This is a genomic window from Algoriphagus sp. NF (assembly GCF_028823735.1).
Taxonomy (GTDB): domain Bacteria; phylum Bacteroidota; class Bacteroidia; order Cytophagales; family Cyclobacteriaceae; genus Algoriphagus; species Algoriphagus marincola.
The window spans coordinates 1-56426 of sequence record NZ_JAPEIB010000023.1 but is presented as its reverse complement, the minus strand read 5'-3'; the positions used below and the strand labels follow the sequence as shown (position 1 = coordinate 56426).

The 56426-nt window shown below is 42.6% G+C and carries 57 protein-coding genes and 2 tRNA genes (1 of these 59 running past the window's edge); 38 read left to right on the top strand and 21 right to left on the bottom strand.

Translation table 11 applies throughout. The annotated features are described in order from the left end of the window. The 3 genes from OU792_RS12120 to OU792_RS12110 form a co-directional block, all read right to left on the bottom strand. A protein-coding gene (locus OU792_RS12120; RefSeq protein WP_026947779.1) for a hypothetical protein crosses the window boundary here: on the bottom strand, nt 1-292 show its 5' portion. It extends 131 nt beyond the left edge of the window; 292 of the gene's 423 nt are visible here — the first part of the coding sequence; the start codon lies at nt 290-292; its stop codon lies beyond the left edge, outside the window. Between the two features lie 7 nt (nt 293-299). After that, nucleotides 300-779: an RNA polymerase sigma factor gene (locus tag OU792_RS12115; RefSeq protein ID WP_274670298.1), complete on the bottom strand. Its 480-nt coding sequence runs from the start codon at nt 777-779 to the stop codon at nt 300-302. 893 nt (nt 780-1672) lie between these two features. Next, nucleotides 1673-1745 (bottom strand) — tRNA-Phe (locus OU792_RS12110). A gap of 103 nt (nt 1746-1848) precedes the next feature. On the opposite strand from OU792_RS12110, the gene OU792_RS12105 reads away from it, so the two are divergent. The 4 genes from OU792_RS12105 to OU792_RS12090 all read left to right on the top strand — a co-directional run bounded on the left by OU792_RS12105 (nt 1849) and on the right by OU792_RS12090 (nt 6628). Further along, on the top strand, nt 1849-3186 hold the full coding sequence (locus OU792_RS12105; protein WP_274670297.1) for a 4Fe-4S dicluster domain-containing protein: 1338 nt from the start codon (nt 1849-1851) through the stop codon (nt 3184-3186). 120 nt (nt 3187-3306) lie between these two features. After that, nucleotides 3307-4098, top strand: coding sequence for a (Fe-S)-binding protein (locus tag OU792_RS12100; RefSeq protein WP_274670296.1), 792 nt, complete (start codon nt 3307-3309; stop codon nt 4096-4098). A gap of 77 nt (nt 4099-4175) precedes the next feature. Beyond that, nucleotides 4176-4661: a hypothetical protein gene (locus tag OU792_RS12095; protein WP_274670295.1), complete on the top strand. Its 486-nt coding sequence runs from the start codon at nt 4176-4178 to the stop codon at nt 4659-4661. Between the two features lie 38 nt (nt 4662-4699). After that, nucleotides 4700-6628, top strand: a complete 1929-nt coding sequence (locus OU792_RS12090; protein WP_134199733.1) for an OmpA family protein — start codon at nt 4700-4702, stop codon at nt 6626-6628. Nucleotides 6629-7297: 669 nt separating this feature from the next. Here OU792_RS12090 and OU792_RS12085 read toward each other — a convergent pair. The 3 genes from OU792_RS12085 to yihA all read right to left on the bottom strand — a co-directional run bounded on the left by OU792_RS12085 (nt 7298) and on the right by yihA (nt 8817). After that, on the bottom strand, nt 7298-7600 hold the full coding sequence (locus tag OU792_RS12085; protein WP_274670294.1) for a hypothetical protein: 303 nt from the start codon (nt 7598-7600) through the stop codon (nt 7298-7300). Between the two features lie 135 nt (nt 7601-7735). Next, a complete protein-coding gene (locus tag OU792_RS12080; protein ID WP_274670293.1) occupies nt 7736-8167 on the bottom strand; it encodes a DUF5606 family protein in 432 nt (143 codons plus the stop codon). Nucleotides 8168-8205: 38 nt separating this feature from the next. Next, the gene (gene yihA, locus OU792_RS12075; protein WP_274670292.1) at nt 8206-8817 is read right to left on the bottom strand and encodes a ribosome biogenesis GTP-binding protein YihA/YsxC; all 612 of its coding nucleotides are present in this window, start codon (nt 8815-8817) and stop codon (nt 8206-8208) included. Nucleotides 8818-9109: 292 nt separating this feature from the next. On the opposite strand from yihA, the gene ubiE reads away from it, so the two are divergent. The 7 genes from ubiE (at nt 9110) to OU792_RS12040 (ending at nt 16615) form a co-directional block, all read left to right on the top strand. Next, entirely contained in the window at nt 9110-9832 is a 723-nt protein-coding gene (ubiE, locus tag OU792_RS12070; protein WP_026947789.1) for a bifunctional demethylmenaquinone methyltransferase/2-methoxy-6-polyprenyl-1,4-benzoquinol methylase UbiE, read from the top strand. Then, the gene (gene porT / locus OU792_RS12065) at nt 9781-10581 is read left to right on the top strand and encodes a type IX secretion/gliding motility protein PorT/SprT (RefSeq protein WP_134199742.1); all 801 of its coding nucleotides are present in this window, start codon (nt 9781-9783) and stop codon (nt 10579-10581) included. Before ubiE ends, porT begins: the two co-directional genes overlap by 52 nt. A gap of 40 nt (nt 10582-10621) precedes the next feature. Continuing rightward, nucleotides 10622-11380: an SDR family NAD(P)-dependent oxidoreductase gene (locus OU792_RS12060; RefSeq protein ID WP_274670291.1), complete on the top strand. Its 759-nt coding sequence runs from the start codon at nt 10622-10624 to the stop codon at nt 11378-11380. Nucleotides 11381-11384: 4 nt separating this feature from the next. Continuing rightward, complete coding sequence (locus OU792_RS12055) at nt 11385-12128, top strand: M15 family metallopeptidase (RefSeq protein WP_274670290.1); 744 nt, start codon at nt 11385-11387, stop codon at nt 12126-12128. Between the two features lie 211 nt (nt 12129-12339). Further along, nucleotides 12340-13419 (top strand): quinone-dependent dihydroorotate dehydrogenase, encoded by a 1080-nt coding sequence (locus tag OU792_RS12050; RefSeq protein ID WP_274670300.1) that lies wholly within the window; start codon nt 12340-12342, stop codon nt 13417-13419. 15 nt (nt 13420-13434) lie between these two features. Then, a complete protein-coding gene (locus OU792_RS12045) occupies nt 13435-15927 on the top strand; it encodes an FtsK/SpoIIIE family DNA translocase (protein ID WP_274670289.1) in 2493 nt (830 codons plus the stop codon). Between the two features lie 34 nt (nt 15928-15961). After that, nucleotides 15962-16615 (top strand): LolA family protein, encoded by a 654-nt coding sequence (locus tag OU792_RS12040; protein WP_024283546.1) that lies wholly within the window; start codon nt 15962-15964, stop codon nt 16613-16615. Between the two features lie 111 nt (nt 16616-16726). Here the strand turns inward: OU792_RS12040 and OU792_RS12035 are convergent, their stop codons facing one another. The 3 genes from OU792_RS12035 to OU792_RS12025 are packed head-to-tail and all read right to left on the bottom strand — an operon-like array spanning nt 16727 to nt 18314. Beyond that, nucleotides 16727-17320, bottom strand: a complete 594-nt coding sequence (locus tag OU792_RS12035) for an anthranilate synthase component II (protein WP_274670288.1) — start codon at nt 17318-17320, stop codon at nt 16727-16729. After that, the gene (locus tag OU792_RS12030; protein ID WP_222583874.1) at nt 17304-17858 is read right to left on the bottom strand and encodes a CvpA family protein; all 555 of its coding nucleotides are present in this window, start codon (nt 17856-17858) and stop codon (nt 17304-17306) included. Before OU792_RS12030 ends, OU792_RS12035 begins: the two co-directional genes overlap by 17 nt. 3 nt (nt 17859-17861) lie before the next feature. Next, nucleotides 17862-18314 carry a GatB/YqeY domain-containing protein gene (locus tag OU792_RS12025; protein WP_026947799.1) on the bottom strand — a complete coding sequence of 151 codons (453 nt, stop codon included), beginning with the start codon at nt 18312-18314 and terminating at the stop codon, nt 17862-17864. 61 nt (nt 18315-18375) lie between these two features. Here OU792_RS12025 and OU792_RS12020 point away from each other — a divergent pair, with 61 nt between their 5' ends. The 7 genes from OU792_RS12020 (at nt 18376) to OU792_RS11990 (ending at nt 26759) form a co-directional block, all read left to right on the top strand. Further along, complete coding sequence (locus tag OU792_RS12020) at nt 18376-19107, top strand: pyridoxine 5'-phosphate synthase (protein ID WP_134199752.1); 732 nt, start codon at nt 18376-18378, stop codon at nt 19105-19107. 61 nt (nt 19108-19168) lie between these two features. Next, nucleotides 19169-20332, top strand: coding sequence for a CynX/NimT family MFS transporter (locus OU792_RS12015; RefSeq protein WP_134199754.1), 1164 nt, complete (start codon nt 19169-19171; stop codon nt 20330-20332). A 61-nt stretch (nt 20333-20393) separates the two neighbouring features. Further along, nucleotides 20394-20996 (top strand): DUF2179 domain-containing protein, encoded by a 603-nt coding sequence (locus tag OU792_RS12010; RefSeq protein WP_026947802.1) that lies wholly within the window; start codon nt 20394-20396, stop codon nt 20994-20996. Beyond that, complete coding sequence (locus OU792_RS12005) at nt 20996-21703, top strand: tRNA1(Val) (adenine(37)-N6)-methyltransferase (RefSeq protein ID WP_134199756.1); 708 nt, start codon at nt 20996-20998, stop codon at nt 21701-21703. Before OU792_RS12010 ends, OU792_RS12005 begins: the two co-directional genes overlap by 1 nt. 121 nt (nt 21704-21824) lie before the next feature. After that, complete coding sequence (locus OU792_RS12000) at nt 21825-23273, top strand: IPT/TIG domain-containing protein (RefSeq protein WP_208325260.1); 1449 nt, start codon at nt 21825-21827, stop codon at nt 23271-23273. A gap of 10 nt (nt 23274-23283) precedes the next feature. Continuing rightward, a complete protein-coding gene (locus OU792_RS11995) occupies nt 23284-25689 on the top strand; it encodes a TonB-dependent receptor (protein WP_274670287.1) in 2406 nt (801 codons plus the stop codon). After that, nucleotides 25689-26759: a DUF4249 domain-containing protein gene (locus tag OU792_RS11990; protein WP_274670286.1), complete on the top strand. Its 1071-nt coding sequence runs from the start codon at nt 25689-25691 to the stop codon at nt 26757-26759. Before OU792_RS11995 ends, OU792_RS11990 begins: the two co-directional genes overlap by 1 nt. A 12-nt stretch (nt 26760-26771) precedes the next feature. Here OU792_RS11990 and OU792_RS11985 read toward each other — a convergent pair whose 3' ends face one another. Further along, a complete protein-coding gene (locus tag OU792_RS11985) occupies nt 26772-28103 on the bottom strand; it encodes a saccharopine dehydrogenase family protein (RefSeq protein ID WP_134199762.1) in 1332 nt (443 codons plus the stop codon). Nucleotides 28104-28222: 119 nt separating this feature from the next. Between OU792_RS11985 and OU792_RS11980 the strand changes: the two genes are divergently transcribed. The 6 genes from OU792_RS11980 (at nt 28223) to OU792_RS11955 (ending at nt 31687) form a co-directional block, all read left to right on the top strand. Then, nucleotides 28223-28702 carry a cytidine deaminase gene (locus tag OU792_RS11980; protein ID WP_134199764.1) on the top strand — a complete coding sequence of 160 codons (480 nt, stop codon included), beginning with the start codon at nt 28223-28225 and terminating at the stop codon, nt 28700-28702. Beyond that, on the top strand, nt 28702-29349 hold the full coding sequence (locus tag OU792_RS11975; RefSeq protein ID WP_134199766.1) for an alpha/beta hydrolase: 648 nt from the start codon (nt 28702-28704) through the stop codon (nt 29347-29349). The genes OU792_RS11980 and OU792_RS11975 overlap by 1 nt, the downstream gene beginning before the upstream one ends. 90 nt (nt 29350-29439) lie before the next feature. Next, nucleotides 29440-29877: a UPF0158 family protein gene (locus OU792_RS11970; protein WP_026947810.1), complete on the top strand. Its 438-nt coding sequence runs from the start codon at nt 29440-29442 to the stop codon at nt 29875-29877. Further along, a complete protein-coding gene (locus tag OU792_RS11965; protein ID WP_134199768.1) occupies nt 29864-30694 on the top strand; it encodes a glycerophosphodiester phosphodiesterase family protein in 831 nt (276 codons plus the stop codon). The genes OU792_RS11970 and OU792_RS11965 overlap by 14 nt, the downstream gene beginning before the upstream one ends. 73 nt (nt 30695-30767) lie before the next feature. Further along, a complete protein-coding gene (locus OU792_RS11960) occupies nt 30768-31040 on the top strand; it encodes a hypothetical protein (protein WP_026947812.1) in 273 nt (90 codons plus the stop codon). Between the two features lie 146 nt (nt 31041-31186). Then, nucleotides 31187-31687, top strand: coding sequence for a GNAT family N-acetyltransferase (locus tag OU792_RS11955; protein WP_134199769.1), 501 nt, complete (start codon nt 31187-31189; stop codon nt 31685-31687). Between the two features lie 54 nt (nt 31688-31741). Here OU792_RS11955 and OU792_RS11950 read toward each other — a convergent pair whose 3' ends face one another. The 3 genes from OU792_RS11950 to OU792_RS11940 form a co-directional block, all read right to left on the bottom strand. Continuing rightward, complete coding sequence (locus OU792_RS11950; protein WP_134199771.1) at nt 31742-34087, bottom strand: TonB-dependent receptor domain-containing protein; 2346 nt, start codon at nt 34085-34087, stop codon at nt 31742-31744. A gap of 64 nt (nt 34088-34151) precedes the next feature. Beyond that, entirely contained in the window at nt 34152-35405 is a 1254-nt protein-coding gene (locus OU792_RS11945; protein ID WP_134199773.1) for a sensor histidine kinase, read from the bottom strand. After that, nucleotides 35402-36085: a response regulator transcription factor gene (locus OU792_RS11940; RefSeq protein WP_026947816.1), complete on the bottom strand. Its 684-nt coding sequence runs from the start codon at nt 36083-36085 to the stop codon at nt 35402-35404. The genes OU792_RS11945 and OU792_RS11940 overlap by 4 nt, the downstream gene beginning before the upstream one ends. Nucleotides 36086-36288: 203 nt before the next feature. Between OU792_RS11940 and carB the strand changes: the two genes are divergently transcribed. After that, nucleotides 36289-39108 carry a carbamoyl-phosphate synthase large subunit gene (gene carB / locus OU792_RS11935; RefSeq protein WP_274670285.1) on the top strand — a complete coding sequence of 940 codons (2820 nt, stop codon included), beginning with the start codon at nt 36289-36291 and terminating at the stop codon, nt 39106-39108. A gap of 22 nt (nt 39109-39130) precedes the next feature. Continuing rightward, nucleotides 39131-39397: a DUF4834 family protein gene (locus OU792_RS11930; protein WP_026947818.1), complete on the top strand. Its 267-nt coding sequence runs from the start codon at nt 39131-39133 to the stop codon at nt 39395-39397. On the opposite strand, the gene OU792_RS11925 is transcribed toward OU792_RS11930, so the two are convergent. The 3 genes from OU792_RS11925 to OU792_RS11915 all read right to left on the bottom strand — a co-directional run bounded on the left by OU792_RS11925 (nt 39398) and on the right by OU792_RS11915 (nt 42131). Continuing rightward, nucleotides 39398-40627 carry a class I SAM-dependent methyltransferase gene (locus OU792_RS11925; RefSeq protein WP_274670284.1) on the bottom strand — a complete coding sequence of 410 codons (1230 nt, stop codon included), beginning with the start codon at nt 40625-40627 and terminating at the stop codon, nt 39398-39400. Continuing rightward, nucleotides 40627-41616, bottom strand: a complete 990-nt coding sequence (locus OU792_RS11920; RefSeq protein ID WP_274670283.1) for an aspartate-semialdehyde dehydrogenase — start codon at nt 41614-41616, stop codon at nt 40627-40629. The genes OU792_RS11925 and OU792_RS11920 overlap by 1 nt, the downstream gene beginning before the upstream one ends. Before the next feature lie 263 nt (nt 41617-41879). After that, nucleotides 41880-42131, bottom strand: coding sequence for a hypothetical protein (locus tag OU792_RS11915; protein WP_274670282.1), 252 nt, complete (start codon nt 42129-42131; stop codon nt 41880-41882). A gap of 174 nt (nt 42132-42305) precedes the next feature. Here OU792_RS11915 and OU792_RS11910 point away from each other — a divergent pair, with 174 nt between their 5' ends. Continuing rightward, nucleotides 42306-44813 (top strand): lamin tail domain-containing protein, encoded by a 2508-nt coding sequence (locus OU792_RS11910; protein ID WP_274670281.1) that lies wholly within the window; start codon nt 42306-42308, stop codon nt 44811-44813. A gap of 69 nt (nt 44814-44882) precedes the next feature. Continuing rightward, nucleotides 44883-45053 (top strand): hypothetical protein, encoded by a 171-nt coding sequence (locus OU792_RS11905; protein WP_155847198.1) that lies wholly within the window; start codon nt 44883-44885, stop codon nt 45051-45053. Between the two features lie 71 nt (nt 45054-45124). Here OU792_RS11905 and OU792_RS11900 read toward each other — a convergent pair whose 3' ends face one another. Beyond that, nucleotides 45125-46192 (bottom strand): isoaspartyl peptidase/L-asparaginase family protein, encoded by a 1068-nt coding sequence (locus tag OU792_RS11900; RefSeq protein WP_274670280.1) that lies wholly within the window; start codon nt 46190-46192, stop codon nt 45125-45127. Nucleotides 46193-46369: 177 nt separating this feature from the next. Here OU792_RS11900 and OU792_RS11895 point away from each other — a divergent pair, with 177 nt between their 5' ends. Together OU792_RS11895 and scpB are read left to right on the top strand one after the other, a co-directional pair. Further along, nucleotides 46370-46753, top strand: a complete 384-nt coding sequence (locus OU792_RS11895; RefSeq protein WP_026947826.1) for a TraR/DksA family transcriptional regulator — start codon at nt 46370-46372, stop codon at nt 46751-46753. Nucleotides 46754-46755: 2 nt separating this feature from the next. Further along, nucleotides 46756-47316, top strand: a complete 561-nt coding sequence (scpB, locus tag OU792_RS11890; protein ID WP_026947827.1) for an SMC-Scp complex subunit ScpB — start codon at nt 46756-46758, stop codon at nt 47314-47316. A gap of 44 nt (nt 47317-47360) precedes the next feature. Here the strand turns inward: scpB and OU792_RS11885 are convergent, their stop codons facing one another. From OU792_RS11885 to era, 4 genes are all read right to left on the bottom strand, one after another. Then, nucleotides 47361-47984: a SprT-like domain-containing protein gene (locus OU792_RS11885; RefSeq protein WP_134199787.1), complete on the bottom strand. Its 624-nt coding sequence runs from the start codon at nt 47982-47984 to the stop codon at nt 47361-47363. 118 nt (nt 47985-48102) lie between these two features. After that, nucleotides 48103-48324: a hypothetical protein gene (locus tag OU792_RS11880; protein WP_134199789.1), complete on the bottom strand. Its 222-nt coding sequence runs from the start codon at nt 48322-48324 to the stop codon at nt 48103-48105. Between the two features lie 76 nt (nt 48325-48400). After that, nucleotides 48401-49714 (bottom strand): ribosome biogenesis GTPase Der, encoded by a 1314-nt coding sequence (gene der / locus OU792_RS11875; protein ID WP_134199791.1) that lies wholly within the window; start codon nt 49712-49714, stop codon nt 48401-48403. A gap of 2 nt (nt 49715-49716) precedes the next feature. Further along, nucleotides 49717-50610, bottom strand: coding sequence for a GTPase Era (era, locus tag OU792_RS11870; RefSeq protein WP_026947831.1), 894 nt, complete (start codon nt 50608-50610; stop codon nt 49717-49719). A 212-nt stretch (nt 50611-50822) separates the two neighbouring features. On the opposite strand from era, the gene OU792_RS11865 reads away from it, so the two are divergent. The 8 genes from OU792_RS11865 to OU792_RS18675 form a co-directional block, all read left to right on the top strand. After that, a tRNA-Met gene (locus tag OU792_RS11865) sits at nt 50823-50895 on the top strand. A 171-nt stretch (nt 50896-51066) separates the two neighbouring features. Beyond that, nucleotides 51067-52323, top strand: a complete 1257-nt coding sequence (locus tag OU792_RS11860) for a tyrosine-type recombinase/integrase (RefSeq protein ID WP_274670279.1) — start codon at nt 51067-51069, stop codon at nt 52321-52323. 2 nt (nt 52324-52325) lie between these two features. Beyond that, nucleotides 52326-53021: a hypothetical protein gene (locus OU792_RS11855; RefSeq protein ID WP_274670278.1), complete on the top strand. Its 696-nt coding sequence runs from the start codon at nt 52326-52328 to the stop codon at nt 53019-53021. A 67-nt stretch (nt 53022-53088) separates the two neighbouring features. Beyond that, a complete protein-coding gene (locus OU792_RS11850) occupies nt 53089-53391 on the top strand; it encodes a hypothetical protein (protein ID WP_274670277.1) in 303 nt (100 codons plus the stop codon). A gap of 278 nt (nt 53392-53669) precedes the next feature. Next, on the top strand, nt 53670-54692 hold the full coding sequence (locus tag OU792_RS11845; protein ID WP_274670276.1) for an AAA family ATPase: 1023 nt from the start codon (nt 53670-53672) through the stop codon (nt 54690-54692). 193 nt (nt 54693-54885) lie between these two features. Then, nucleotides 54886-55890 (top strand): toprim domain-containing protein, encoded by a 1005-nt coding sequence (locus OU792_RS11840; protein ID WP_274670275.1) that lies wholly within the window; start codon nt 54886-54888, stop codon nt 55888-55890. Between the two features lie 98 nt (nt 55891-55988). Next, entirely contained in the window at nt 55989-56225 is a 237-nt protein-coding gene (locus OU792_RS11835) for a hypothetical protein (RefSeq protein WP_274670274.1), read from the top strand. 117 nt (nt 56226-56342) lie between these two features. Then, nucleotides 56343-56426, top strand: an 84-nt coding sequence (locus OU792_RS18675) for a hypothetical protein (RefSeq protein WP_446698895.1), incomplete at its 3' end; no start/stop codon positions are given.

The window sequence follows — 56426 nt, the reverse complement described above, 5'->3', positions numbered from 1 at the left end:
AGGCTTGTTCTTCTTGCTGTCTCTCATAGGCTTGCCAACCAAAGTATGTTCCGATCAGGATCAGAATAGAGGCGGCCCAACCCATCCAGGAGAGGTTTGCCAATTGGGTTCTTCTTGGTTTTTGGAGGTTGTGCGGTTCTTCTTTTGAAAAGTCCTCCAATTCAGCAAACCAAGCTTTTTCTGATTCAAATCCATCAGATTTTTTCAGGAGCTCTCGGAGTTCAGCTTCCTCCTCGAGGGTGCTTTCTCCAGCCCAGTAGCTATTCAGAAGTTTTTCTATTCGTTCCTTCATGGTTTTTTCACTTTTTTTGGTACTCTTCCCGGAGTTTTTTTCGGGCCCGGTGCAGGTTGACTTTTACTTGCTCAATCGAAATCTCCAGGTATTCGGCGATTTCCTCATAGGTCAGGCCCTCGCTTTCCCGCAACTGAAAGATCTGGCTCTGCTTCTCTGGAAGTTTGGCTACGAGCCGCATCAGATCAGAAAGCTGCTCATTTCCTTTTTCCAACTCTTTGGGCTCTTCCGATGGCTCAATTTCGCCTTCCAGCGAGATTATCCGTCCGTTTTTTCGAAAGTGCATCAAAGCTTCATTTTTCAAACTTCGGATCATCCAAGCCTTCAGGTTAGGATGCTTTTCCAATTCATCTTCCCGCTGAAAGGACTTTTCGAAGACATTTTGAAGGAGGTCTTCGGCCAGGGCCCGATCTTTCACCCAGAGGAATGCCATCCGAAATAGCGTTCCGCGCAAAGGCCAGATATGTCCTTCAAAAAATGAATTCATTTGTGTAGGTGATGCTTGAAGAATCTAAAGGTTACAATTTTTTGTAAAAAAATTTTTGGGTTCGGGTAATAGGTATTTCACCATTAGCGCAAGTTTCTCGACTTTTGCCATCAGGAGTGCAATCTTCACGATTTATCTAATTTTCATACGCTTTTGCTTATTGCAAAAAAGTCTTCCAAGGTTTATTTAGTAATACGGATATTATTGGATCACATATTGGCAAAACAATGCTAAATACCGCCTTTTTAGTACAGAATTTTCTATTCGTTCTTTTGGCTTGACCCAAAAGAACCAAAAGGTCAAGACACAGCAAAGCTTCCACCGCACAAGGCCGGACGCTGGCCCGGTGCTGTGTCATCCCACGCGCCCAATCAATTTAAGTTTTGTGTTTGGCTAGGCTACTATATTTTGATTCTTCTGTTATGCTCTCTTAAGACGAAGTCTCTTTAAGCCATATCGCAAGTTTTCCGACTTGTGCTGATAATGATGCATTTTTCTGACTGTTTTTCTTTTGGTATTTGGCGGTCAGGAGACTGCTTGCTGATTGGCTTTTTCATCCCGCTCGGACTCTTTGCAGGGATTTTACTTTGAGGTGTTGTTTTTTCCAAGACTAATTTGAAAGTAAATGGAAATGAATGCCGTAGGCATGGCTGGTTTATTACTACCTTTCTATCCTATCGAAATTCGATGCTGGTAATTAGTCTAAATTCTCCCCAACTGCATATTTCAATTGTTTAAGCAATCAATAATTTTAGATTCGTTTTAAATTAGAAATAAAAAATAGTATGCATGCAGACTATTTCTTACTTTGCATTCATGAATGAGATGGGTCAAATAGGTCTGAATACTCCGCAGAAGGGCATAAAAAAAGCCCCGAATTTCTTCGAGGCTCGTGGTGATGAGTGGACTCGAACCACCGACTCACGGATTTTCAGTCCGATGCTCTACCAGCTGAGCTACATCACCTTTTGTTAAAGTGATGCAAAGGTAGGTATTTGTGTATTTGATGCAAATCATTCTGTCAAAAAAATATTGAAAAGAATCTTCAACATTACTTAATCGTATCGAAATGAGCTTTTTACCTCAAGTTGCTTTTTTGATCATTTTGGCGGTAGCTGCCTTTATTATCACCAAAAGGGTGCGCTTTCTGAAGCGCAACATCTTTTTGGGAAAGGGAGAGACCCGAAATGATCAGCCTGAAGCCCGCTGGAAAACCATGCTTTTGGTCGCATTTGGCCAGCAGAAAATGTTCAAACGCCTGATTCCGGCTTTTCTCCACCTGTTGATCTATGTAGGTTTCATCGTCATCAATCTGGAGGTGTTGGAGTTTATTTTGGATGGAATTCTCGGGACGCATCGGCTTTTTGCCCCCATCCTTGGATCGGCCTACACAGTAGCCATCAATATCTTTGAATTTCTAGCGGTGGCGGTATTGATCTCTTGTGTGGCTTTCCTCTGGAGAAGGAATGTCAGCAAGGTGCCTCGCTTTACCAAGCCCGAGATGAAAGGTTGGCCTGCGCTGGATGGAAACTTGATCCTTGTCATCGAAATTGTTCTGATGCTTGCCATCCTGACGATGAACGCTACAGATCAGATCGTGGCCAATCGGGGAGATGAGCATTACATCGCTTTGGGAACCTTGTTCTTCAGTAGTTTGATTCAGCCGCTTTTTGAGGGTATGAGTACCGGGTCGTTGGTTTTCGTGGAGCGATTTGCCTGGTGGTTCCACATCGCGGGAATTTTAGCTTTCGCGGTTTATGTGACCTATTCCAAGCACTTGCATATTTTCTTGGCCTTCCCAAATACCTGGTATTCCAACTTGAAGCCAAAAGGAGAGATGGCCAATATGCCGGAAGTTACCAATGAGGTCAATATGATGCTTGGGATTCCGACCGAAGGAAGCAATGAGCCACCTGCAGAAATCGGCCGCTTTGGTGCCAAAGATGTCAATGACCTCTCTTGGGTAAATGTAATGAATGCCTACTCCTGTACCGAATGTGGTCGCTGTACTGCAGAATGTCCGGCTAATCTAACTGGCAAGAAACTTTCTCCCCGAAAGATCATGATGGATGTACGCGATCGGGCGGATGAAGTCGGTAAAAGTATTGACGTCGGTGGACCTGGACTGGAGGATGGCAAATCACTGCTTGGTGACTACATCACCAAAGAGGAATTGAATGCCTGTACTTCCTGCAATGCCTGTGTGGAGGCTTGTCCGGTCAATATTGATCCGCTAAGCATTATTCTACAAATGCGCCGCTATGTTGCTATGGAAGAGTCCGGAACTCCTGCTCAGTGGAATGCGATGTTCCAAAATATGGAGACCAGTTTCTCTCCTTGGAAATTCAGCCCGCAAGATCGATTTAATTGGGCTGATTCAGTCAAAAATGAGGAGATTTCAGATTGAAAAATTGAAAAATTTGAAAATTGAAAAATTAGTAAACCTAAGTGATTGAATTGTCGAGATTAAGCATTGCTTCAAAGTTTTTCTCCTAAATCCAATATCAAAAATCGTAAATCCGAAAATATGTCTACATATCAAGTTCCAACCATGGCCGAAATGGCCGCGAAAGGCGAAAGTCCGGAAGTTCTTTTTTGGGTCGGTTGTGCCGGTTCCTTTGATGACCGATACAAGGCTGTCACCCAAGCTTTTGTAAAAATCCTGAATAAAGTCGGGGTGTCTTTTGCGGTTTTGGGTCCAGAGGAAGCCTGTACCGGAGATCCGGCGCGAAGAGCAGGGAATGAGTTTTTGTTCCAAATGCAGGCGGTCGCCAATATCCAAGTGCTAAATGGCTATGAAGTGAAAAAGGTGGTCACTGCCTGTCCTCACTGCTTTAATACGATCAAAAATGAATACCCAGCTTTGGGTGGAAACTACGAAGTGATTCATCATTCGCAGTTTCTCCAGCAGCTGATCAACGAGGGCAAGGTTGCTCTGAAAGGAGGAGGGGAGTTTAAGGGAAAGAAAATCACTTTCCATGATTCCTGCTATCTCGGACGAGCCAATGATGTCTACGAAGCTCCTCGGGAAGTCATCAAGGCGCTGGATGTGGAATTGGTCGAGATGAAGCGATGCCGAACCAAGGGTCTTTGTTGTGGGGCAGGAGGGGCGCAGATGTTTAAGGAGCCGGAGCCAGGAAAGAAAGATGTCAATATCGAGCGGACAGAGGAGGCCTTAGCTACCGGAGCGAATGCCATTGCTGTGGGTTGCCCGTTTTGCCTCACCATGATGACCGATGGGGTCAAAAATAAAGAGCGCGAAAATGAGGTGCAGGTTTATGACCTGGCTGAAATGATCGCCAAAGACATGGGAATATAAGTCTGATAAAGATTGAATCAATTCGACCCTTTTTGCCGTTAGGTAGAAAGGGTTTTTCTTTGTCAAAAAATCAAATAATGTACGTAGCCTTCCAAAATTTATCAGAATCAAGCAGGGTTTGGGTGTATCAAGCTGACCGCAAACTCAGTGAAAAGGAATTGGAACTTGCCACAAGTGAATTGAAATCCTTCTGTGAGGGATGGAATGTGCATGGAAATGGGATTTTGACTTCCTTCGAGATTTTGGAAGATCAGGTGATTGTCTTGGCTGCCGATGAGTCGAGATCAGCGACAAGCGGTTGCTCGATCGATTCTTCGGTTCGTGCTTTGCAGAAGCTTGAAAATTTGCTGCAAATCAACTTGACTGACCGGGGAAAAGTAGCTTTCAAATCGGCCAATTCCATTCAGATAGCTCCTGCCTTGGGAATCAAATCCAAAGTGGTGGAGGGAGAAATTGATACGGATACCTTGGTGATCAATCCTCTGATTCAGACCAAGGCAGACCTGGAAAGCCTTTGGATACCTGCCTCAAAAAGTTGGTTGAACAAATATTTTCCAAATTAATTAGTAATATTCAGTCCAGATCATCAATGTCTTATCGAATGAAGAATTATTTTTTGGGAATTTTCCTCATTATGCTGTCTCTAGCAGGCTGTAAAAGCCTTCAGGAAAAGGGCACAGACCAGTTCCTCTCAGGAGAATATCAGTATGCTATCAATACTTTTTCACAAATACTGGAGCAAGACACAGCCAATGAGCGGGCCAATGAAGTGATCGCTGAGAGCTATCGGCTTTCCAACCGAATTGAAAATTCTGCGGATTATTATCAAAAATTGGTGGATATTGAACCCAGTTTTGAGCGCTATTTCTTTTTGGGACAAAGTCTCAAAGCGCAACAAAAAGGAGATGAGGCTATCGAAGCTTTCGAAAATGCAAAAAATTATACCCAAGATGAGGCCTTGCTTGCCCGAACTCAGCGGGAGATCGAAGGAATAAATCTAGCGAAAGGGATAGAGAATTACTGGCCTTTCCATGAATTGGTTAATTACCGAGAACTCAATACTCCGGGAGATGATTACGCTCCCATTGTGAGTGAAAATTTCCTCTATTTCACCTCAGCCAGACAGGCTTCGGGAATTTATCCAGCTACAGGCACACCTTACACCAAGCTATTTCGGGCCAGAGCAGAAGATCTTCGAGTGGATGTCAGCGGGATTCAAGCCTTACCGGAATTCCCGAATGAAGAAGGATTGAATCAGGCTGCTATGGCTATCAGTCCGGATGGGAATACCCTGATCTATGCCAGGGGAAATTCTACCTCTCCACGGGATCTTCCTGAGACTGCACTTTTTGCATCTTATTTTAGAGGAGGAGGCTTCACTTTGCCCATTTGGCTGCCCGTGAATGAAGAGGAAAACTGGTGGAACTCTACTCCTGCGTTTAGTCCTGATGGGGAGGAACTTTATTTTGCTTCAGACCGACCAGGAGGCTATGGGGGAATCGATATCTACAAGGCGACCAAATTGGCAAATGGAGACTTTGGAAATGCCGTGAATTTGGGTCCAAATGTGAATACCCCAGGAAACGAGCTTTTTCCTAGACCTGCTCCTGATGGCAAGTTCTTCTTTGCTTCGGATGGGCATCCAGGATTTGGAAAATTGGATCTTTTCGTAGCTGAGCAAGATGAAAATGGAAAACAAGTCATCAAAAATCTCGGTGAGAATATCAATAGTGAGGCGGATGATTTCGGGATCTTTTTTACCAATTACCCTAAAGAAGGTTTCCTGTCTTCCAATCGAGCAGGTGGGATAGGAAATGATGATATCTACTATTTCGAGGATAAAACCCCGAAGCCAAAAATCGTCAACGTCCTGCTTAATGTCTTTACCAAGCAGCGGGTAGCGGGAGAGCCTGATCAGGTTTTGGATAATACTCGTGTGGTGCTTTATGATGGAAACAATAAGCAGATCGGAGGAGACTTTTCGAATAGCAATGGTCGGGTTAGATTTACCCTGGAGCCTCAGTCTAACTATACCATCATCGCTTCAAAAGGCGGTTATTTCTCCAAATCTGTTCCATACAATACCTTCGGAAAAACACCGGATCCAGCTACTTTGGTGCAGGACGTAACCAATGTGACCTTGGATACGACGATTGTTTTGGATCAATTGATCTTGGAAAAGTCCATCGTGCTTGAAAATATCTACTACGATCTGGACAAAGCCGATATCCGACCGGACGCGGCGAAGGAGTTGGATAAACTAGTACAGATCCTGAAAGATAATCCTCAGATTCGAATTGAGTTGAGTTCGCATACAGATGACAGATCTTCTGATGCCTACAACTTGGAGCTTTCGCAGAGACGTGCCGAGTCAGCGGTGAATTACATGGTTTCTCAAGGAATTGCGGCTGATCGGTTGGTGGCCAAAGGTTATGGTGAGACGCAGTTGATCATTGAAAACGCCCAGACAGAAGAGGAGCATCAGGTCAACCGACGTACGGAGTTTAAGGTGATTGAGATTAAGGAATGATAGAAGAGGGAAGAAGGGAGAGGGAAGTAGGAAGTTCTGTTATATTCGGCAGAAATACCATAGAAATAAAGCTCGCAAGCGAGCTGAAATAAGGTCTAGCAGAGCAGATAATCTCCCGCAAAGACTTTGTAAAGTGATTAAGAAAGAGTGCTGAAATGCCAGTCTGCCGTGGCGGACACGATTTTTAATAGCCCTGGGTTTCAACCCAGGGGAAAAAAACAAAAACCGAATTCCAGTGCTGGCCCATGATCTTTGTTTTGGAAACGGAAATAGGATGCCATCAAGACGGAGCTATTCAAAAATATCGCAAGCAGTCAGGAGACTGCCTTATTAAGGCCCAAGTCCTGAGACTTGAGCCAATGTATTGAGTAAGACGGAGGGAGTAGGAAGAGGGAAGTTCGGTGAAATACAGTGGAAATACGATAGAAATATGGCTCGCAAGCGGGCTGAAATACATTGAAACAGATTCCCAGTCAAAGCTATATTTTCCCGCAGATTTTCGCAGAAAAAATCGCAGATTCACGCAGGTTCCTAATTATTTTAAGTACTAGAAATATCAAGCGTATCTCATGACCAAAGGGAGTGTATATCTGCGCAGCCATATTTCACCGAAGGTGTATTTCTTGAGGATCCGAACCTATTTCATCGAACAAAGTAAGGCGTGTAACTTCAAGAATACTTCCTCCAAATTTCAGCCTTCTGTTTTTGTCTTTCCCAAAGTGCCTTAGCCAAATCCGTGGCTACCGAATCAGGTTCCGATTGATGAAGGATTTGCTTGAGGGTGTTTTCCGATAAATCAATTCGATAGCAAATGTTCAGGAGTTTTTCTAGATCCTTGTCCAGTAGATCCCTGACTGCTAAGGTCAAAAGTCTAATTGCCTTTTCCTCATCAAATGCCTCTACCAATTCAGGTAAGTCAAACTGATTTTGGGCCAATTGATAGGCAGTATGTAAAATTGGTTCTTGGTTCATGAGACGAAAAAATGAATTCGTCATCGCGATCCCGACAGGGGAGGGAGAAGCGATCTTAATGATTTTATGGTTGAACGAGAAAAGATTGCTTCACTTTGTTCGCAATGACGAAATATTAATTATTAAGGTATAGTCTTATTCCTTTTCTGCGCTTTCTTCTCCTTCTTCGCTAGGGTTGAGCACCTCAGGAGCGAACTTTCGGATGATTTTATACCAGCTGATGAGTTTTTTGATATCAGAGACATACACTCTGGTCTCATCTACCTCTGGAAGAATATGTTTCATGAATGCCCGCAATTCGGCATCATCCGGATTACTGTCAAGTCCTAAATCTCCTTCAAATTCTGCCTCGACTTTCTGCATGACCTGCTGTAGTGGCTCCGCACCTTCTTCGGTCAGGGTGTAGATCGAGATATCGCCTAAAATGGAAACTCGATGGGAGATGCCTGCTACTAGCTTGGCTTTTTTCTCATCCATGCTCTCCAAAATCACCCCTGTACGAGTAGGCTTTAATACTTTAAATAGTCCCGGTTTGCCGGAAACTGTTGCAATTTCTTTAAAATCCATTGGTTTAATTTATCAGTATGCAAATATAGAACTTGTGTTTATTCGGCCGCACCGTTTTCATATTCTCTGACGAGTTCTTCGAGGAAGGCATTTACCTCATCTTTTCCCATCTGGTTTTCTGCGCTAGTCACAAAATAGTCTGGTGCTTCTTCGAAAATCTCTTCTGTCTTTTTCAAAAATTTTCGAACATTTTGGTCGGTTTTGGTTTTCGAGAGTTTATCAGCTTTGGTGAAAATCAAAGCAGCCGGCACACCATTGACTCCGCACCAAAGCAGAAATTCCAAATCAATTTTTTGGGGCTCTAAGCGACTATCGATCAAAATAAAAACTCCGCAAAGATTCTCTCGTTTGGTCAGGTAGGTTTTGATCATGTTTTCCCAGCCCTCCTTGACTTTGACATTTACCTTGGCAAATCCGTAGCCAGGCAAATCCACCAAATACCATTGATCATTGATCAGAAAATGATTGATCAATTGCGTTTTGCCGGGAGTTTGGGAGGTTTTTGCCAATCCTTTTTTATTGGTCAGCATGTTGATCAGGGAGCTTTTGCCCACATTGGATCGGCCAATGAAGGCAATCTCAGCCCGATCAGGCTTGGGACAGTTGCCCGGATTGGAATTGGAAATGACAAACTCGGCTTTGCGGATCATAATATTTTATTTGAGCGCAAAATTAGAACTTAAACCCGAAATATACATTAGACTTCCTGTTACGAGCCCAAAACGCTTTCAAATCAACCGCTTCGCTGCATTTAGCTCAATCACCGTAGCGATGCTATGTCTTTTTCGCGAAATACTTGATTTCCTTGCGTTTTGAACTCTTACTACGGATCCTAGTGTATAATCTGGGTTAAATCCGAAGAGACTAAATGCTTTATTAGCTAACAATTTTCCCTTCCTCGGGTTTCTTCAGTAATATTGCGCACCAATTACAGAATTACTGATGTCCGTAGTCCCTTACAAAGATAAAGAAGACCCTAAAAAAGCTCAGGTTGCTGAGATGTTTAACAATATCAGCCCCAAATATGATTTGCTCAATCATGTTCTGAGCCTAGGTATTGATATCATTTGGCGAAAGAAAGCCGTCAAAATGCTCAAGGCTGATCAGCCGAAGTTGATTTTGGATATCGCTACCGGTACCGGAGACTTCGCGATTGAAGCTTTGGCGCTGAAACCCGAAAAAATCATCGGGGTAGATATTTCGGAAGGTATGCTTGCCGAGGGCAGAAAAAAAATGAAAAACCGAAAGCTGGATCATATCATCGATTTACAGCTAGGGGATTCGGAAGGATTACTTTTTGAGGATAATAAGTTTGATGCCGTGATCGTTTCCTTTGGTGTCAGAAACTTCGAAAATCTGGAAAAAGGACTGGCAGATATGTATCGGGTGCTGAAGCCGGGCGGGAAAACCGTGATATTGGAATTTAGCAAGCCTAGGTCATTTCCAATGAAACAGGCCTACTCTTTCTACTCCAATGCTGTTTTGCCTCAAATTGGTAAAATTGTATCCAAGGACAATTCTGCTTATACTTATCTTCCCGAATCCGTTCAGGCATTCCCGGATGGACAGGATTTTCTGGCAGTCTTAAACAAAGTAGGATTTCACAGCACCGTATGCAAACCGCTCACTTTTGGTATCAGTTCGATTTACGTAGGAGTAAAATAGGGGTAATTACCCTATTTCTGACTTTTTTAACTTTATCGTCCACCAATGCTCAAGGCTTATTTGGCTTGACAAGTACGTCTGGTTCGGATGATAAGCTTTTATCTTATGGGTTTTTCCTTGCAGGTCATACCAGTACCTATCGATTGAAATATGCGGACCGATTTGTGCAAACACCCAATACTGCCGGTCAGAATGTACGTGCTATTTTCCCAAAATATACCCCCGGCTTTTCTTTGGGATTTATAGGAATGCTGCGCTTTCATGACCAAATGCAACTTTTATTCACACCTAAAATCGGGTTTTATGAGTTCAGAACGGAGGTTCAATATTTTTCGGATGACTTGGTGCCGGATATCCCCAACCCAGACGAACCGGTTAGTCCTGCAGTAAATGTCAATACCCTCATCAGTGAATCCACGATGATTGAGTTGCCGCTTTTGCTGAAGTATCGCTCACAGCGATTCAATAATACCCGGATGTATTTTATCGGAGGAGCGAGCTACATGTTCCGCACCAAGACTCAGGACGAGGCAAACTTGGAAGATTTGGTAACTGTGGGGCAGGACTACACTATTGAGTTGGGGATGGGATTTGAGGTGTACTTTCGTTATTTCAAATTTGCCCCTGAGATCCGCTTTTCTCATGGTTTAAACAATCTCTATCAACCCGAAAATACCATTCCTGAAATACGCGATGCCATCTCCAGCATCAAGCGAAAGTCAGTGACGATTTACTTGAATTTTCAATAGTCGGCTTTTCGAAAGTTTTCATTTATCCTAACTTGTCCAAATGGAAAGAAAAATAGCATTAATTACCGGGGCGACCTCCGGAATAGGAAAGGCCTGCGCCTTGATTTTGGCAAAAAACGGCTATGATCTGATCGTGACAGGTAGAAGAACTGATAGATTGGAAGCTTTCATGCAGGAGGTTCCCAAAGGTGTGGAAGTGCTTCCTTTGACTTTTGATGTTCGGGACAAAGAAGCGGTATTTGATTTATTGGGAAATCTCCCGGATCGATGGAAAGGGATCGATGTCCTGATCAATAATGCCGGGAATGCCCATGGAATGGATCCTATTCAGACGGGGAGTACGGATGACTGGGATGCCATGATGGATATTAATGTCAAAGGCTTGCTGTATGTGTCCAAGGCAATCATCCCGGGAATGTGCGAGCGGAAATCCGGGACTATCATCAACATTGGCTCCATCGCTGGTAAGGAAGTCTATCCAAATGGGAATGTCTATTGTGGCTCCAAGCATGCCGTGGATGCCATCACCAAAGGAATGCGGATCGATCTAAATCCATTTGGAATCAAAGTGATAGGTATTCACCCGGGATTGGTGGAGACGGAGTTTTCACTGGTTAGATTTAAGGGAGATGGGGATAGGGCCGAAAAAGTCTATCAGGGTTACGAGCCTCTTTTGGCTGAGGATATCGCAGAAATCGTGGAATTCTGTGTGAATAGACCGGCACATGTGGTTTTGGCTGATATTGTAGTTTTGCCTACCGCACAGGCTTCAGCGACCATGGTCAATAAAAAATCCTGATTAAATGAAATACGCATCACTACTTTTTACAGGGCTGGTTTTTGCCTGCAGCACGCCGAAAAGTGATCAAGAGGTCTTTTCCGAGCAACAACGAGAAAACTTGGAGCCGCTAGTTGAGAAGATCGATGAGCCCGTTTCAGAGTTGGAGCAAAACTTGATCGAACAAGGTCTGGTCAACTTGGAGGAGGTGATCCCCGGAATTCGGGTGGAGCTAAAATATTCCACTGAGGATAACTTTTTTGGTCAGGACGTCTATGGCGATTTGACTAATGCATATCTACAACCGGAAGTAGCTGAGATGCTTAGGCAAGCACAGGAAAAGCTTCAGTCAGAGCATCCCAATCTTGTCCTTCATGTCTATGATGGCGTTCGTCCCCGCTCTGTGCAGCAAATTCTTTGGGATAATTTGGACAAGCCGGACAGTGTCAAACCACTTTATGTCGCTGATCCAAAAGTAGGGAGCTTGCATAATTTTGGGGTGGCGGTAGACCTGACAATCTTTGACACAGAAGCTGATTCTGTATTGGATATGGGTACGGGCTATGATTTCTTCGGTTATGCGGCTTATCCCGATCGGGAGGAGCAAATGCTTCAAGAAGGTGTCATTAACCGAGAGCAGGTCAAAAACCGTGATATTCTCCGAAAAGTCATGACAGAATCCGGATTTTCAGGGATTGGTTCGGAATGGTGGCATTTCAACGCCTATTCCCGAAAGGAAGCAGGAGAGAAATTTAAAATTGTGGAGTGATGCTTAAAACTTTCGATGATCTCCAGATTCCTTATGGGGATTCAGAAAGTCTTTCCTTAAACTTCGGCTCCATTGAACAAGCTGTTCGCCTTTCTGTGCAGAAGGGAATTCGGAATCTGGTTCAAGATTGTAGCTGTTAATTCATCCCTTTTTTAAAGGGGAATTTTGAGTGGGAATGGCTACTTTTGTCCAAAAGGAAAAAAGTAATCCCGTGTATAAAACTCTCCTAAAGCCTTTCTTTTTCACCAAGCCTGCTGAAGAAGCGCATCATTTCACTGTCAATCTCACCCAAAAGACATTCAATTTTCCAGTTTTAGGATCTTTGATTGGAAGTGTTTTCCATTTGGAGGATAAGCGCCTCGAGCGGGAGGTTTTTGGTTTGAAATTCAAAAATCCCGTTGGCTTGGCTGCTGGCTTTGATAAGGATGCCAAGTTGATTGATGAGATGGCTATGCTGGGTTTTGGTTTTATCGAAATCGGTACGCTTACCCCAAAACCACAGGAAGGAAACCCGCAACCTAGGCTATTTCGCTTGCCGGAAGATGAAGCCTTAATCAATCGCATGGGATTCAATAATGGAGGAGTTTTGGATGCCGTGGAAAGGCTGAAGAAGCGAAAATCTGATGTGATCATCGGAGGAAACATCGGCAAAAATAAGGTTACCCCCAATGAAAAAGCGGTAGATGATTACCTCTTTTGCCTAGAGGCACTTCATCCATATGTAGATTATTTTGTGGTCAATGTAAGCTCACCCAATACGCCCAATTTGCGTGATTTGCAGGAAAAGGAACCTTTAAAAGCACTTTTGACGGCAGTCAAGAATACAAATGATGAAAAAGAACAGCCTAAACCAATCCTGCTTAAAATCGCTCCCGATTTGACAGAGGGCCAGTTGGACGATATCATCGAAATAGTGGCAGAAACCAAAATAGATGGGGTGATTGCGACGAATACGACCATCGATCGAAGCGGATTAAAAACAGCTAAAAGTGAAGTGGAAGCCATAGGAGCCGGAGGTCTCAGCGGGAAGGTTCTGAAGAATAGAAGCACAGAAGTCATTCGCTATTTATCCTCCAAGTCTAAATCCGCCTTTCCGATTATCGGTGTGGGAGGAATTTACTCTGCAGAGGATGCCATCGAAAAGCTGGAGGCAGGTGCAAGTTTAGTACAGGTGTATTCAGGCATGATTTATGAAGGACCTAGCCTTATCAAACGCATTAAAAAAGGCTTGATCGGTTATTTTTCAGGTAAAAATTCCAAATCAAATCCTGAAACCGTATCTTCCAATTAGTATTGAAACGCGTCTATGCCCAGCAGTTCTACAAAAACCAATACTTTTCGAAAAAAAGGCGAAAAGCCTAAAAAAGCTAATTCCAGCGCTTCTAAATTGAATTTTTCCTTCGGGAATATCAAAAACTCAAAGTTGGTTCTTGCGCTTGGAATTATCCTCATGTCTTTGGGGATTTTTCTCTTTTTTGCCTTCCTCAGCTATTTGTTGAGCGGTGAAGCTGATCAAAGTTTGGTCATGAATTCTTCGGAAGAATCCACCCGGTCGATTGCCCGAGAATCTCAAAACTGGCTGGGGTGGCTAGGCGCACAGGCAAGTCACTTACTGATCTATCGATGGTTTGGAGTTGCAGCATTTCTATTCCCGCCCTTTCTCTTTATTCTGGGATTTCGATGGGCTTTTAAGATTAGCCTGATTTCCCTGAATCGCTACCTAACTTTTGCCTTATTCTTCACCTTTTGGCTGGGATTGCTGACAGGATATATCGTGATTTTGGTCAAAGGCTACTCCTATTGGAGTTTCCTTTCAGGAGGTTTTGGCTATGAAATGGCCAAGCTTTCGGCAGATTTTCTGAGTTGGGGGACCTTTATTCTGCTTGCTGGTTCTCTGTTGATTTTTGTGATTTTCTTCTTCGATATTGACAAGTTGGATTGGTTCAGCCTGAAAAGCTCCGATCCGGAGGAGTCAATTATTCAGGAGAATGAATTGGTGGAGGAAGATTTAGCGATCAAGCCTCAATCCAAAAATGAAGATCCCTTCGGATTGGAAGAGCATGAGGAAGAAGAAGAAGACTTGATGGATGATGGTTCTTCCTGGACTGTAAAAAATGCAGAGGAAGAAAACACGGATGAACTGCCGGAAGAAGATGATCTATTCGAGATCAATCAGGTAGATCTTTTAGCAGAAAATACAGATCCGAAGCCTGAAAAACCCGTGGAGGAAAAGCAGTTTTCAGTGACCAAAGCTGAAAGCACAGAGAAGACCGCCGAGGAAGTTGAAAACCTGGATCCTTATGATCCAACCTTGGACTTGCCGAAGTATAAGTACCCTTCCCTTGACCTGCTGAATGAGTATGATCTGCAAAAAGTGACTGTCACCAGACAGGAACTGGAAGACAATAAAAACAAGATTGTCGAGACCCTTGAAAACTTTAAAATAGGGATTCAGGAAATCAAAGCGACCATCGGACCGACTGTAACGCTTTATGAAATCGTACCTGAGCCAGGGGTAAAAATTTCCAAAATCAAAAATCTCGAAGACGATATTGCTTTGAGTTTGGCAGCTTTGGGAATCCGAATCATTGCTCCTATTCCAGGAAAAGGCACAATTGGTATTGAGGTGCCTAATAAAAACCGGGAATTAGTGCCGGCAAGGGCAGTTTTAGGCACGGAGAAATTTATGCGATCCGATAAGGATTTGCCTATTGCTCTTGGGAAAACCATTTCCAATGAGGTCTTTGTCGCTGATTTGGCAAAAATGCCTCACTTGCTGATGGCAGGTGCTACGGGACAGGGTAAGTCAGTGGGTCTCAATATGATTTTGGCCTCATTGATTTATAAAAAGCATCCGGCGCAGCTGAAGTTTGTCTTGGTCGATCCGAAAAAGGTAGAGCTTTCCTTATTCAATAAGATCGAGCGGCATTTCTTGGCAAAGCTTCCTGGATCGGAAGAGGCCATCATCACGGATACCAAAAAAGTTATTTACACGCTGAATTCTCTCTGTATCGAGATGGACAATCGATACAATTTGCTCAAAGATGCCGGCGCTCGAAATCTCAAAGAGTACAATGCCAAATTCATCGCCCGCAAGTTGAATCCAGAAAAGGGACACAAATTTATGCCCTACATCGTCTTGGTAATTGATGAATTGGCGGATTTGATGATGACAGCGGGTAAGGAGATCGAAGGACCCATTGCTCGATTGGCACAATTGGCGCGGGCTATTGGTATTCACTTGGTAGTCGCTACGCAAAGACCATCTGTCAATGTGATCACGGGTATCATCAAGGCTAATTTCCCAGCCAGGCTTTCTTTCCGGGTTACTTCCAAAATTGACTCGAGAACCATTCTGGACGGCGGAGGAGCAGATCAGCTGATCGGTATGGGAGATATGTTGCTGTCACAGGGCTCAGAGATGATTCGACTGCAATGTGCATTTTTGGATACACCTGAGGTGGACGCTATTTGCGATTGGATAGGGGAGCAAAATGGCTATCCTGATGCGTACTTGTTGCCTGAGTTTGAAGGTGAAGAGAGCGACAGCGGTATAGGTGAAATTGATTTAGCGGATAGGGATCCACTTTTTGATGATGCAGCGAGGTTGATTGTGCTTCATCAGCAGGGTAGCACTTCACTGATCCAGCGAAAGATGAAGCTTGGGTATAATCGGGCCGGCCGTATCGTTGACCAGCTTGAGGCCGCAGGAATCGTTGGTCCATTTGAAGGCTCCAAGGCTCGGGAAGTTCTTATCCAAGATGAAGCTAGTTTGGAACAGTTATTGAATAGTTTGTAGTCGCCGTACATTCATCCCCATTCGGCTACAGATTATGAAAAAAAATATTCTCTTTCTTAGTTTTTTTTGCCTGATGTTTATTGGTTTTCAGGTGCTTGCGCAAAAGGATCCGAATGCCAAATCGGTCCTAGATGCCATGAGTCAGAAGTTCCAGGCCATGAATGGTTTTACAGCAGAATTTGACTTTACGTATCAGGATGGAAGCGGAAGCTCAGATAGACAAAGCGGGGAAGTGGCCGTCAAAGGTGAGCAATACCGACTGAAGCTTCCTGAGCAAGAAATCTTCAACGATGGAAAGACCGTGTGGACCTTTATTCAGGCGGACGGGTATCGTGAAGTGACCATCAATGACGTCAGTCAGATGGAAGGGGAATTGACCCCGTCCAATATTTATCGGATGTATGAGTCTGGATTTGACTACAAGCTTTTAGCAGAAAAAACCTATCAGGGTAAGAAAGTCCAGGTAGTCGAATTGAACGCTACCAGTGCAGACGCTCCTTTTGCTCAGGTGAAATTGATGATCGATAAGGGGACCAAGGATCTGCTAGGCTGGGAAATGTTTGATGGACAGGGAGGAATGTATTCTTATTCTTTCAAAAACCTGAAGGCCAATGCCGACCTTCCTCCGACCTACTTTGCCTTCGACACCAAGAAATACCCCGGTATCGAGGTGATTGATTTGAGGTAGGTTTTTTAGGTTGGGTGTCCGTTGCTTACTCAAACCAGCCATAGCAGCCGATTTCTTTCCTGGTAACTTCTCTACTTTCTACAATCAAAATCTAATTTTTTGAAGCAAGTTCTAAATGAATTGAGACTCTTGCTTTACTTCCAGATCGGCCCATTGAAGCCAGTTTTGAATAATTTCCAATCCGTATTCTGTCAGCAATGCTTCGGGGTGATATTGAATTCCAAAGATTGGAAGGTAGGTATGCGCTATAGCCATTATTTCGCCCTTTTTTGTTTTTAAAAGAGGAGAAATCGTCTCCGGCAGATCAGTCAATTGCAGGGAATGATACCGGGTGACAGAAAATTCATCAGGAAGTCCGTCCAGACAAGGATGACTTTGGTGTCGAAAAACCATCCTGACTTTTCCGTGGGTTGGCTGATCATTTTTGATAAGTTTGGCTCCAAAAAACTCACCGATAGCCTGATGGCCCAAGCAGACTCCAAGAATGGGTTTCGTCTGATGAAAGGTCTCCAGAATCTGCATCAAATTTCCTGAAGTAGCAGGTCTTCCAGGACCCGGAGATAGAATCAAACCGTCAAAGGGTAAGTCCTGCAAAGACTCCACCGAAACATCATTTCTGACAATTTTTAATTCCTGCCCAGTCTGAAGAATCAGATCAGCCAACATGTGACTGAATGAGTCAAAATTATCAATTAATAGCAGCATCTTTGACCTTCTCCACGAGCTCTTCAAACTTACTTTTGGTGGAATTGACCGAAGGAAAAATCGGTTCCACTGCATCGATTACCGCAGGAGCAAGCGGCTCTACATAGCCAATGAGTTCTGATTCTCTTTCCCACTTTTTGGGTAGGTCTAAGTCAAATTCATTGGTGAACCATAAAAAGAGGCTCAAGAAAAACCCTGCTTTCAGGATGCCGAAAAGTACTCCTCCCATTTTGTCAAAAGAGCCCAAAATGGTTAAATCCATGATTTTTTTCAGAATCCATCCTACGCCATTGATCAATAAAATACTCAGAATGAAAATGATCAAAAAGCCCAATATCGGATAGGCAAGATTGATGGAATCTACATTTTCACCCAGCCATTCTGCAGCGGGCTCCATGAAATAAAAGCCTAAAACGAGGGCTACTACAAAACCGACCAAACCCAGAATACCGAGCAGAAAGCCTTTTTTGTAGCCCTCATAAGCTCCTAGGGCTAGGAGCAAGATAATGACAATATCGACAAGAGATTTGATCTCCAAGTGTTAAGAATTCAATAGTGCTTTTACTTGATCAGCAATAGCCTTGCCATCTGCTTTCCCGGCCAATTCTTTACTGGCCATTCCCATTACTTTGCCCATGTCCTTCATTCCTGAAGCACCGGTTTTGCTGATGATCGCTTGGATGGCGGCTTGGATTTCTTCCGGAGAAAGAGCCTTTGGCAAAAACTCCTGAATCACCGATAGCTCGGCCATCTCTACCTCATGAAGGTCCATTCTTCCCTGTTGCTCATAAATGTCAGCTGAATCTTTTCGCTGCTTTGCTGCCTTTGTCAGCAACTTCATCTCATCTTCTGCAGATATTTCTCCCTTGGCTCCGCCTTTGGTTTCTTCCAAAAGAATCATGGACTTAAGGGCTCTTAAAGCCGTCAACCGACTTTTATTTTTAGCCAGCATGGCAGATTTAATTTCACTTTCTATCTTTTGCTTCAAACTCATCGGTACTCAGTTTATGTTATAACTTTGTTCTAGAGACAAAATTACCCTTTTCGGGCTTTATATGACCAAATTAAGTGTAAATATCAATAAGATCGCAACTCTGCGCAATGCAAGAGGAGCCAATAACCCAAATGTAGTCCAAGTAGCAAAAGATGCCGAGCGCTTTGGGGCTGAGGGGATTACCGTTCACCCCCGCCCAGATGAGCGTCATATCCGCTATCAAGATGTATTGGACCTGTCCGAGGTGGTTACCACGGAGTTCAATATCGAAGGATACCCAGACAAGCGCTATCTGGAATTGGTCAGAAGGGTGAAGCCTGCTCAGGCTACCTTGGTTCCGGATCCGCCGGAAGCGATCACCTCCAATACAGGATGGGATACAATTACTCATCAAAGCATGCTCAAGGATATCGTGGCAGAATTGAAGGAGTCCGGCTGCCGTGTATCGATCTTTATCAATCCAGAGGAAAAATATTTTGAGCCGGCAAAAATTACTGGGACAGATCGGGTAGAACTCTATACAGAGCCCTATGCTGCGTTCTATCATCAAGACAGAGAAAAGGCAGTTGCTCCTTACGTCAAAGTTTCAGAACTAGCCAAAAAATTGGGACTGGGACTAAATGCAGGTCATGATCTGGATTTGTATAATCTCGCGTTTTTGAAGTATAAGATCCCTTATTTGGATGAGGTGTCAATCGGACATGCGCTGGTATGTGATGCCTTGTATTTTGGTCTGGAAAACACCATTCAGATGTATCGAAGAAGGCTGGAGATGCCGGGAGATTGCCTCTGATAAAAAAAGCTAGGCCCAAAATTAGATTTTGGGCTTAGTTTTGCGAAAGCACTCTGAAGTCTTGAAAAAATCCTCTGATCAGTTTTTACTTTTCCTAGGGATCATTCTGATCTCTATTAACCTCCGCACAAGTATTGCCTCTGTCGGTCCATTGATCCCCTTTATTCGAGAGGATTTAGGTATTTCCAATGGTCTCGCAGGCTCCTTGACTACGCTGACTTTGATCACTTTTGCCATATTTTCGATCTTTTCTCCGAAGATTGGTAAGCGGTTGGGCAATGGTCGGGCGATCTTTCTAGGGATTTTGCTTCTTTCCATTGGTGTAGTTGTCCGGGTTTTGGGTGGAGTTGAGATTTTATTTGTTGGGACAGCCCTGACTGGCGTGGGAATAGTCATCGCCAATGTGCTGATGATTCCGTTTTTTAAGGCGCATTTGCCGGAGAAGCTCGGTCTCCTAACTGCAATTCTCTCCACCGGAATGTCTCTCTTTGCTGCAATAGCTTCCGGGATCAGCGTGCCTTTGGCTGTTGATCTGGGTTGGGGCTGGAGAGGATCACTTGCTTTCTGGGTCGTATTTATGCTACTTGCTTTGGCGGTGTGGTTTCCTCAGGCAAAAGCCAAACCCATCAGAAATAAAGGAGAAGGGCAGGTCGGTAAAAATGTATGGAAATCCCGGTTGGCTTGGCAGGTGACGCTTTTTATGGGCGCTCAATCGGTCATGTATTTCACCATGGTGACTTGGCTTCCTGATATGTTGATTTCTAAGGGAATGAGCCCTGTAAAGGCCGGAATTGCGCTTTCCTACATGCAACTCATCTCTTTGATTGGAACCTTTTTCGCTCCATCTTTTCTTATGAAACTTCGGCAGCAGCATATGGTAATTCTTGGAGTATCGCTTGGCTACTTGCTTGGCTATCTTTTGCTTTTTTCATCACAAGAGTGGGTGCTTTTTGTAGCAATGACCATCATTGGCATAGGTAGTGGGGCAAGCCTCAGCATTGCTTATACTTTGATATCGCTTCGAACTGCCGAAGATCAGACTACTTCCAATCTTTCAGGGATGGTACAGTCTGCAGGCTATGTTCTTGCAGCATTGGGTCCCATGCTCTTTGGAATTTCTCTTGATTTGGTGGGGAATTGGGATTTTCTGATTTGGTTTTTGCTTGCCATGACCATTCAATTTTTGTTTTTTGGTTGGAGTGCAGGAAAGGATCAAAAAATCTGAGACAGTTTTAGGACAGCTAAGAAGATTAATTGCCTTAATTTTGCCCTAAAATTAGACCGATATGCAAGAATTTTTCACCGACTTAGGAATCTCTGAAAACCTCTTTAATTACTTCATCATGCCTGCGCTAATTTTCATTGCGCGTGTAGGGGATGTTTCGATTAATACCCTTCGCATCATGTTTATGATGAATGGGAAAAAGAATGTGGCTCCTATTTTAGGTTTTTTTGAAGCGCTTATTTGGCTTTTGGCGATTGGTCAGATTTTTCAAAATATTGATAATCCTGTTTCCTACATAGCCTATGCCGGTGGATTTGGAATGGGAACCTATGTAGGAATGCGTTTTGATGAAAAGCTTGCACTGGGTCGGGTACTCGTGCGGGTCATCACTCCAAAGCCCCTCCCCGAACTGATCGAGTATATGAAAGAGCGAGACTATCGATTTACCAGTGTGGGTGCTGAGGGCAGGTATGGCAAAGTCAACCTTCTTTTCACAGTCATGAAAAGAGACTCCCTGCAGACTTTTGTAGATAAGGTAAAGTCAATTGACGAGAAGGCATTCTACACCATTGAAAGCGTAAAACGGATTTCCGAAGACGATCTGAATGTCATGGAGGATAAGCCTCGCTTCAAAATCTGGCTTGGTAGAAAAGCTCGAATTTAATGCCTAATTCCTGGTTTCAATTTCAGCAATTCCGAGTCAATCAGGACCGCTGTGGAATGAAAGTCTCCACCGATGCGGTGCTTTTGGGTGCGTTGGCGAAGGCAAAGAGCCCCAAACGAATATTGGATATTGGAACTGGAACGGGTGTCATAGCGCTGATGATGGCGCAGCGATTTTCAAATGCAAATATTACGGCAGTAGAATTAGATTCTGATGCTGCCAGTCAGGCGAGCGAGAATTTTGAGGAAAGTGATTTTTCAGCCCGTTTGGAACTGGTCCATGGAAGAGTCCAAGACTATGATTCCACTGGAAAATTTGACTTGGTAGTAAGCAATCCCCCTTATTTTTCCAATCATCTACCTACCTCCAATCTCAAGCGGCAGCGTGCACTTCACACGGATAGCCTATCTTTTCATGACTTGGTAGAGGCTGTGGAAAGAAACTCGTCAGCCGATGGTGAATTTTGGGTAATTCTTCCTCCCAAAGAATCTGCTGTCTTGGAAGAAATGCTTTTCAATATAGGTTTTTATTGCAGTAAGTCAGTTTTAATTCAGCATAATCCAAGGCTTAAATTTCATCGGGTTGTTTCTTCTTTTTCAAAGCATCAAAAGGAAAGGCTGGTAGAAGAAATTGCTTTAAAAAATGAAAAAGGGAGTTTCTCAGAAGCCTATAAAAAATTAATTTCTGGTTTTTTACTCGGTTACTAAATTATAAACCTGCTAAATTCTCACTGTAGCAAATTAGATTTTGAATTCGTAGTTGGATAAAGTATCTATTTCTCTATTTTTGAGATTTAAAAGACTACCACAAATGTTAAAATTTCGGTTCTTGAGCTTAGTTTTTATGCTCATGTTTATTCTTTCTTGTACCGAGGAGGATCCTGAAGTAATTCTTGTTACCACGGAAGAAGTATTATTTGCAAGCGGAGATGAGATCCGCTTATTAGGCCGAGTAATCAGTAATCAAGAACTCTCCCTTGTAGATCATGGCTTTTATGTCTCAGAAGATGCATCATTTTCAAGCCCTGCGATCGTTTCATTAGGAGTAAAAGATGGTCCGGGCAGATTTATAGGTCAATTGGCCGGCTTGAAAGTTGGGAGACCTTACTTTGCAAAAGCATTCATGGACAGAGGAGCTGAGATTGAATTTGGGAATGTTCTGGAGCTTTCAACTTTAGAACCAGCGATTCTCGACTTTTCTCCAAAGTTCGGTGCCGTCGGGGAGGAGATTTTGATAGAAGGAAGGAATTTCGGTGCAGATCCCCGTGTCTTTTTTGGAGGGCAAGAGGCTCAGGTGATTGAAAACACTCTTCAGAGTAGGTTGCGCGTTCGAATTCCTGCTGCAGAAGGAAATCAAATTGTTCCCATCCGGGTAATTGTACAGGATCGTGAAGTATCACTTTCCGAAAGTTTTGAATATCAGATAGGTACTTATGAGAAGATTAGTACATTCCCTGAATCTATCCGGGTCTATGACAATGTTTTCTTCCAGAATGGACCGGGTAGTTTTTTCATTGGCCTAGGTTCCGAGCGGAGATTGGCATTTTTGCCTGGTTTCCAGCAATATGACGTATCCTCATCCACTTGGCAAGAGGTAGCTTTTCCAGGAGCCAGTCGATCCTTTGCCTTTTTCACCGATCATTACATTGGAGGAGGACTTGGTCAATTAGGGTCCAACCCCTTCGTCTATGAGGGAAGTTTTTGGGGCTACGAAGACGGAGTTTTTACCCAATTACCGGATTTACCTTTCTTGAGCAGGGATGCTATTGCATTTGAGCTGGGAGAGGATTTGTATGTTATTGGTAAAAACCCTGACACCACGAAATTTTTCTTCCGCTTCGACAAATCCGAGATGCGCTGGGAGCTTTTACCCACTCCAGAGCAAGAATTCACTCGAAATGACGCTGTGTTTACCTATCAGGGAAATGCACATTTGATTGATTCATTGGACGGTACAATCTGGCGATACAATCCAAATTCAGGTGCTTGGGATGCAATTGGGACATATCCTGGCTCTCTGGGAAATGGAAGAGGAATGGCAAGGGTAATCGGCGATAAGGCCTTCATTGGACTCTTTGAGCGATCAGATCAAGTATTTGAGTTGGATTTGAACAGCTTTAGCTGGAAGCCCAAAAACCCCATGCCGGGTCTCCCTCAGAGTGTCCTGGTTGGGCATTTTGTCAGTGGTGGATCCTTGTATATCATGAGAGTACCCGATATTGCGCTGGCTGGAAACTTCCCAATGGATTTTTATCGATTTGACCCAGAGGGTATTTAAAAGACTATTTATGAAGAAAATTCTACTCACTTTCCTTACCATTTGTCTAGTGACTATCGGGATGGCACAAGAAAAAGCCAAACCGACAGTCATCGGTCGAGATATTGGGCAATTGAAAAATATCAGGATCAATGGTCGAATCATTGATGAAATCACGGGGGAGGCTTTGGTGGGAGCAACCGTCACCATTACTGAGATCAATCAAACCAGAATCACGGATAATAACGGTGAATTTGAATTTAACCTGGACAGAGCCGAGTACACGCTGGAGTTTAGGTATGTAGGATACGAGAGTATTACCTACCCAATCGTAGCAGTTGGTGACGGAAGAATCGCTATGCGGATGATTCAGGAAGACTTCGAATTGGACGATGTGGTCATTTTTGGTAGAGATCCGGAAAAGAATATTCGCTCTACCGATATGGGGGCTGTGACGATGAGTATGAATACCATAAGGGAATTGCCTCCTTTTCTGGGTGAAGTGGATATTATTCGATCCATGGCCACCTTACCCGGTGTATCCCAAGTCGGTGAAGCAGCAGCTGGCCTAAACGTCCGGGGTGGAGGTGCAGATCAAAACCTAATTCAATTTGCAGGTGCTCCGATCTACAATCCAACCCACCTTTTTGGTTTGTTTACCTCTTTCAATCCCGACGTCGTCAATGATGTAACCCTTTACAAATCGGTGATTCCTGCGCGATTTGGTGGTCGTGGATCGTCCATTTTAGATATTCAGCCAAAAGCAGGAAGCATAGACCGCTGGGGAGGAGATTTGATGGTGAGCAACTACTCAGGGAAAATTGGAATCAATGGACCACTGGTCAAGGACAAAGTTTCCATCAAAGGAGGTTTCAGGGGCTCGTATATCAATTGGTTTTTGGGTGCATTGAGTAATCCGGATTTGAATAATTCCCAGGCAAATTTCTATGATGGGAATCTCGTTATTTCTGCTCCAATTTCTGAAAAGCAGGAATTCACCTACAGCTACTATACTTCCTACGATGATTTTGCTTTCGCTTCGGATACCACTATTTCTTGGAAAAATAACTCGCATTCGATCAATTGGAAGGGGAGATTCGGAGATAAGCTAGGTGTACAGGCTTTGGGCTACCTGACCCAATACGATTACAATATTTTCAATCGATCAGGGATCAATGATTTTGATCTCAATTCTGGGATCGAAGATTACGGGGTGAAGCTTTTTGCTACCTATAATTTTTCCGAAACCAATGTGCTGACGGTTGGTGGAGATTTTAAGGATCTGACTATTCAGCCGGGAGAATTGGTGCCTACCAATCAGCAGGAGTCGGGAATTCTGCCACAGAAAGTCCAAGATGAATTTGGTAGAGAAATGGGCGCACACTTCCAGCATGAGTTTGAATTGGGAGAAAAAATTGGGGTTTCCTATGGTTTGCGCTATGACCTGTTCCAGTACTTTGGTCCTCGTACAGTTCGTCAATATGCCCCAAATCAGCCATTGTCTGACGGCAGTGCGATTGGAGAAATTGACTATGCTGAAGGGGATAAAATCATTTCTTATGATGGACTTGGACCCCGAGCTTCGGTTCGCTATTCACTTTCGAAGTATAGCTCGATCAAAGCTGGATACAATAAAATGTACCAGTTCATTCATCTGATCTCCAATACGGCAACCATCGCGCCCACTGATATCTGGAAACTTAGCGATGACTTTCTGAAGCCGCAGATTGTTGATCAATATTCCATCGGTTTTTACAACAACTTCATGGGGAATATTTTCGAGACCTCGATCGAGGTGTATTACAAGGATATTCAGAATGTAGTTGAGTATAAAGATGGGGCCAATCTCATTTTGCAAAATCACCTCGAGACTGAACTTGTTCCGGCACAGGGACGAGCCTTTGGTGTGGAACTTTACGCAAAGAAAAACCTTGGAAGGCTGACGGGATGGATTTCTTATACCTATTCACGAAGCTTGAGACGCGTGATTACCGCATACGAGGAGGAAATAATCAATGACGGAGAGTGGTTTGCTTCCAATTTTGACAAGCCGCATGACGTGACATTGATAGGAAATTACAAGCTAAGCACCAATACTTCCGTATCTGCTACCTTCGGCTACAGTACTGGGAGACCGGTTACTTTTCCGGAGGCGAAGTTTGATTATTCCGGAAATAATTTAGCCTATTTCAATCGCAGAAATGAGCAACGCTTACCTGACTTTCACCGATTGGATATTGCGGTCAATTTCAAACTCAAGGGAAGCGGACGGTTCTTCGAGGACGGGGACTGGACCTTCTCTATTTTGAATTTGTATGGGCGAAAAAACCCATTCTCCCTGTTTTTTGTGGATGAGCAAGGCGCTCCACCACAGGCTAATCGATTGGCAATTTTGGGCGTGCCATTGCCTAGTTTGAGTTATTCAATCAAGTTTTGATGGAAAAGATGTTAAGAAGATTTATATACCTGATTTTTCTCCTGCCAGTGGCATGTATTGATCCTTTTGAGGTAGGACTGGAGACAGGCGAGCAATTGCTTACTGTAGAAGCAGTATTCACTTCTCAGCCAGGCAGGCAGACAGTTCGGTTGACTCGAAGTGATACCTATGGGTCAGTATTTGAAGGATTGATTAGGCCAGTAAGAAGTGCTACAGTGATAGTAAGAGATGATTTGGGGAATGTGGTTTTTTTGGAGGAGGATCAAGACAACCGAGGAACCTATGTGACTACTACTGATTTTGCAACTGTGCCTGGGAGGTCCTATACACTTCAGATTCAGACTGTCGAAGGAAAAGTATATTCGTCCTTTCCAGAAAAAGTTCAAGCTGTCCCTGAGATCAGTAATCTTTCTGTTCAGACCACGACCGTGCCTGTGGAAGGAGAAATCAATCCTCGCTCAGGTGTGCAGTTGGTGGTAGATATCCAAGATCCAGCTGCTGAGAATAATTTCTATTTCTGGAAAAATGGCCCAGCTGTTTATGTGTTGGAAACCCGACCAGATTTATTTACACCCAGGCCTTCGGATGCCAATCCCAGCCGTGAGCCTCAGCCAAAGGATTGTTGTTTTACCTGCTACAGAAGTGAGCAAATTGACAATAGTGGGATTTTCATTGCCAATGATGATAATTTCAATGGGCTTAGCACCAAAATCGTCGCTGGTTTTGTGGAGGACGATGGTTTACGATTTGTCAACACGTACCGGGTTGACCTCCGTCAAATCAGTATCTCCCAGGATGCTTATCGATTCCTTCGTTTGGTCAAGCAGCAGACAGAAATCAGTGGATCAGTGTTCGATCCACCACCAGCAAATATCCGGGGTAACCTAGTGAATTTGGAGGATCCAGAAGAAGTAGTTCTTGGGTACTTCATAGCTGGTGCTGAGACCGTGCGCAGGATTTATATAGATAAAAATGACCTGACTTTTCAGCAGCCAAAAGCGATCATCCCGGATGATTGTAGATTGGTAGAAGGAGCTCAAGAAGATGCTCCTGCGGATTGGAATCCATAAAAACAGAAAGATTTAGTCTTCCAGCAGTTCCTCCTCAAAGCGGATCCCAAATTCTTCTAACTTCTCAAGGATGGGCAGGTAAATTTCGGGCTTAATGGGCATATGCAGACCCTTGAGTTTGATTTTTCCTTCCAAAAATAAATCCACTGCAATGGCAAGCGGCAGGCCTACTGTTTTTGCCATTGCAGTAAGGGAGGCATTTTCTCCCTTTACAACTAGGCTGGAGAGCAATTTTTGATTTTTATCCCCTTTTCGGATTTCAAACTGATGTTGCATGACGATCATGTCTCGATCAGTTTCTTCGAGAGCCCATTCTTTTTCTAAAATCGCCTGTAAAATCTGGGCCGGACTTCCTTGATAAATAGGCAAAGGGTCATGGGAAAAAAGACCAATCCACTGGATTTTTTCAAAAGTCGGGAAATCCATTTCCGGAAAGAAATCGGTGAGTTTTTCTTCTACAGAACGGTCGGTATCAAAGGGCAAAAAGCTATTCAGGAAATCCCGTTTGCTGCTTCCCTGTGGAGGATTGAGCTCGATACTGTCATCGGTCAGACCGAGCTGAACTAAAATATCCCAAGCCTTGCAAAATCCCGTTCGCCTCAGTGTTCCCCGAAGCATGGTTGGGATATTTTCCAATCCGTAGGTTTTGCGATAGCCAAGCGAGTCTCTGTTGGGGTAGCCTTCGTACTCTCCTAATCCTTTGAAGTGGATTGGTTTGATTCGTTTGAAGAGTTGGTGATAGGGAATGTATTTGAGTCGGGACTGTTCGATATAGCGGGACATTCCCTGTCCTGCTAAAACCACATTTCTTGGGTTCCAGGTGAATTTATATTTCCAGGGGTTATCCTCGCATTCGGGGGAAAGTAATCCTCCGGCGTAGGACTTGAATGATAGGATCTCTTCCCCTTTGGTCTTAGCCTCGTCGATGATTTTCATGGCAGACATGTGATCGATGCCAGGGTCCAATCCACATTCGTTCAGAAAGAAAAGCCCTTTTTCTTCAATTTGTGATCTCAAGGCTCTGATCTCCTTGCTTTCATAGGATGCTGAGAAAAAGTGTTTGCCAAGCGCGACACAGTCTTCTGCTATAAGTGGATGCAGGCGAGCCGGAAGCATAGAAATGACCAAGTCTGACTCTTCGATAAGGTCTCTTCGCCTTTCTGCATTGGATATGTCCAAGGCTTCTGCACGGGTATTCGGACGGTTTCGGAGCTTCTTTTCTGCTACACTACTATCCAAATCAGCCAAGATGATCTCGCGGTGTTTTTCTACAGCTTGGGCTACTAAATAGTCAATTAAAAAAGTGGAGGATTTCCCACCTCCCAAAATCAAAATTTGCTTCATATTTCTGGGGTTTCTCAGCTAAAATTGGTCAATAAATACTTCAGGAAAAAAGTAAATGGGAGGAAAATGAAAAACAATTGTGACTGTAAATCGTCTTATTTTTTCCATCTTCGAAAACTATGACTAAGGATAATACAGATTCAATTTTTGAAATCCTTGATATTCAAGATTTAAGCACTGAGGAGCAGTCGCTTTTGCAAACTGCACAAGAGATTTCCGAAAAAGCCTATGCCCCTTATTCCAACTTTCAGGTAGGGGCAGCGGTGATGCTTTCAAATGGTACTGTTCTCAAAAGCAGCAATCAGGAAAACGTCAGCTTTCCTGCGGGAGTCTGTGCGGAGCATTTGGTACTGAGTTATGCAGGGGCAAATTATCCCGAGTCCGCTCCAGAATGTCTCGCGATTGTGGCAAGACGAAAAGGAGAGCAGTCTTGGGCCAATGTGTCCCCTTGTGGTATCTGTCGACAGGTCATCAATGAGGTAGAAAACCGCTTTAAGCATAAAATCAAGATGATTATCTTACGGGAGGATGGCAGGGTTTATTCTATCCCAGGAATATCAGCCTTGTTACCTTTGAAGTTTGATGATCTAAATTCCTGATGATACGATCTACGCATCGCTTTACATACGAGTCCACATATTTTTTGTCCAAAGAACCTGACGAAAAGGTCAAAGATTTATGGATCGTTTTTCATGGTTACGGACAGTTGGCGGAATATTTCCTTCGCAAATTTCAGTTCTTAGCCACCGAAGAAAGGCTATTTCTTGCTCCGGAAGCCACTAATTATTCCTATCTCAAAGACTTTAAAGGTAGGGTCGGTGCAAATTGGATGACCCGTCATGAACGTGAGCTTGCCATAGCCAATAATCATCGCTACTTGGACGGTCTAGTCGAAGGGATTTTAGAGTCTTTTGAACAAAAGCCTAGAATCCATGTACTCGGATTTTCTCAGGGAGCCGCCACTGCTACTCGATGGGCTTCCCAATGGAAAGGGAGCTTGGATACATTGCTGCTTTGGGCTGGAGGATTTGCGGAGGATATGGCCTTGGATATTGCCAGGGATAAATTTGAGGAAACTACGATTTTTTCAGTGTTAGGTTCTCAGGATCAATTGATTACTGAGGAGAGTTTAGCTCGTCAAAAGATCTTGATTCAAGGTTTGAACAGAGACGTTGAGCAACTTGAATTTCAAGGTGGGCATGAGCTGGATTCGGAGCTTTTAAGAAAAATTGTAGAAAAGGCTTGATAGCTCAGAATTTGGTCTTTCTTTTGTGTGAAAAAAACAATTGGTACAAAAACCGACTTTCATTATTTTTCCAGAAATAATTAAAAACCAATGCTTTCGCTTACTGATCAAGAGGTAGACCGGATTACTACCCAACTCCTAAAAGGAATGGTGTGCTTTTTCCAAATCGATAAAAGGAAAATCCACCACATGCCGGACGATGAAGATTATTTCAACTATGACTTGACTCCCGATGAGGAGGATATCTTAGATGAAATCGATGCCAATCCTGATAATTACGCTGAATTTACCAAAATGGAAATTCCTCAGGAGCATCAAATGATGCAGGATTTTATTGATCGGTATGTCAAGGAGCGAAACCTCGCAGAGGATCTTGTAAATGCACTGACTAAGCCGAAGTCGCTCACAGCTTATAAGTTCTTGATCGATGAGTCTAAATACAAAAATCAGTGGCATGAGCATCGCCAACTGAAATATAAAGATTGGGTTCGGGAGCAAGTGGATAGTTTCAACTATGCAGAGGACTGATTTCCATTTCAAAGGCTTAGCGATGCTAGGCCTTTTTTTCTTGCCATTATTTTTCACCCATCTCTCAGCGCAGACCCTTTTTGAGCTAATTTCCTCCTCCAAGGCTTATCCGGTTTCCCATCGTGGAATCAGTGAAGAGCAGCCCGTGGAGAATTCTCTGATAGGGATAGAAAAGGTCCTGCTTTCTGGTATTGACTTTTTCGAAGTCGATGTGAGAAAAAACGCTGATGAGGAATTATACCTCCTTCATGATGAAACGCTAGATAGAACTACTTCTGGTCTCGGCCGATTGGATAGCAAGTCCAATGGTGATTTGGCAGGAGTTCAGCTAAAAATAACTGGCGAGCCTATTCCCACATTTCAAAGCTTTTTGGATTTTGCTAGAAATGACTCGCTATGGATTATGTTGGATGTGAAGGAGCCAATTCTTGATGAGGTACTATCCCAAACCAAGGCAGCGGGATTAGATTCTCGAAGTTTGATTTTGACTTTTGATAGAAAAAGAGCTCAAGAGGCTTTGGGAATTGAGGGTGACTTTCTCATTTCTGTATTAGTAACCAGGATGGAGGACCTTCACTTCTACCAGGAATTATTCAGATCAAGAAGATTTTTAGCTTATGTTCCCAAAGATGCTGAAATAAGCTTATTTCAAGCTGTTGCTGGCGAGGGGGTTCCTATTCTGACTGATGTGATGGGGGAAGTAGATCGAAAAGCTATTGAGGATGAAGGGGAGAGTTACCGTGATTTTTTAAAAGAAAGGAAGATCAATCTCTTGGTCAGTGACAATCCATTGTTGCTTCAGAAAAGTGTTCGGTAAAATTTGGGCTTTTATTTTCGAGCAATTCTATTTATTTTAATTTGGCTTTTATTCCAAACAAAATTTCATGTACATGGAAAATAAGACTTTCGCCGAGATGACTGATGAAGAATTATTGCTTGAGAAAAAGAAGCAGAAAAACTCGAAGATTTTTCATGCAGTTGCAATTGGATTTCTTGCGGGAACCCTGATTTTTGGAATGGGGGGTTGGTTAATGTCTCCAGAAAAACGAATTGGTTTTCTGATTCCTATGCTGATTCCAGTAGTTTTTATTTATAAGATTTTAAAAGGTCCAAAAAATGACAATGGGTTGGAGGAAGTTTTAAAGCAACGAGGTTTAAGCTGAGCTTTCCAAATATAGAATTGATCTAATTGACCATTTAAGCTGAGGGTCTTTTTGATTTTATTTGATCATTTAGGGTGAAAGCCAGTTGACTTGGTTTTAACCATATTAATAATACTTCAAACTGATTTTTTCTTAAATAGATGATCATGGAAGACCATCAAATTACTATTCGAAATGAACTCAAGGCTGGTGATTTAGGTCAAGTTGCTGCTTTGCATGGTCGAATTTACTTCGAAGAGCATGGTTTTGAGATGGGCTTCGAGGCATACGTCATGGAAAGCCTGTTGGAGTTTTACCGGCAATATGACCCAGCTAGGGACAAGGTGTGGGTGGTAGAGGCTGATGGAGGGATGGTTGGTTTTTTATTGCTAATGCATAGGCAGGACGAGCAGGCCCAACTTCGGTATTTTATCCTAGAAAAGAAATACAGAGGAATGGGTATAGGCAAAAAACTGATGCAGGAGTGGATAGATTTTTATAAAGAAAAAGGTTACAAAGGTGCGTTTTTGTACACCACATCTGGACTTGACCCGGCAGTCAGTCTTTATGAGCGATTCGGTTTCAAAAAGGTCAGCCAAATCAAATCGAGGAATTTTGGTGTACCACTTTTGGAAATGCTCTATCAATTGAAGATGGAGAAGGCATAAAAAAACACCTCCAATTTAGAGGTGCATTTTTCTTATTACCCAATCTATGTTTTTTTAAAAGCTGTATCGTGCACTCAAGAGTGCTATCCGGGTTTCTCTTTTGGAGTAGAAGTCTTGGTTGAAAGTATTGGTACGTGCAAATCCAGCCCATCTTCTGGTGTCGAAAATATCTCTAACACTTAATGTGACAGAACCGCGGTTGCCTGCAAAACCTTTTTGGACACTGGCATCCACAAAATATTGAGAGAGGTCTCTACCCTGGGCTTCGATCTCTGGAGATTCATAATTGGCTACCAATTGGAAATTGATTCCATAGGGAAGTTTGAAGTCTTGGGTAAGCTTCGTATTCCAAGAGAATCCTGAATTGGTAAATTCTTCACCGATATTCGAACCATCCACCGAAATCTGGAAGATGGTTACGCCACCATTTAGCGAGTACCATTCGTTGATTTCTCCTACTCCGACAAATTCGACTCCGTATGAAGTGGAGGAAAGTAGGTTGTCCGGCTGAGAATAGGAAATTCCGTCTTCAATTATAGTGACATAGTCCAGTTGTCCGTCGGTATGGCGGTAGAAGATATTTGTAGCAAAGCTTGACTTATCAAAATTCGCCAAATGCCCAAGTTCGAAAGAGTCAATCATCTCCGGCTGTAAGTTGGGATTACCTCTTCGTACATTCAGTGAATCTGTAATATCTGGGAAGGGGTTCAACCTCCAAGCAGTGGGCCGGTCAATTCGGCGACTATAGGTGAATTTTAATGAATGATTATCATTCAAGTTGTACATAGTCTGCACACTTGGAAAGAGGTTAAAATACCTTTGCTGGTTTTCTTCCTCTGTATTTGCCAAATAGGTATCTACTATGGTTGCCTCACCTCTTAATCCTAAAGAATATTCAAATTTTTTCCCAGCATTGGCATAAATGAAATAAGCCGCGTGAATCTGATCATTATAAATAAAGCGGTTGCTGATGGCAGGGTCTTCCACAAATTCTTGGCTCTGCTCATCTAGACGCTCATACCGGTAGTCATTGTCAAATTCCCGAATGTTGGATTTCAGACCAGCTTCTATTTTTCTTTTTTCATCCAAAGGCTTGATGTAATCAACCTGAAAAATAGAAATGTTTCTTACCTCATCTGTAACAGCCCTTTCCTGACCATTCAAATTTGATGGATCAGGATTCAGCGTATTTCTGAAAATATCAATGTTTTGGGTTTTGAACTGATTTCTGTAGGAATGACTGGCCAATGCCCGGAGGCTATGTCCTTTGTCAGCGAATGAATGCTCAAATATCAAGGCGTTATCAATTCCTTCATCCGATTCATTTTCATTGTTTCTTCGGACGTAGTCAAACTCAAACAATTCGCCGTTTTCCAATCTTTCCAGCTCTGCAAAAAGGGTGTTGGTCTGATAATCCATTCCATATTGATACACACCTTCATAGCTCAAAACGTTATTTCCAAAGTAATAATCAGCACCGGCATTTAGATTATGTCCCGTTCTTCTGGAAGAATTTCGTGTGTTTTGCTCGAGCGTTTCGTTAGTTTCGAATATTTCGCGAGTAGAAGATCGATCACCTACGTCTCGCCAATCTCGATAATTATACCCTCCAAACACATTGAAACGCTTTCCTCTGTGATTCAGACTTCCTCCAATATTACTTCTACCCCGAGTACCGTAAGTACCTTCTACATTTCCGTGAGTACCGAAGTCTTGTCCTTTTTTCAAGATAATGTCGATCACACCACCTTCAGCTTCCGCATCAAAGCGAGCGTTTGGGTTATTGATGATCTTAATTTCTTCAATGGCAGAGGCAGGAAGTTGATCCAAGTTTTGTGTGAGGGAGGAGTTTCTACCATTGATCAGGATATTGGTGCCCGAACTACCTCTTAGCGATATGCTTCCATCCTCAGATACAGTGATAGATGGGGTATTTCTTAGGATGTCTAAAAGCGTACCACCAGTATTTGCCAAGTTATTGTCTGGAGTAACGGTGATGCCTTCCATAGTGGATCGAACGGGCATTTTGGTTGTTTGGACGACGACTTCCTCCAAGGCTTGTCCTTCGCTTTTCATGGATAGTTCTCCAAGGTCTTTGGAAGTGCTCAGATCGATATCAGAAACGATCAAATCCTCAAATCCTAAGAAAAAAGCTTTGAAGGTGTACTTTCCTTTTGGAGCGCGGAGGGAAAATTCTCCATTTTCGTCAGTGTCTGAGAATACTGTAGGGCTGGCATCTTCTATCGATTGAAATAAAGCAACCTGAACAAATCCGAGTGGCTCGCCGCTTTGATCATCGATTATAGTCCCTGAGAGGGTGTTTTCCTGCCCAAAAATTGGAATTGATACAAAAAGCCCCAGAAAAATACTGAGGTAAAAAGATTTAATTGTGGCGTACATTGTTGGTTTGGTTTAAGTCTTCGCTACAAGAATACAATATGATTTTGTAGAGAATTTGAAGCGATTACTTAAACAAAATAGAAATCACGTGCAAATTGTTTTCAATTCGGTAGGTAGGTCTAAAGCCGTAGGTTTTACAGATTTGCTTGACAATAGCCAAACCCAAACCAATTGAATCAGAGCGGTTTTCGGCTCTTTTAAAGCGCTCAAAAAAGATTTCTGGATCAAAGTCAGGGAGTTTTCCAGTATTTTCTATTCGTATGGAGTATTCATTGAGTTCTACCTGAATTTTTCCGCCTAATTGATTATGCTTGATCGCATTGTTTACCAAATTCTGAAGCAGGACTTCGGCTACAAAGGGATGAATTTTCACAAAAGCTTCCTCTTTGATTTGGGTTTTGAGATTTAGATCTTTCATTTCGATCAACTCCTCCATACTTTCAATTACTCGAAAGAGAACTGGACTCAAATTGATCGTCTCCGGTGCTTCAAACTCTTCATTCTCCAACTTGGCAAGCATGGATAGAGATCGTACGATTTTGTTGATCTTTTCATTGCTTTGATAGATGGACTGAATCATGGCAGCTTGATTTTCGCTGATATCCTCATTCATCATATGCTCGAGTTTTCCGCGGATGATCGCCGAAGGGGTCTGGATCTCATGCGAAAGATTCTCAGAAAACTCCTTCATTTGGCGGTAATCTTTTAGGAGTTTCAGAGACATTCGAGAGAGAAAACTATTCAGTTTGTTAAATTCAGAGATTGCATACTGATCGAATTCCAGGGGTTTATTTTGCTGAAAATTAAAGCCACGTATTTTGGACAGGGTTCTATGAAAGGGTCTAAGAATTCTCTTTGATCCAATTCTTACAAAAAAGCCAAGAATCACCAGCTGAATCAAGAAAATCGAGGCCATTGTGATGACGACTGTTTCGGTGATATCCTCGCTTTCAATCACCACATTATAATAGGATATCCGGTAATGTTTGTCCTCAGTTTTGAAAGATTTACTAGCCTTGAGTTGTTTTTCATGGCGGTTCATCGGGTCATGATAAGCGACTGTATCTCGAAGCGAGAGTTCTTCGATGGGAAGGTTGAAAGGGATTTCTTTTATTTCGAGCTTATCATAATTCAATCTATCTGGTGGTACTCCTGCTTTTACTCTCTGGGCATAGGCCTCAATCTGACGGTCTAGTTCGCGTCCGAGTTCAAAGTCAATTTCGGAATCGAGTTTTTTATAGATCAAAAATCCACCGATCAGCAGACCGACCATTGTGATCAAGATATACCAAGCGGTGAGAAGGTTTAGTAGTCTCATTTTGCGTTCGCGTCAAATTTATAGCCTATGCCATAGACTGTTTTGATGTAGTCCTTTCCACCTGCCTTCTCGATCTTCTTTCGAAGATTTTTTACATGTTGGTAGACAAAATCAAAGTTGGCCAAGTCATCGGTGTAGTCTCCCCAAAGATGCTGGGCGATGGCTTCCTTACCGATGACTCGATTTTTGTTGGTCAGGAAAAAGAGGAGTAGGTCATACTCTTTTTTGGTCAGATCCAGGACACTTTGATTCACTTTTGCCTCCAGAAGTTTGGTGTCCAGATTGATTTCATTGAAAATGATTTGATCCGAGCCGTCCAATTTGCTTCTGCGGTAAATGGCCCGAAGCCGGGCAAGTAATTCCGAAAGATGAAATGGCTTTGGCAAGTAATCATCTGCACCCAAATCCAAACCTCTAAGCCGATCATCAAGGGCATTTTTGGCAGAAATAATCAAAACATTTGCAGAGATTTGATTGGATTTGATGAAGCTTAGGATGTCCAGTCCATTTCCATCAGGAAGCATGAGATCCAGCAGGATGCAATCATATTGGAAAGCCAAAAGCTTGTCCTGCGCCTCGAAAAGGTTCTTGGCTGTTTCGCAGCGGATATTCTCCTGCTCAAGGTAGTTGACCATATTTAGGGTCAGATCTTCATTGTCCTCGATAATAAGTACCTTCATAAGGCTTTACTTTTGGGGCGGGTTTTGGGTGAAAGTCTTGAAATTTACAGCTAGGCTTTGAAGCAATTTTGAAGTAATCAAATTAGCCTTTTTTTATTTCTATTCAGGATTCTTCTACTTTTCTCCATGTCCCTATCGGATATTTTTCTAATTTTGACCCAATTTGGACTTAAGTAAAATTTTCTTCTCAACCCACCTTTCAAATGCCTAAAGACAGTAGCATCAAGCACATTCTTATCATCGGTTCTGGCCCTATCGTCATTGGTCAGGCTTGCGAATTTGATTATTCCGGTTCGCAGGCTGCAAGATCACTGCGGGAAGAGGGTATCATTGTCACCTTGATCAACTCCAATCCGGCTACGATCATGACAGACCCAGTTACCGCAGATAATGTATACCTGCTACCTCTGGAGAAAAAATCCATTCGAAAAATACTGACTGACCACCCGGATATCGATGCTGTACTGCCGACCATGGGTGGTCAAACTGCATTAAATCTAGCGATCGACTGTGATAAGGCTGGAATCTGGAAGCATCACGGAGTAAAAATGATCGGGGTGGATATCGACGCAATCGATACTGCCGAAAATCGGGAGAAATTCAAGGCGCTGATGGAGAAAATCGGGGTAGGTGTCTGTAAAGGTGCTACTGCCACTTCCTTTCTTCAAGGAAAAGAAATCGCTCAAGAGATCGGTTTTCCGCTGATCATTCGTGCCTCCTATACGCTTGGGGGTGCTGGAGGTGCTTTCGTGGAGACCAAAGAGGAATTTGAAAAAGCGCTTTCTGCGGGACTACAAGCATCACCGGTTCATGAAGTCTTGATCGAACAAAGTATTTTGGGCTGGAAGGAGTATGAGTTGGAGGTAATGCGCGATAATATCGGGAACATGATCGTGATCTGTTCCATTGAGAATTTTGACCCGATGGGAGTGCACACTGGAGACTCTATCACCGTAGCACCCGCTATGACCTTGCCGGATACGGTCTACCAGCGAATGCGAAACTATGCCATCACGATGATGAATTCCATCGGGAACTTTGCAGGAGGATGTAATGTGCAGTTTGCCGTCAGCCCTGACAATCAGGAAATCATCGGTATCGAGATCAATCCTCGGGTTTCCAGATCTTCGGCCTTGGCTTCTAAGGCAACTGGATACCCAATTGCTAAAGTAGCTGCCAAGTTGGCAATCGGCTATAATCTGGATGAGCTTTCGAACTCCATTACTGGAACCACTTCAGCTTATTTCGAGCCTTCGATTGATTATGTGATCGTGAAGATTCCTCGTTGGAACTTCGATAAATTCAAAGGCTCTGACCGTCGACTAGGACTGTCCATGAAAGCTGTGGGCGAGGTCATGGGGATTGGAAGGAATTTCCAAGAAGCCTTGCAAAAAGCCTGTCAGTCTCTAGAGATCAAGCGAAACGGATTGGGTGCAGATGGAAAAGAGCTTCGGGATCAAGAAAAGATACTCTATTCCCTAGCTAACCCTAGCTGGAATAGACTTTTTCACGTTTATGATGCCTTCAAGCTTGGTATTTCCTTCCGTACCATTCAAGATCTTACCAAAATCGATAAGTGGTTCCTGAAGCAAATCGAGGAATTGATCCACCTTGAAGCTGAAATTGATAAATATACCATAGATACAATTCCTCACGAGGTAATGGATATGGCTAAGAAAAAGGGGTATGCAGATCGTCAGATTGCTCACCTACTTGGCTGCTTAGAAAGCGAGGTTTTCAACAAGCGCTACACAGAAATGGGAATCAAGCGAGTGTACAAGCTTGTGGACACCTGTGCGGCTGAGTTTGAAGCTCAGACTCCATATTATTACTCTTCCTTTGGGGAAGAGAATGAGTCCATCCGTACTGACAAAAAGAAAGTGGTTGTTCTAGGTTCAGGACCGAATCGGGTAGGACAGGGGATAGAATTTGATTATTCCTGTGTGCATGGTGTCCTTGCAGCCAAAGAGTGCGGATACGAAACCATCATGATCAATTGTAACCCAGAGACGGTTTCTACGGATTTTGATGTGGCGGATAAGCTTTACTTTGAGCCGGTATTCTGGGAGCATATTTATGAGATTATCCTTCATGAAAAGCCTGAAGGAGTGATCGTACAGCTCGGTGGTCAAACTGCCCTGAAGCTTGCAGAGAAGCTAGATAAATACGGGATTAAGATCATTGGTACCAGTTATGAGGCCTTGGACTTGGCAGAAGACAGAGGTTTATTTTCCACGCTCCTGAAAGATAATAATGTACCTTATCCAGAGTTTGGTACGATTCACAATACTGATGAGGCGCTTGAGCTTTGCAAGACCATCGGCTTCCCGCTGTTAGTGAGACCTAGCTATGTGCTTGGAGGACAGGGGATGAAAATTGTGATCAATGAGAAAGAACTGGAAGAGCATGTGGTAAACGTGCTGAAGGATATTCCAAACAATGAGATTTTGTTGGACCACTTCTTGGAAGGTGCGATTGAGGCAGAAGCCGACGCGATCTGTGACGGGGAGAATGTCTATATCATAGGAATCATGCAGCACATCGAGCCTGCCGGTATCCACTCCGGAGATTCCTATGCCGTATTACCTCCCTACAACTTGGGAGATTTAGTCATCCGGCAGATCGAAACTTACACCGAGCGAATTGCGCTAGCACTGAAGACACAAGGTTTGATCAATATTCAGTTTGCCATCAAAAATGACAAGGTTTATGTGATCGAGGCCAACCCTAGAGCTTCGCGGACCGTTCCTTTTATTTGCAAAGCCTATCAGGAACCTTATGTCAATTATGCCACAAAGGTGATGCTTGGAGAGAAAAAAGTCAGTGACTTTGAATTCAAACCGGTCAAAAAGGGTTATGCTATCAAGGAGCCTGTCTTCTCCTTCCACAAATTCCCGAATGTGAATAAGGAGCTTGGGCCTGAAATGAAGTCCACCGGTGAGGCAATCTATTTTATTGACGATTTGATGGACGATTACTTCTTGAAAATCTACTCAGAGCGAAACCTGTATTTGAGTAGATAATTTCGAATCAAAAAAAGCTTTAATGGGAGGTTTATTAAAATTTATCATAATTCTTTTGGGTGTCGGATGGTTGCTTGGGCAGCTTATCCGATACTTTCTTCGTACCAAGTTGGCAAAATTTGCTCAGCAGGTAAGCGAGATGGAAAAAGAGCAGCGTAGAGCACAACAGGCTGCTTCCAGATCAAATGAGGGGGTGAATGTGGATTATATCCCTAAAAATCACCAAAAGAAACGCCAGAAAGATATTGAAGGCGGAGAATATGTAGACTATGAAGAAGTGAAGGAGTGATTACATTCCTTCACTTTTTTTCTTGCACCAAAAAACCTTATAGCCTTTCATGGTTTTTGTCGCAATTAAAAAATCATCCCCTCCATCTTTAAGCCCCATTTTCTTTTTTAAGGAGTCGGCACCCAGGACATAGTTTCTGGTGATGATATTCACTTTTCCGCTAGGGAAGAGCTTTTTGATTTCCTGCTTCTTCAGATTTACTTCTTGGATCACTTCAAAGGTTCTCCCAGGAATATCTTCAGGGACTTTGTTTCCTGTATATAAATGGCTGTTTTTTTCCAGCTTTTTTAACCCGAATCGCTCTCCAAAAAGATTGAAGGCTCCTGATTTTAAGATTCCGCTAAGGGGTTCAATCAAGTACCTTTCCGGTTCTGAGTAGTTAGCATCAGCCTGTTCTTCTTCTTCTCTGTCAAAGCTAAATTGTTGGAATTCTCTACCCAAATCCACCACTTTTATAGATTGCCGATTGGAAATCGATCCTTTTTTCCAATGGAGCAAAAGCTCTTTTACCTCGTTCTTGACAGAAATGATTGTGACTTTTTGGATGTCCGGGAGCTCTTTCCATGCCTGGGAAATATCCAGCATGGGAGAGGCTTTGATTAGAATCTGTTCAGATTTGGAAGTTAAGAGGGGCCAATTGTTTACTACATCGGGCTCGCAGTCCTGCAGTTTGTAAAGCTTTTGATTACCGGAGCCTCTTCTGGCAGGGTCGGCATAGATTAGGTCAAATTGGATAGCTGTTTTTTTTAAAAACTCTAAGCCATCGCCTTCTACAAAGTCAAACTTTCCTCCTAAACCCTCCAAGCCTTCCGAATTCTTGGATAGCTCCAATTGCTCAAGATTATACTTCGATATCCTGAAAAGTTCAGCCTGCCTTTCGCAGTAGACCCCTTTTTCAAAGCCTTGGCTTAGATAGAAAAAATCCACGGCCAAACCCCCGGTGAGGTCAATCATGGTTTTTCCTTCGAGTCCTTCTGCCTTGAACTTGGCAGTTTCTTCACTAGAGCTCTGCTCCAAAGCCAAAGAGGCAGGAAAGAGTAAACTTGGGTTGTTTGACCAGCTTGGGAGTTTTTTAGATGCCTTTTGTCGGGCTGAAATCTGATGCACAGCCATTTTCAAGTCAAAAGGAACTTTGCCCTGATACTTAAAAAGCAAAAGTGCAGGATCGACTTGGAGATGATCCTGCACAAATTTTTTGAATTCAGCGCTATTTGCTTCGCTGATATCCATTAGACCAGTTTATTTGCCAGCAAGTACTCTGCGATTTGTACAGCGTTGGTAGCTGCTCCTTTTCGCAGATTGTCTGCAACGATCCACATATTCAGCGTATTGGCTTGAGACTCATCTCTGCGAAGTCTTCCTACAAATACCTCATCCTTCTTGTGGGCATGAATTGGCATGGGATAAAGCAATTTTTCCGGATCATCCTGTACGATGACTCCCGGGGTTTTGGTAAGTAGGTCACGGACCTCAGCCAAGTCAAAATCTGTCTTAAACTCTACATTTACCGATTCAGAATGACCACCCATGGTAGGGATACGTACTGTAGTGGCTGTAACAGCAATACTATCGTCAGAGAAAATTTTCTTTGTCTCATTGATCATTTTCATCTCTTCCTTGGTGTAGCCGTTAGGCTGGAACACATCGATGTGTGGAAGGACGTTCATGTCAATTTTATAAGGATAAACCATTTCAGGCTCTTCTCCTGCTCGTTCAGCCATCATCTGATCTACCGCAGCTTTTCCGGTACCTGTGACAGATTGATAGGTAGAGACTACCACTCGCTTGATTCCATATCGCTGACGTAAAGGTTCCAAAGCCAAGACCATCTGAATCGTAGAGCAATTGGGGTTGGCGATGATTTTGTCTTCTTTGCTCAGCTCCTTGGCATTGATCTCCGGTACAACCAGTTTTTTGCTTGGATCCATACGCCAAGCGGAGGAATTGTCTACCACAGTAGTACCTGCCTCAGCGAATTTGGGAGCCCATTCTAAAGAGGTGCTTCCACCCGCAGAAAAAATAGCGATCTCAGGTTTGGCTGCTACTGCATCGGCCAAGCCAATAACTGTATGGGTTTTTCCCTTGTAATCGATTTGTTTTCCCACAGAGCGCTCAGAAGCGACTAGTAGTAATTCATCATATGGAAAATTGTGCTCGTCTAGCACTTCTAGAATTTCAGAGCCTACCAGACCGGTTGCTCCTACCACTGCTAATTTCATTTGTTATAATTTGTCTTTAAGCGGTCACATGGAATCCCTGCCTGCGAAAGGTAGGCTCGATTTCATGATGGTTTAAATAGGTTAATGTATCGGTTTGCAAAAGTAATAGCTATGTATTCATTTTCAGGTTTATCCTGAGAATTATTGACTTACTCAAATACTTTTTATCAAATTCGGATCCCTGCCGCACCGACAGTTCTCAAGTAAGGAGACTTTTAAATCCTTCCACTGATACCTCATGCTATTTCCTTGAAAGAAATTCACTAGTCATCAAATTCACCTTCTCTTCTCCAGCCATAAGGGTTGGAATCCGCAGTGGTAATTTGGGAGTCTACTTTCCCTGTTTGAGGATCCTCCGTAAAAAACATAGCTGAAGATTCCCATCTCAGCAAGTTTACTTCGGCCTTTAGTTTTTCTTCATCGCCGTCAAAAAACCTATTTAGTAAGTCATCCCTGCCGGCGCATTGGGCATATTTTGTCTCACCGTTTTTGTAATGTATCTGATATTCTCTCATAAGCTCTTTTCATAAAAAACTGACCCTTTCTGGTTTTGTTACGAAACAAGCTCAACCTGACCGATTAACTATTGGGGAACGAGCCTGGACCTTGGAGGATTTTTATTCGGGTGAGATTAAAATTATTCTTGTAGATTTAGTAAATTAGTTTACAGGTGCTAGTCTAATAGGTTTATGATCAGATTTTTAGGCAGACTTTTTCTTTTAATACTGTTTCTGTCTCAGATAGGTGCTCTGAAAGCAGCGAATCAAAAGGAGGATTTTGAACAGGATTTTAGAATTGTAAATGATCCCGATGAATTTATTCCAGGTTGGCGCGGCAATGAGTTGAGAGAAAACTCTTCACGAATTTTTCAATCTAATTCCTCCGGAAAGGAGGGAAGTCGGTGTTTGGCGGTTCAGCCTATTTCTACCTTCGATGGAGAATTAACTGTTCGGCTTTCTCCTGCTGATTTTGAGAATCCTGCTATACAATTCTGGGCACGATCGATCCGCAATGGAAGTGGTAGCCGACCCGCATTGGTTTTTTATGAGTTTGTGGAAAGTTTAGACTCAGGTTTTTCCGAAATGGTACAAATCGGAGACAATTCGGAATTTGCGAATGAGGATCAGATTTTTCGCCAGTTTAAAATTGAGTTACCCGACTCACTCCTCGGCTTAGAGGAAATCTTTTTTCGGTTGAAAATCGAATATGGTCCAGGGTCAGGAAGTGCGGCTCGTTGGCTTTTGGATGATTTTGAATTTGGAGATTTTGTGAAGGATTTGCAGCCCCCGACTTTGGAATCGGTAAGAGGTTTTGGGCCTATGACAGTAGAATTAGGCTTTTCTGAAGCCTTGGATGCTATTTTCTCTCAGATCCAACTCAATTACTCGCTAGATGACAAGGAGCCAATCAATGCAAGTTTGGCTTTTGATTCCTTGGTTTATCTGGATTTTGAAGAGCCATTAATATCGGGTCAAAGCTATGTTCTCACAATTCGTCAAATTCCTGATTTGGCGGGAAATTTTTTGAGGGATACGACCCTTACTTTTCGCTTCGAAGATCCAACAGTTATCGGATTTAAGGATTTGGTAATAAATGAAATCATGCCGGCTCCTCGGGATGGAAATGACTTGCCCAATGTGGAATATGTCGAGCTTCTTAATTTGGGTGACAAGGATATCAGGCTTGGAGGAATGAGTTTTCGGAATTCCAGAAGCGAATCTACTTTAGAAGATTTTTGGATGGAATCAGGGGGTTATTTGATCTTGGCTCCTGCTAGTCAGGCTGTCTTACTGAGTGAATATGGAAATGTCCTTGCGGTTGAACCTTGGCCCACCTTGCTTAATTCAGGGGATAAAATTAGTCTTCTCACTCAAAATGGAGAGTTAATAGATCAAATCAGCTATTCCACGGCAACTTGGGGAGATTCAGAGCTTAGCGGTGGAGGTTACAGTTTGGAAGTTGTTAATCCTAATCTGCTTTGTGAGCAAAGCGAATTTCTCAAACCCTCTGAATCTCCAGCCCGAGGTACTCCCGGAACAGAAAACTCTGTCTTTGATCTTACTCCCGATACCTTCGCTCCTGAGTTTATAAGCTACTCCTTCACTGATTCCCTAAGCTTGGTATTAGCTTTTTCAGAGCCTATCCAATCAACTTTGACTATTCAGGACTTCCAAATTGAACCCAATTTGCCGCTCGATTCAGTAGGAGTAGTAGGAAATCAGATTCTTTTATTTTTCTCAGAGACTATAGCTGACAATCAATCCTATCAATTAAGATTGGACGGGGTTGCCGATTGTAGTGGAAATCAATTGGAAGAGACTGGAATTGAAATCATCCGACCACGAACTGCAAAAATTGGCGAAGTCTTTCTTAATGAGCTGCTTTTTGACCCGCGCAGTGGAGGCCCTAAGTTCGTGGAGCTTTATAATCCGACTGAAGACTATCTGGAAATTGGGAAATGGAAATTGGCCAACTTGGATGATTTGGGACAGGTTGACCAAGTCCGGACGCTCTCTGAAGAGAGCTTGGTGATCTCTCCGGATTCCCTTTTGGCCATCAGTACAGATTCCGAGCGACTCAAAATGGACTATCCCAAGTCTGCAAATGGAGGATTTTTTGAGATAAGGACTTTGCCTTCTTACCCAATTTCTGGAGGTACGGTAGTGCTCATAGATGCTCAGGGGGATATCGCCGAAAAATTTGAGTACGATGAGGAGCTGCATCATCCTTTGCTACGAGAGACGAAGGGTGTTTCTTTGGAAAGGGTTTCGGTTGGGTCACCGGCTGATTTTACAGGAAATTGGCACTCAGCCTCGGGGAATGAAGAATATGCTACACCGGGTAGGATAAATTCTCAGCGGATACCGGGAGAATTTGAAGCTGAACTCATTCAAATTGATCCCGGGATTTTTGATCCTGAGGGGAGTCAAGGAAATACCTTCACGACGATTCGATATCAATTGGATCAATCAGGTTGGGTAGGAAGCTTCAAGATTTATGATATTTCTGGCAGAATCGTGTCTGTACTTGCGCAAAATGAGATTTTGGCTACCCAAGGACTATACACTTGGACAGGGACAGACTCTCAAGGTAGAAGATTGCCGACGGGTTATTATGTTTTGTTGGTTGAGTTATTTGATCTGCAAGGAAGACTTCGCAATGTCAAAAAAACAATCATTATTGCAGAAAATATCTAAAAATTATCAGTTTACGAAACATGATTTGCTAAAAATCAGTATTTTAGAGTAACAAATCGCGCCCAAACCATGGAACCCGGAATAATCAACAAAGCTCTCAAACAACTTTGCATCGTGGAATCAAAACCGATTTCGGAGGTGGTGCAATATCTCAAGTTGCGCTATCAAATCGATGCCGACGAAATGATCCTCAAAAAGCGGCTGGAAAAAATCCTCAACAATGAGCAGGCAGTAGCTTAGATCATTTTTGACTTCAGTAAAAAGCCGCATTCTAGCAGTAGAATGCGGCTTTTTTGAATTGCCTAAGGCTACTAGTTTTCGTCCTTGTAAATAAATACCTGAGCTTCCTGATCGGCTTTGCGGTAGCCACGATACATCCCTTCAGAGTTAAAAGGCATCGCGATATTCCCCATACGATCGATGGAAATAATTCCGCCTGAACCTCCCATTTCTACCAATTGCTTCATGACTACATCATTTGCGGCATCTTTGAGACTTTTATTCCCATACCGCATTTGAGAGGCAATTTCATGGCCGACGACAGTTCGAATGAAAAACTCCCCATGTCCAGTAGCTGAAACTGCGCAGGTTGCATTATCTGCGTAGGTGCCGGCTCCTATAATTGGTACATCACCTACTCGGCCATAGCGCTTGTTTGTCATTCCACCTGTGGAAGTAGCTGCGGCGATATTGCCATTTTTATCAAGGGCTACTGCGCCTACTGTTCCAAACTTTCGGTCCTTGAAAAAGGGATCCTGAAGTTCCATCTCCAAAAGTGAGCTGTGATCCAGTTGTGTTTTTTCGGTTTCACGGATTTTCTCCAATTGCTGAAATCGGAAATCGGTGTAAAAGTAGTCCGGAGATACCAGTTCGAGCTCCTGTTCTTTTGCAAAAACTTCGGCTCCGGCACCAGTCATAAATACGTGGGGTGAATTTTCCATTACAGCTCGTGCTGCGGTAATTGGGTTTTTGACGGTAGTCAGCCCTGCCACGGCACCTGCGTTTCGGTCTCTTCCGTCCATAATAGCCGCATCCATTTCATTTTTCCCTTCATTGGTAAAGACAGCTCCTTTTCCGGCATTGAACAAGGGGCTGTCCTCCATGACTTTCACCGCAGCAATGACAGCGTCCAGCGCTTCACCTCCGGATTCTAAGACAGTGTAACCGGCATCGAGCGCCTCTTTAAGCTTCGCACGGTATTCAGCCTCCTGTTCTTCACTCATGTTTTCCCTTTTTATGGTGCCTGCTCCTCCATGGATAGCAAGTGCAAACTCAGATTGTGTTGTGCTTTCTTCTGAAACCGACTGATTGTCAGCTGGCTGTGAGCAAGACCAAGAAATAATTAAAATTGAAAGGAATGAAAGGAAGATTTTATTCATGTCTTGATTAAGTTTTTTTAGATGTGGAATAATTTAAAAATAGGGCCATTTCTTCAATTTGGAAGGGTTTTTTACATCGAGAGTAAAATTAAATTTTTGTATTTGCGATCCCCCACGTATTTTAGGGAACTTTAAAAAGTCCAGTACGTCAAAGAATTATTACCTAATAGAATCGCCATGAGCCAGGAAGCAAAAACATCCTATTCTCAAGAAGAATTAAAGGAATTTGAAGAGATCATCTTGAAGAAATTGAGCAGTGCTAAAGAAGAGTTGGGAATGCTCAAGGAATCTCTCAGCAAAAAGAATGATAGTGGTACGGACAATACAGCGTCTACTTCGAAATTACTCGAGGATGGAGCAGATACGCTTGAGCGTGAAAGTCTGAGTCAATTGGCAGCCCGTCAACAGAAGTTTGTGATCAATCTTGAGAATGCGCTAGTGAGGATCAAGAATGGAACTTATGGCATTTGTGTGGATACTGGAAAGTTGATATCGAAGGAGCGATTGCGCGCAGTACCTCATACCATGCATTCTATAGAAGCAAAGCTGGCTAAGAAATAAAAGTGGATTTTCTTCCCCGTCATATTGAGGCCTTGATTTTCTGCAGTCCTGCGCCACTTCCGAAAGCCGAGATTCAAAAATGCCTATCGGAGATGTTTGAGTCAGAAGTGCCGGGTGAGCACATCGATGAAGCTTTGGAGCAGTTGATAAAAAAATATGAGCAGGACGAGTTTTCTTTTTCTCTCGAAAAAATCGCTGGAGGGTATCAATTTTTGACCAAACCGGCCTATCAGACGAGTATTTCGATACTACTCAAGCAACAGAGTCAGAAGCGTCTCTCAACTGCTCAACTAGAGACACTTTCTATCATTGCCTACAAGCAACCTGTGACAAAGGGAGAGATCGAGCAGATTCGAGGCGTCAATTCCGACTATTCGGTTCAGAAACTTTTGGAGAAAGAACTGATCGAAATCAAAGGGAAATCTGAACAAATTGGCCGGCCGATGATCTATGGTACTTCGCCAAAGTTTATGGAATACTTTGGGATAAACTCCATCCAAGATCTTCCTCAGCCCAAGGATTTTTCCCAACCTGACAATCAGATCGGCGAGGAGCGGGAGTAGGTTTTTTGTGAACTCCCTACTTCCTTCTTCCAACTTCCCTCTTATTAGCTCTCCACTTCTACCTGGGCCAATTGAGAAATCAAGTAGCGTTTCCCTGAGGGAATTTCCTCGCAAAGAACCCGTGTTCTTCGGGTTTCTTTCTTTTTGAATTTTCGGCCATTGAGCTGAAAAATACTTTCCGGTTTCAAGTCGGAAAGGAAGCTTTTTTCAATTCCCGAAGTTGCTTTGTTGTATTTACTCAACTCCTTTGTCAAAAAAAGATCCCCAGCTGAAGTAGCTTTGGGATTTTGCATATGTCTGACAAGAGGAATCAAAAGATCCTGAGGGAAAACTTCTTTACGAAGCAGGGGAGACATCAGATTCTTGAATACTCGCTTCCATTCTTGTCCATGTGGTGGGATATTCAGACCAAACCGAATAAAAGCAAATAAATGAGCCACCTCGTGGATATACGTAATTAGGAATTGATAAGGGTTCAAATTCCCGTTGATGGTGATAGTTTGCAGCGATTGATCTCGCTTCCATCGGAAGTCCCCCAATTTGCTTTTTCGCTCGCGGGTTACGGTGAAATTAAACTTCTCTTGTTTCCAAAGATCTATGCAATACTCCAGGCTTGCTGAGGGGACTTTTGCAGATAGAATATCGCGAAGTTTTTCGGATTGATCCATGTTGGGAAATTACTGATATCTGTGGATTCTAAGGTTCAATAATTCTGACAATCTAAAAATAGAAACAAAAAAAAGAGCCCCGAATACGGAGCTCTTTAATTTTGAGAAGAATGGGTGATTAGTTGTTTTCTACTGCTTCTTCAGCTTGCTCAACAGCTACTTCAGCAGCATTCTCAATTGAGTCAGTAGTATCTTCGATCACTTCTTCAGTAGCTTCTACAGCTCCTTCAGTCGCTTCTTGAACAGTTTCAACTGTTTCTTCTTCTTTTACTTCTTTGTTGCCGCAAGATGCAGTGGCCATCAAACCGACGATTGCGAAAATTGCAAATACCTTGTTCATTTGTTGTGTTTTTTTAAATGCGGTGCAAAGGTATCTGAAGTTTTGTCAATTTTGCAAATTGCCGTTAAAATTATTTTTATTTGTTTTTATACAAGATTTTTACCGGTACTCCATCGAATTCGAAATTCTCACGAAGGCGATTTTCCAGGTATCTTGTATAAGGGTTTTTGATGTATTGCGGAAGGTTGCAGAAGAAAGCAAACACCGGATTTTTTGTCGGCAATTGGGTTACATATTTGATTTTTATGTACTTCCCTTTCCAAGCTGGCGGTGGATAATGCTCGATTTCAGGCAGCATCACATCATTCAATTTGGAAGTTGCTATCCGTCTATTTTTATTTTCATAAACCTTCACGGCCAATTCGATCGCCTGGAATATTCGTTGCTTTTCAACTACCGAAGTGAAAATGATCGGGATCCATTTGTGTTCTCCCAATCGCTCCATCATTTCATCCTTGATCTTGTTCATGGTCTTGTGGTCCTTTTCGATCAGATCCCACTTGTTTACCATGATCATGATTCCCTTATTGTTTTTGATGGCTAGGGAAATCAAATTGACATCCTGAGACTCCAGTCCTCTGGATGCATCTACCATGACGATGACTACATCCGAATCTTCCAAAGTCCTGAGGGAGCGCATGACAGAGTAAAACTCAATGTCTTCTTTGACCTTTGCCTTCTTTCGGATCCCCGCTGTATCGGTGATGATAAAATCCTGACCGAAAAGCTTGTATCGAGTATGGATCGCATCCCGGGTTGTTCCGGCTTCATCGGTTACGATGGATCGCTCTTTTCCAAGTAGGGCATTTAAGAAAGAGGATTTACCGACATTAGGACGGCCGAGGATAGAAATCTTTGGAATTCCAGCATCAGGATCTTCTACTCCTTCGTCTTCAAAATGCTCTACCACACGGTCCAGAAGTTCGCCTGTTCCGCTACCACTGGTAGCAGCGATGGGAAAGATTTCAAAATCGGAAATACCCAAAGCGTAAAACTCATTGGCCATAAAAGCCTTTTCTTGATTATCTGCCTTATTGGCTACGATATAGATAGGTTTTTTGCTGTCTCGAAGTTCATTAGCAAATTCCTTGTCCAAATCCGTCAAGCCATCGTGACAGTCGGTGACAAAAAGAATTACATCGGCTTCTTCTACGGCCAGTTTGACTTGCTTGCGGATTTCCGCCTCATATACATCATCAGATCCAGTGACATAACCGCCGGTATCAATGACCGAGAAAAATTTTCCATTCCACTGGGCATGCCCATAGTGTCGGTCCCGGGTTACCCCGCTGACATTATCCTCGATGGCTTTTCTCTCTTCCACCAGTCTATTAAAGAGTGTGGATTTGCCTACATTAGGTCTTCCTACAATTGCTACGATATTTGCCATACTTAAGAGGGATCGTATCCGAATTTTCTAAGTTTGAGTTTGTTTTTACGCCAGTCCGGTTCCACCTTGACGAAGGTTTCCAGATGGACTTTTTTGCCAAAGAATTCTTCCAAATCTTGCCGGGCTTCAATACCCACTTTCTTGAGCATTTTGCCTTTTTCACCAATGAGAATTCCCTTTTGGCTATTGCGCTCCACAAAGATGGTGGCTCGCATGCGGATGATATCCGTGTCTTCTTTGAAATCCTCCATCACCACTTCGGTGCTGTAGGGGATTTCTTTTTTATAGTTTTTGAATATTTTCTCCCGAATGATCTCGGAGGCAAAGAACCGCTCCGGACGGTCTGTTAGTTCCTCTTTATCGTAAAAAGGCGGATGAACAGGTAGGCGGTCTAAAATTTCCTGCATGATTCGCTCTGTGTTGAACTTTTCCAAAGCGGAAATAGGAATCACGGTAGCGGCCTCAATTCTTGAGGTCCAATATTCGGTGACCTTATCCAATTGCCCTTCTTTTGCCAAGTCGATTTTGTTGATGACCAAGAGAACAGGGATTCCGGATTTATTGATTCGTGTGATGATCGGTTCAATATCCGCATCAGTTTCAAAAAGATCCGTCACAAATAAGATGATATCGGCATCCTCCAATGAAAGATTGACAAAAGACATCATGCTTTTGTGGAGCTCATATTGAGGTTTGAGCATTCCCGGAGTATCGGAGAATACGATCTGGTAATCATCTGTATTCGAGAGTCCAAGGATGCGGTGACGGGTGGTTTGTGATTTGGGAGAAATGATCGAAACGGGTGTACCGACGAGGATATTCATCAGGGTAGATTTGCCCACATTGGGTTTTCCGATGATATTGACAAAGCCTGCCTGATGCGTCTGTGGATTCATTTCTTAAAATATTTTTCACAAAGGTACTTGATTTTTGACAGTATGTCTTTACCTTTGTACCACAATTCGCCGGAAGGGCGAATGGAACTAAAGAAAATACGATTAAGTTTTAACAATATATCGCGGGATGGAGCAGTTTCCCGAAATATATCGGGACAGGGTCCGCTCGTCGGGCCTCGTTTGAAAATTGAAATGATTATATAAAAATATATCGCGGGATGGAGCAGTTGGTAGCTCGTCGGGCTCATAACCCGAAGGTCACAGGTTCGAGTCCTGTTCCCGCTACTTTTAGACTCCGAACAATGTAAAATTTGTTCGGAGTTTTTTGTTTTTCAGGCATTTAGAACTATTTCGAATCTATTTGATTCTGATAAATTCCAATGATTTTGTCCCCCTTTTTGTCCCCCAATTTGTCCCCTTTCTTGTCCGCCTTGAATTTTTTCGGTATTTTGAACCATGATAGATTTCAAAATATCCGCGGTTTTGAATCCGAAAAGTAAAAAGTCGCCCGACGGTGAAGCGATCTATTTGTGCATTAATCGAAAAGGAAGGCACTACATTAATCTCAACCTTGAAAAGATTCCAAAAAATGCTTGGTCTGGAAAACCATTAAAATGGGTCAATGGCCAATACCTGTACGCGGATTTTCATAATCGTGTAATTGCGAGGGAAATTCATCATCTCAAAGAAATCATCCAGGATTATTATAAGCGGAGTGAGGTTCTTACTGCTGATAAACTGAAGAACATATATCTGGTAAAACACCAAGGCAAAAGAATAAAAGGTGTCAATGGAACAAATGCTCCCGGGGCAAGTGATAAAATTTCATCCTACATCGATTATTCTCTCAAATTTGGGGCTTCTTCAAAGAAAGCAGAAGGAACAAGAAAAGTATATGTGACCTTAAAGAATTTAGTCGATAGCTATAAAAGCCAGGCTGTCATGGCTGATTTGGATGAGGCCTTTGTTTTAGGGTTTATTGATTTCTTGCGGAGCGAATCAACAGATATTAATTCCGACACCACAGTTGCCAAATATGTGGATCGTCTGAAGGTAATCTATCGGGAGTATTGTGACCAGTATGGGATTCTTTTTAAGAAACGAATATTTGAAAGACTGGATGTCGAGTCAACCAAAAGGCCTGATAAAATCATATACGTTAATGATAAGCAGTATGAACTGCTGTCTGAAATGAAATTTTCTCCTAATGAGAAAAGACTTGAAATCACCAGGGATCTTTTCCTTTTGCTGTGCAATACAGCCCTTTACTATAATGATTTGATTGCAATTCGTTCTGAAAGTGGGTTTGATTGGAACTTGTTAAAAGATAATCCTGAACACTTGGTACTTCAAGGAGAGAGAAAAAAGAACGGGGAAGAATTTTGGATTCCTCTCAATGATACCGCAAAACGTATCGTCAAAAAGTATTTTCAAGAAAGTGGAGATTATCTTTTTCCTGCAGGCGTGGCTATTTCAGAGCAAAAGTTTAATCAGAACCTGAAAGTCCTTGCAGAGAAAATTAAATTTCCTGATGTGCTTTCAAATAAGGTAGGAAGAAAGACTTTCGGAACATGGACAGATCGACTTGGGATGGATGATAATGATATTAGAATGATATTTGGACATTCGCCAGGCTCGGTTCTTAAGAAATATTACACCGAAAGAAGAACCCTGGAAACCTATAAGAGAATCCTTTCCTTCATTCAGCGATAAGTATGCAAAAGAAAACTAAACTGGCAATTAAACATTACCACGGCAAGGAACTGGAGAAGATTGGAAAATCGGCTGCTAGCTTTCCTTTATATGTCATGGTGAGGTACAAGAATGCGAAAACCAAATTTGCATCAAGGCTAGGGATACGATTTGTGAATGAAAATGGTGGAGATTCCTCGATCCTAGGCAATTTCAATAGAGATGTGATCAGTCTAATTGAAGAGGAAGTTAAACACATTGAACTGCTTAGAGACTATTTTGAGGATGTCTTGGCGGTTGAGTTTATACCTTCTATGGTGGTAAATGAGGTATTTGAGAATACTGCCTTAGAGAAGGTCATTGATTATTTTGATCAAGTTTTTGAGGAAAAGGAATTGATAAAGATTCTTGCAGAAATTGATCAAGACTTGATTGATTTGTTTAATGCTGCCGGTCCTACTCGGTTTCTGTCAGGTTTAAAGCATCTTGATCTCACTCTTTTTCAGCGATGCATAGAAATTGAAGAAGTCAGACGGGTATTCGATTTTTTCAGAACTTATAAATCTTTGAATTGGCCGGAGGTAGATAGGCTTCAATTCAGGATGGCGGTAATTGATGACAATCAGAATATTGCAGGTTTAAAAAAATGGATGGATGATCGATTCGATTCTGAAATGCTTCATTATTATCGACTGAATCCAATTGATTTGAATCAATAAAAATCGGACACCAGTGACCGATATTATATTTTTTCTCTATATTTGAGTAAATCAAACTCAAATCACAATGAATCAAGACACTTTTATTCCGTTTGCGGCTGTTAGCCAAAAATGGCTGGAAGAGAAATTCAAGAATCTAGAAGAGAGAATCTCGAGCATTCATCCAGCCAGTAAATCCGTCAAAGATGAATGGTTGTCCCTTCAAGAATTCATGGAGGCAACGGGAGTGAAATCTCATTATTCGATTTCAAAAATGGAATCAGTTTCCGAATCCAAAGGCCAGGAGTTTCGCTCTATGTATCGAGGGAAACGACGGTTTATTCACCAGAGAGAGGTGGATAGGTTTTTTGCCGGGGAGTTTGAGAATTAAAAAAGGAAAGGATGACCATCCTTTCCTTTCGTTGAAAATGCGCAATAGGCAGTTCCTTGGTTTGCTTTTAACCGTCTCAAAATTAAAAACATGCTCCAAGTTGAACATTCTTTTGATCAAAATCAACCTAGGCAAGGTGGTTTATAAAACTTTTCAAACCTCAACTCCAATCACGTTTAGATTCCAATATCTAATCGGATAAATCCTAAAATTTTACTAAGAATTTAAAAATAGCATTTACTCCAAAATGCTAATCGAAACCTTATTGCCTAAAAAATATGACCTCAATAAATCAATATACAGAATCGAACGATTCGCGTTCCGGAGACTTTCTAATCATCAAATCCGCCAACGAATGGATGGATGAAGCCAAAACCAAGCCTATTCCAAAAAAGATCTTTGGTCCATTTTGGTATGAGGAAGAGTTATGTATACTCTTCGCTGATACCAATCAAGGTAAGTCCTTGCTTGCAGTACAAATCATCGACAGTGTGTCTAAAGGTGTTCCAACCCTGGGATTGGAGATGGAACTGAAAGCGTCCAAAGTCATCTACTTCGACCTGGAATTGACTGCCAAGCAATTTGAAATGAGATATGCTCAATACGATAAGGAAAGGGATATCCTTTTTGATCATTTCGAATTCAGTGACCTTTTTCTGAGAGCAGAAATCAATCCTTATGGATTTGATGAGGCTTTTGAAGAGTATGAAAGCTTTCTTTTTAAAGAGATCGAGGTTCAGGCCTCCAAGTCCGGTGCAAAAATCCTCGTAATCGACAATTTGTCTTGTGTGATTTCAGATAATGAGAAGGCTAGAAATACCACTCCTTTTTTAATAAGGCTAAACAATCTGAAGAAGATTCATGGGTGGTCGATTTTGCTCATTGCCCATACTCCAAAAAGAAATCTGTTTGCTCCGATCAGTAGGAATGATATCCAAGGTAGCAAGAGCTTTATTAACCTGATCGATTCTTGTTTTGCTGTAGGTGAAAGTCAAAAAGACCCTTCCATTAAATACTTGAAGCAGATAAAAGTCAGGTATGGTGCTTTTAAATATCCCTCTGAAAATGTCCTGGTCTGTAAAATCGGTAAAGACTCCAACTTCAGTTCGTTTCGCTTCCTCCAGTTTGGGAGAGAGTCGGATCATTTAAAGCAGTTGAATCCGGTCGATAAATCTCAAATGAAGACCAAGGCCTTGGAACTCAAAAATGAAGGCCATACCAATGTGAAGATAGCTCAGGAACTCGGAGTGTCAGAAGGAGCTGTAAGGAAATGGCTCAAGCAACTTGAGTTGGACGAGTAAACTCAATCGTAAAAATCGAACGGTACGAGGGGTACGAGGTGTGCGAATCGTACGATTTCCACTTACCCCTACCCCCTCTTTTTCTTTTTGCAGGTAGTCCGACAATTCACGACAAAAGGAAAGACAAGACTCCTTTAAATCAATAAGATGCATTATTTATGTATAGATGTATTTATATAAAAATGTAGATATTATGAAATACTCAGAAGTAAAACAAGCCGCTGCCAAGATCAAACAGGAATTCCATGTGCTCGATTATTTCCATAGCCTAGTCAGATCAGGACTTCTGAAATACGAAGGCATCCACGGCAAAGAATCTTTTTTTGGCTTTTTGGAACAGCGAACTGGTTCTATTGCGGTGGATGACAAAGCTAATGTGTGGTATGACCATGCCGCTGGAAAGGGTGGAGACGTCATCGCAGCAGTGCAGGAATTTGAAAACAAAACCTTTTTCGAGTCGGTGGAAAGCCTTTCCGGTACTTTTCCGATAAGAGAGACTCTTCCAAGACAAAAACCAGAAATTCCTCAAAAAATAGTGGTAGAGAAAGTTTCTGAGATTAACCACGATGCATTGATACAATACATTCAAGGAAGGGGAATTGATCTTCAGGATATAGCTCCATTCGGGAAAGAAGTTCATTGGCAGAACAAAGGCAAGCGATATTTCGCAGTGGGTTTTCCAAATGAATCGGGCGGATGGGTACTTCGATCCTCTATTTTCAAGGGGAACATTCTCGGAGGAGGCATTTCGATTCAGATTATTGGGACTGTGAAAAGCATTAAGGTTTTTGAGGGCTGGTTTGACTTTCTGAGCTATCTGAAGCTTTCTGGAGCCACCGATTTCAAAGCCATCATTTTAAACAGTACCGCCAATCTCATTATGCGGCTGATGCTTGATATTTTAAAGGAGGGGCTTAAAGTAGAGCTCTACCTGGATAATGATGGTACCGGAGAGACTTACACTAATGATTTTATCAAGGTTGCTAAGCTGTACCAATACTGCCTCCAAAATAGATTGGCTACCGATTGGGATTTACAGCCCTTAAGAGGTGGGAAAGATAAAATCGGGAAGCTGCTCAAATATTTAAAAATCGAGTATGCAATAGCGGTAAAAATTTGGAGAATGGATGTAGAAGTTTTTGATCAGAGAGGCTACTATACAGGTTTTGAGGATTTAAATGAGCTCATAAATCGTTGAACTTAATTCGAGATATCTGTGACATTTAGTGTCTAAAGCTCTGAATAAACTTTCTTTATCACACTTAATTTTTTAGATTTAGACATATTATTTTGAATATGCGAATAGCAAGTAAAAATGGATTTTTCTCAATCGTACAGCATAGAGATGATCCCGAGCAAGTTTTGGTGAGAGCAAGGGTAAAAAAGGATTTGGCGGAGATATTTCCCGAAGACCGGATTCTTCATACTCCAGAAGGGGATTACCATTGGAGAGTTTTTGCTTCCAAAAAAGAGATGGGAGAGATTCTACTCCGGCAAATGGCAGAATTAGATTACCCAAATTTCAAAGGGTAAATAGCCAAAACACAGAGTTAGGAAGATAAGCTGCAAACTTACCATAATATTTGGGCAGTCATCCATGACTATGGATTGAAAAAATTTGATAAAAAAAATGTTTTTCAAGGTTGTCTGATGGGAGGTGCTATCGGGGATGCTATAGGTTCACCGATTGAATTTTTATCATTCTACCAAATCCAAGGTAAGTACGTGGGTAAA

What these genes read in the sequence shown, in the direction of transcription:
- OU792_RS12115 (WP_274670298.1), bottom strand. Translation starts at nt 779, where the DNA reads ATGAATTCATTTTTTGAAGGACATATCTGGCCTTTGCGCGGAACGCTA.
- OU792_RS12105 (WP_274670297.1), top strand. Translation starts at nt 1,849, where the DNA reads ATGAGCTTTTTACCTCAAGTTGCTTTTTTGATCATTTTGGCGGTAGCT.
- OU792_RS12100 (WP_274670296.1), top strand. Translation starts at nt 3,307, where the DNA reads ATGTCTACATATCAAGTTCCAACCATGGCCGAAATGGCCGCGAAAGGC.
- OU792_RS12095 (WP_274670295.1), top strand. Translation starts at nt 4,176, where the DNA reads ATGTACGTAGCCTTCCAAAATTTATCAGAATCAAGCAGGGTTTGGGTG.
- OU792_RS12090 (WP_134199733.1), top strand. Translation starts at nt 4,700, where the DNA reads ATGAAGAATTATTTTTTGGGAATTTTCCTCATTATGCTGTCTCTAGCA.
- OU792_RS12085 (WP_274670294.1), bottom strand. Translation starts at nt 7,600, where the DNA reads ATGAACCAAGAACCAATTTTACATACTGCCTATCAATTGGCCCAAAAT.
- OU792_RS12080 (WP_274670293.1), bottom strand. Translation starts at nt 8,167, where the DNA reads ATGGATTTTAAAGAAATTGCAACAGTTTCCGGCAAACCGGGACTATTT.
- yihA (WP_274670292.1), bottom strand. Translation starts at nt 8,817, where the DNA reads ATGATCCGCAAAGCCGAGTTTGTCATTTCCAATTCCAATCCGGGCAAC.
- ubiE (WP_026947789.1), top strand. Translation starts at nt 9,110, where the DNA reads ATGTCCGTAGTCCCTTACAAAGATAAAGAAGACCCTAAAAAAGCTCAG.
- porT (WP_134199742.1), top strand. Translation starts at nt 9,781, where the DNA reads ATGCAAACCGCTCACTTTTGGTATCAGTTCGATTTACGTAGGAGTAAA.
- OU792_RS12060 (WP_274670291.1), top strand. Translation starts at nt 10,622, where the DNA reads ATGGAAAGAAAAATAGCATTAATTACCGGGGCGACCTCCGGAATAGGA.
- OU792_RS12055 (WP_274670290.1), top strand. Translation starts at nt 11,385, where the DNA reads ATGAAATACGCATCACTACTTTTTACAGGGCTGGTTTTTGCCTGCAGC.
- OU792_RS12045 (WP_274670289.1), top strand. Translation starts at nt 13,435, where the DNA reads ATGCCCAGCAGTTCTACAAAAACCAATACTTTTCGAAAAAAAGGCGAA.
- OU792_RS12040 (WP_024283546.1), top strand. Translation starts at nt 15,962, where the DNA reads ATGAAAAAAAATATTCTCTTTCTTAGTTTTTTTTGCCTGATGTTTATT.
- OU792_RS12035 (WP_274670288.1), bottom strand. Translation starts at nt 17,320, where the DNA reads ATGCTGCTATTAATTGATAATTTTGACTCATTCAGTCACATGTTGGCT.
- OU792_RS12025 (WP_026947799.1), bottom strand. Translation starts at nt 18,314, where the DNA reads ATGAGTTTGAAGCAAAAGATAGAAAGTGAAATTAAATCTGCCATGCTG.
- OU792_RS12020 (WP_134199752.1), top strand. Translation starts at nt 18,376, where the DNA reads ATGACCAAATTAAGTGTAAATATCAATAAGATCGCAACTCTGCGCAAT.
- OU792_RS12010 (WP_026947802.1), top strand. Translation starts at nt 20,394, where the DNA reads ATGCAAGAATTTTTCACCGACTTAGGAATCTCTGAAAACCTCTTTAAT.
- OU792_RS12005 (WP_134199756.1), top strand. Translation starts at nt 20,996, where the DNA reads ATGCCTAATTCCTGGTTTCAATTTCAGCAATTCCGAGTCAATCAGGAC.
- OU792_RS11995 (WP_274670287.1), top strand. Translation starts at nt 23,284, where the DNA reads ATGAAGAAAATTCTACTCACTTTCCTTACCATTTGTCTAGTGACTATC.
- OU792_RS11990 (WP_274670286.1), top strand. Translation starts at nt 25,689, where the DNA reads ATGGAAAAGATGTTAAGAAGATTTATATACCTGATTTTTCTCCTGCCA.
- OU792_RS11985 (WP_134199762.1), bottom strand. Translation starts at nt 28,103, where the DNA reads ATGAAGCAAATTTTGATTTTGGGAGGTGGGAAATCCTCCACTTTTTTA.
- OU792_RS11980 (WP_134199764.1), top strand. Translation starts at nt 28,223, where the DNA reads ATGACTAAGGATAATACAGATTCAATTTTTGAAATCCTTGATATTCAA.
- OU792_RS11975 (WP_134199766.1), top strand. Translation starts at nt 28,702, where the DNA reads ATGATACGATCTACGCATCGCTTTACATACGAGTCCACATATTTTTTG.
- OU792_RS11970 (WP_026947810.1), top strand. Translation starts at nt 29,440, where the DNA reads ATGCTTTCGCTTACTGATCAAGAGGTAGACCGGATTACTACCCAACTC.
- OU792_RS11965 (WP_134199768.1), top strand. Translation starts at nt 29,864, where the DNA reads ATGCAGAGGACTGATTTCCATTTCAAAGGCTTAGCGATGCTAGGCCTT.
- OU792_RS11960 (WP_026947812.1), top strand. Translation starts at nt 30,768, where the DNA reads ATGGAAAATAAGACTTTCGCCGAGATGACTGATGAAGAATTATTGCTT.
- OU792_RS11955 (WP_134199769.1), top strand. Translation starts at nt 31,187, where the DNA reads ATGGAAGACCATCAAATTACTATTCGAAATGAACTCAAGGCTGGTGAT.
- OU792_RS11950 (WP_134199771.1), bottom strand. Translation starts at nt 34,087, where the DNA reads ATGTACGCCACAATTAAATCTTTTTACCTCAGTATTTTTCTGGGGCTT.
- OU792_RS11945 (WP_134199773.1), bottom strand. Translation starts at nt 35,405, where the DNA reads ATGAGACTACTAAACCTTCTCACCGCTTGGTATATCTTGATCACAATG.
- OU792_RS11940 (WP_026947816.1), bottom strand. Translation starts at nt 36,085, where the DNA reads ATGAAGGTACTTATTATCGAGGACAATGAAGATCTGACCCTAAATATG.
- carB (WP_274670285.1), top strand. Translation starts at nt 36,289, where the DNA reads ATGCCTAAAGACAGTAGCATCAAGCACATTCTTATCATCGGTTCTGGC.
- OU792_RS11930 (WP_026947818.1), top strand. Translation starts at nt 39,131, where the DNA reads ATGGGAGGTTTATTAAAATTTATCATAATTCTTTTGGGTGTCGGATGG.
- OU792_RS11925 (WP_274670284.1), bottom strand. Translation starts at nt 40,627, where the DNA reads ATGGATATCAGCGAAGCAAATAGCGCTGAATTCAAAAAATTTGTGCAG.
- OU792_RS11920 (WP_274670283.1), bottom strand. Translation starts at nt 41,616, where the DNA reads ATGAAATTAGCAGTGGTAGGAGCAACCGGTCTGGTAGGCTCTGAAATT.
- OU792_RS11915 (WP_274670282.1), bottom strand. Translation starts at nt 42,131, where the DNA reads ATGAGAGAATATCAGATACATTACAAAAACGGTGAGACAAAATATGCC.
- OU792_RS11910 (WP_274670281.1), top strand. Translation starts at nt 42,306, where the DNA reads ATGATCAGATTTTTAGGCAGACTTTTTCTTTTAATACTGTTTCTGTCT.
- OU792_RS11905 (WP_155847198.1), top strand. Translation starts at nt 44,883, where the DNA reads ATGGAACCCGGAATAATCAACAAAGCTCTCAAACAACTTTGCATCGTG.
- OU792_RS11900 (WP_274670280.1), bottom strand. Translation starts at nt 46,192, where the DNA reads ATGAATAAAATCTTCCTTTCATTCCTTTCAATTTTAATTATTTCTTGG.
- OU792_RS11895 (WP_026947826.1), top strand. Translation starts at nt 46,370, where the DNA reads ATGAGCCAGGAAGCAAAAACATCCTATTCTCAAGAAGAATTAAAGGAA.
- OU792_RS11885 (WP_134199787.1), bottom strand. Translation starts at nt 47,984, where the DNA reads ATGGATCAATCCGAAAAACTTCGCGATATTCTATCTGCAAAAGTCCCC.
- OU792_RS11880 (WP_134199789.1), bottom strand. Translation starts at nt 48,324, where the DNA reads ATGAACAAGGTATTTGCAATTTTCGCAATCGTCGGTTTGATGGCCACT.
- der (WP_134199791.1), bottom strand. Translation starts at nt 49,714, where the DNA reads ATGGCAAATATCGTAGCAATTGTAGGAAGACCTAATGTAGGCAAATCC.
- era (WP_026947831.1), bottom strand. Translation starts at nt 50,610, where the DNA reads ATGAATCCACAGACGCATCAGGCAGGCTTTGTCAATATCATCGGAAAA.
- OU792_RS11860 (WP_274670279.1), top strand. Translation starts at nt 51,067, where the DNA reads ATGATAGATTTCAAAATATCCGCGGTTTTGAATCCGAAAAGTAAAAAG.
- OU792_RS11855 (WP_274670278.1), top strand. Translation starts at nt 52,326, where the DNA reads ATGCAAAAGAAAACTAAACTGGCAATTAAACATTACCACGGCAAGGAA.
- OU792_RS11850 (WP_274670277.1), top strand. Translation starts at nt 53,089, where the DNA reads ATGAATCAAGACACTTTTATTCCGTTTGCGGCTGTTAGCCAAAAATGG.
- OU792_RS11845 (WP_274670276.1), top strand. Translation starts at nt 53,670, where the DNA reads ATGACCTCAATAAATCAATATACAGAATCGAACGATTCGCGTTCCGGA.
- OU792_RS11840 (WP_274670275.1), top strand. Translation starts at nt 54,886, where the DNA reads ATGAAATACTCAGAAGTAAAACAAGCCGCTGCCAAGATCAAACAGGAA.
- OU792_RS11835 (WP_274670274.1), top strand. Translation starts at nt 55,989, where the DNA reads ATGCGAATAGCAAGTAAAAATGGATTTTTCTCAATCGTACAGCATAGA.